Here is a 56,215-nt window from a genome sequence, read left to right as displayed (position 1 = left end):
CAAGATGCCGGCCGCATGCTGCACCGGCTCTCCCCGGCGCGCCCTGCCCGCGCCGAGTCGCCACGCGGCCACCCCGACGGCATAGGCGTCCAATGTAGACAGAACCCCGTCGCGAACGGATTCGACGACATGAACGTGCCGAGGCGTGGGCAACGGCGCCTCGGGGTCGCCGCCCTGGGCGCTGATCATCCGGCACCAGGTTTCGTAGGCGGCCCCGGAAGCCAGCACCTCAGCAGGATCCATTGTGGACAATCCGCCCACGGCGAGCATTTCCCGCGCCAGCACGCACGTCAGTTCCACGACGTCCGCCGGACCACCGCCGCGTAGCACCTCGACGGCCTCGGCCACCTCGACCGCGTTGCCCACGGCCCGGCCGAGCGGGGTGTCCATCGCGGTCAGCACCGCCCGCGTGGCCACGCCGTGCGCCATGCCGAGTTCGACCAGCGTGTGCGCGAGTTCCCTGGCGTCCTCCACGGTCTTCATGAAGGCGCCGGACCCCGCCTTGACGTCGAGCACCAGGCCGGACGCCCCTTCGGCGATCTTCTTGCTCATGATCGAACTCGCGATCAGCGGGATGGACTCGACCGTGCCGGTCACGTCTCGCAGCGCGTACAGCTTGCGATCCGCCGGAGCCAGGTTCTCCGTCGCCGCGCAGATCACGGCACCGACCTCGGTGAGCTGCCGCGCGATCTCTTCCGGCGAAAGCTCGGCCCGCCAGCCCGGGATGGACTCCAGTTTGTCGAGCGTGCCGCCGGTGTGCCCGAGGCCGCGTCCGGACAGTTGGGGCACCGCGGCTCCGCACGTCGCGACCAGTGGCGCCAGGGGCAACGTGATCTTGTCACCGACGCCGCCGGTGGAGTGCTTGTCCACGGTGGGCCGGGCGACGGGCAGCACCAGCCGCTCCCCTGAGTCGATCATGGCGCCGGTCCAGGCCGCGATCTCCTCCGCCTGCATGCCCCGCAGGAAGATCGCCATGGCCAGCGCGGACATCTGCTCCTCGGCGACGACACCGCGCGTGTAGGCGTCCACGACCCACGCGATCTGCTCGCCGGACAGCCGCTCGCCGTCCCGTTTCGCCCGGATGACCTCTACCGCCGTGAAAGTCATGAGCCGGGAACGTCGTCGGGGCCGAACGCCTCGGGCAACAACGACGACAGCGGTCGCGGCCCGGACGGGGAGTCGACCAGGCAGTCCGCTCCGCCGAACTCGTAGAGGACCTGACGGCAGCGGCCGCACGGCATCAGCAACTCGCCGCTGCCCGACTGGCACGCGACCGCCACCAGCCGCCCGCCTCCGGAGAGCCGCAACTGCCCCGCCATCGTGCACTCCGCGCACAGGCTGAGCCCGTAGGAAGCGTTTTCCACATTGCAGCCCACCACGATCCGACCGTCATCGGTCAGGCCCGCGACACCGACCAGCAACCCCGAATAGGGTGCGTAGGCGTCACCCGCGGCGTGGACCGCCCGTGCCCGCAACGCGTCCCAGTCGAAGAGACCGGCACCGTCCTCAGTAGACAAATCAGTTCCCTTCGCCCCGGCGATACTGTGCTGTCCGTTACCCATCAGACCACAGCCACGGCGGAAACGGGTGACTACAAGCGGATTGGCCGCGGAGGAGTCTCCGCCTACCTTTGGCCGGATTGGTAACGAGCCCCGTCCGCGCGCGGGGGCCGCAATCGCTGCGAAGCCGCGGCGAGCACGATCAGCGTCACGAAGTGCGCGGTGTACGGGGTCAGATCGCTCGGCAGGTCGTCGTTGGCCCAGTAGATCCAGTAAAGCACCCCCGCGCCGAGCACGCCGAGCGCCGCGGCGAGCCACTGACGCCGGATCAACTGCACGACCACGATCACCACCAGCAGCAACACCAGGCCGTACATCAGCGCCAGCACGGCCTTGCCGCCACCGGAAAGCCGCAACCCGTCCGCGTAACCGAACAGCGCCGCGCCACCGAGCAGACCGCCCGGCCGCCAGTTGCCGAAGATCATCGCGGCCAGGCCGATGTAACCGCGGTTGTTCGTCTGGTTCTCCAGATACCCACCGCCGCCGGCGAGCAGCACGAGCGCGGCGCCGCCCATCCCGGCCAGTCCGCCGGAAATCAGCACCGCGACGTACTTGTACCGGTACACGCTGATCCCCAGCGACTCGGCGGCCACCGGGTTCTCCCCACAGGAACGCAGCCGCAGCCCGAACCGTGTCTTCCACAACACGAGATAGCTCAACGGCACCAGCAGAATCGCGATCATCGTCAGCGGCGCGACGCCGGTCACCAGGCCGTTGAGCAACCCGGCCGCGTCGGAAATCCCGACCCGTTGCTGCTGTTCCAGCCCGCTGAGCCAGTCGGACAGGAACGTCGCCGAATAGGTGTCGAAGGTCGGCACGGGCGGCGACTGCCGGGGATTGCCGGACAACGGCTGGAAGATCAGGGTGGACAGATACTTCGCGACACCCAGGCCGAGCAGGTTGATCGCGACCCCGGAGACGATGTGGTTGACGTTGAACGTCACGGTCGCCACCGCGTGCAGCAGCCCGCCCAGCGCGCCGAAGACGATCGCCGCGCCCAGTCCGGCCCACACGCCACCGTGATACGCGCCCCAGGCGGCTCCCCAGGTGCCGAGGATCATCATGCCCTCGAGCCCGATGTTGATCACGCCCGAGCGTTCCGACCACAGACCGCCCAGCCCGGCCAGCAGGATGGGCAACGCCAGGCGCAACGCGATCTGCGCGGTGTTCGTCGAGGTCAGCGTGTTGACGCCGGTGAGATAGGAAGCGGTCGACAGCACGGCGACCACGCCGACCGCCCACAGCACGCTCCGGGCCCAGCCCGGCAGACGCCGCTTGGGGGCGACAGGCACCGTGACCGGCGCCGCCGAGGGGTTCTCGTCGGTGACGACCATCAGATCGCACCCCCTTCGCTGACACTCGCCGGCCCGCCCGCCAGCGCGCGGCCCACCCGGCGCTGCATCGCGGTCAGGTCCGCCCGCCGGACGACCTCGTAGGCCACGACCACCGACAGCACGATGGCACCCTGCATGATCGTGGCGATCTCCTTGGGCACATTCACCTGTTCCAGTGAAACCGCGGACTTGTCCAGGAACGCCCACAACAGGGCGCCCAGGGCGATCCCGCCCGGATGGTTGCGGCCCAGCAGCGCCACCGCGATACCGGTGAAGCCGTACCCCTGGGTCGAGGTGATCGCGTAGTTGTGGTCACGGCCGAGCAGTTCCGGCATCGCGATCAGGCCGGCGACCGCGCCCGAGAGCAGCATGGCGATCATCGTCATGCGTTTCGCGCTGACCCCGCCCGCGGCCGCCGCCGTGGCGGATTCGCCACTCGCCTTGAGCTCGAACCCGAAGCGGGTGCGGCCCAGCATGAACCAGTACCCGACGCCGATCACCACGACGATGATCACGAACCCGAACAGGGTCGCGCCGCCGACCGGAATGCCCGGCACGGTGCCGGACGGCGGAATCGGTTGCGTGCGAAGGTTGTTGCCGGTGAGCACGCCGAACTGCGACGGGTTGATCAGGAAGGCCACGATCCCGCTGACGATCGCGTTGAGCATGATCGTCGAGATGACCTCGCTGACTCCGCGCGTGACCTTGAGGATCGCGGGCAGCGCGGCGTAGAGCGCGCCCGCCGCGAGCGCGATCAGGATGATCACCGCGGTGTGCACGACGGGCGGCAGGCGCAGCGCGCCGCCGGCGATGGCGGCCACCACCGCGGCGAAGCGGTACTGGCCCTCGACCCCGATGTTGAACAGGTTCATCTGGAAGCCGATGGCCACCGAGAGCCCGGACAGGTAGTAGATCGTGGCCAGGTTGACCGTGTCGACCGCCGTCGTGCCCTTGCCCAGCTGGCCGATCATGGTGCCGTAGGCGCGAATCGGGTCCGCACCGGAGATCACCAGCGCCACGGAGCACACCAGCACCGAGAACACGATCGCCAGCAACGGCGGAAGCACCTTGGTACGCCACGAAGTCATGAGCCTGCCCCCGTCATCGCGGAGCCGAGTTGTTGCGGTGTCACCGTGGCGGGGTCGGCTTCGGCGACCAGCCGCCCGCGCAGCATCACGCGGATCGTGTCGGACAACCCGATCAGCTCGTCGAGGTCGGCCGAGATCAGCAGCACGGCCAGCCCGTCCCGGCCCGCGGCCCGGATCCGCTCCCAGATCAGCGCCTGTGCGCCCACGTCGACACCTCGCGTGGGATGTGCCGCGATCAACAGCACCGGAGCACCCGAAAGTTCCCGCCCCACCACGAGTTTCTGCTGGTTCCCGCCGGACAGGGCGGCTGCCGGCACGTCGATGCCGGGTGTACGCACGTCGTAGTCGCGCACGATCCGCTCGGTGTCCCGGCGGGTGCCCGCGAGGTCGAGCAAGTGTCCTTTGGAGACCGGTTCACGTGACTGGTAGCCGAGAATTCTGTTGAACCACAACGGTTCCGTCAGCAGGAGCCCGTGACGCGTGCGGTCCTCGGCGATGTAACCGATGCCCGCCTCGCGACGGGCGAGCGTGCCGAGCCGGGTCAGATCACGGACGTTTCCGGCTCCGTCGACCAGCTCGATGGTCCCCGCGCTCGCCTTGCGCATCCCGATAATGGTCTCGACCAGTTCGGTCTGCCCGTTGCCCTCCACGCCCGCGATACCGAGCACCTCACCCGCGTGCAGGGTGAAGGACACGTCGTCGAGCACGGCACGCGTGGACCCTTCGGTTTCCAGCAGCAGGTCCGAAACCCGCAACACGTCGTGACCGGCCACAGTGGACTCCCGTGTGCCGGGCGCGGGCAACTGCGAACCGACCATCATCTCGGCCAGCTCGCGCGTGCTGATCTCCTTCGGATCCACCGTGCCGACGGTGGTACCGCGCCGGATCACCGTGACCCGGTCGGCGATCGCGCGCACCTCGTCCAGCTTGTGGGAGATGAAGACGAAGGTGATCCCGTCCGCGGCCATCTCACGCACCGTGCGGAACAGGGACTCGACCTCCTGCGGCACGAGCACGGCGGTCGGCTCGTCGAGGATGATGATCCGCGCGCCCCGGTAGAGCACCTTGATGATCTCCACCCGCTGCCGGTCCGCCACCCCGAGGCGTTCCACCAGCGTGCCGGCAGACGCCTCGAGACCGGTCGTCGCGGCGAGTTCGGCCACCCGTGCCCTGGCCCTGCGCCCGATGCCCAGCGAGGACTCCGCGCCCAGCACCACGTTTTCCAGCACGGTCAGGTTGTCGGCGAGCATGAAGTGCTGGTGCACCATGCCGATCCCCGCGCGGATCGCGTCCTGCGGATTGCGCAGCCGGACCCGCTCGCCGCGGAGGGAGATGGTGCCCTCGTCGGGTTGCTGCATCCCGTAGAGGATCTTCATCAGGGTCGACTTGCCGGCCCCGTTCTCACCGCACACCGCGTGCACCTCGCCGGCGCGGACGGTGAGGTTGACGTCGGAGTTGGCGACCACGCCCGGGAACCGTTTGGTGATCCCGGACAGCTCGACAACCACTTCTGTGTCGCTCATGAAGCTCCTGAAAACGGCGGAAGGGCTCGGGGCGCTGGAGCCCCGAGCCCGCCGCCTGGACGCTCGTTACCTGGGTGTGGTGGCCACGGTGATCTTGCCGTCGATGATCTGCTGCCGGTACCCCTGAAGGGCGGGCACGACGTCGTCGATCTTGCCGCCGGAGGTGGCATACCCCACGCCGTCGACCTTGAGGTCGAACCGCTTGGGCAGCGAGCCCAGCGTGTTCGTGGCCACGGCCACGATGTAGTCGTACACCGCGACGTCCACCCGCTTGAGCATGGACGTGATGATCACGTCCTTGCTGTTGGCGACCGTCTTCTGGTTGTACTGATCGGAGTCCACGCCGATGGCGAGCGCGTTGGCCGACTTGGCCGCCTCGAACACGCCCTTCCCGGACGCGCCCGCCGCGTGGTAGACGACGTCCGCGCCCTTGCTGATCTCGGCCGCGGCGACCACGTTGCCCTTCGCCGGGTCCTGGAACCCGGAGAAGTCACCGGCCGGGGTGAGGTACTGGTCCTCGATGACGACCTTGCTCGAAGCCGCCTTCGCGCCCTGGTCGAAGCCCGCCTGGAACTTCTGGATCAGCGGCGTGTTCACCCCGCCGACGAACCCGACGTGACACTTCTTGCTCTTGTAGACGGCCGCGACCCCGACCAGGAACGAGCCCTGCTCCTCGGAGAACACCAGCGGCGTCACGTTCGGCAGGCTGATCGAATCGTCGTCGATGATCGCGAACTTCGTGTTCGGGAACTTCGTGGCGACCGCCTTGACCGCGTCCGCGTAGGCGAACCCGATCGCGATCACCGGGTTGTAGCCGTTGGTGGCCTGCTGGCTCAGGCGCTGCTCCTTGGCCGCCTCGTCCTCGCTCGGGCCCGCCGTGCTCTCGCTCACGTCGCGCACCCCGAAGTCGGCCTTGGCCTTGTCGACCCCGGCGGCGGCCGCGTCGTTGAACGAGGCGTCACCACGGCCGCCGATGTCGTAGGAGAGGCCGATCCGCATGGCGCTCGCGTCGACCTTGGCGCCCGCGGCGCTGGAGGACGTCGAACCCGCCGGTGCGGCAGGAGCGGTGGACGTCACACAGGACCCGGACGCGGAGTCGGTCTTGCCACCGCCGCCCCCGCCACTCGAGTCCTTGGCACACCCGGCCAGGGCCAGCACTCCGGCCAGCGCCGTCGCCGTTACCAATGCGACCGAAGGTAGGCGGATACGGTCTGCAGCCGACCCGCTCGTAGACACCCATTTCCGCCGTGGCTGCCGTCGGATTGGGAACGAACCGCACAGTACCACCGTGCTCCGGGTTCTCCGGCTGCTGCGCACGTGCATCTCCCTCCTGCCGCTGAGGTCCAGCGGGCCGAACAACGGCCCGGCCATCTCTTCGCCGGGCTCGACTGGCGAACGGTACCGGTCCGGGCGACGAGGCCCATACCGAAAAGCATTCACGTAACCGAAATGTTTGTTTGGACTCGTCCACGCCGGGGCTACCACTGGCCGATGGCCGCCATGAGTGAGATGGGCCACGCGCTGAGTGTCTGGTCGATCACAACGGTCCGCCCGAGCGTGAGGAGGCGTCTGGCTGCGGGTTTAGCATCCGAAGTATCGAAGCTCGTTGAATTTCACGAGCTCCAACCATGATGTTGGAGGCCGCACTACCGATGTCCACCACGGCCAGCACCGCCCGCGAGGCGGCGGCGAGCGATCGGGCTGGTGACCCACGCCGGAAAGGCACCTTCTACCGGGGCGACCCGGGTATGTGGTCCTGGGTCGCGCACCGGATCACCGGCGTGCTCACCTTTTTCTTCCTGTTCGTCCACGTGCTCGACACCGCACTCGTCCGGGTTTCGCCGGACACCTACAACCAGGTGATCGAGACCTACAAGACCCCGATCGTCAACCTCCTCGAGGTCGGTCTCGTCGGCGCGGTGCTCTACCACGCGCTGAACGGCATCCGGGTGATGCTGGTCGACTTCTGGGCCAAGGGCCCGAAGTACCAGCGGCCGATGCTGTGGACGATCCTGGTGATCTGGTTCGCCGTGATGATCCCGGGCGCGATCGTGATGCTCTGGCGCACGGCGTCCACGCTGTTCGGAGGCGCGCACTGATGCCGGACGAATCCCTCGTACTCGACAAGCCACGTTCCCCGCGCAGGCCGGCCGCCCGCCGGGGCAACTTCGAGCTCTACAGCTGGCTGTTCATGCGGATCTCCGGCGTCGCGCTGGTCATCCTGGTGCTCGGCCACCTGTTCATCATGAACATCCTCGACGGCGGTGTGCACCGGATCAACTTCGGTTTCGTCGCCGGTCGGTGGGCCTCGCCGTTCTGGCAGTTCTGGGATCTGGCGATGCTCTGGCTCGCCGAAATCCACGGCGGCAACGGGTTGCGCACCATCATCGACGACTACGCGCGCAAGGATTCGACGCGGTTCTGGCTGAAGATCCTGCTCTACGTCGCGATGGCGATCATCCTGTTCGCCGGCACCCTGGTGATCTTCACCTTCGACCCGAACATCGCGAGCTGATCCCAAGGAAGCCGTTATGCAGTTCCACAAGTACGACGTGGTGATCGTGGGCGCGGGTGGCGCGGGGATGCGCGCCGCCCTCGAAGCGGGCCAGCGCGCCCGCACCGCGGTCCTCACCAAGCTCTACCCGACCCGCTCGCACACCGGCGCGGCCCAGGGCGGCATGTGCGCCGCGCTGGCGAACGTCGAAGAGGACAACTGGGAGTGGCACACCTTCGACACGGTCAAGGGTGGTGACTACCTGACCGACCAGGACGCGGCCGAGATCATGGCGAAGGAGGCCATCGACGCGGTCCTCGACCTGGAGAAGATGGGCCTGCCGTTCAACCGGACCCCCGAAGGCAAGATCGACCAGCGGCGCTTCGGCGGGCACACCCGCGACCACGGCAAGGCCGCGGTCCGCCGAGCCTGCTACGCCGCGGACCGCACCGGTCACATGATCCTCCAGACGCTCTACCAAAACTGCGTCAAGCACGGGATCGAGTTCTTCAACGAGTTCTACGTGCTGGACGTCGTGATCACCGACACCGAGGACGGCCCGGTCGCCACCGGGGCGGTCGCGTACGAACTCGCCACCGGCGAAATCCACGTCTTCCAGGCCAAGTCGATCGTGTTCGCCACCGGCGGGTTCGGGAAGGTCTTCAAGACCACCTCGAACGCGCACACCCTGACCGGCGACGGGATGGGCATCTACTACCGCAAGGGCCTGCCGCTGGAGGACATCGAGTTCTACCAGTTCCACCCGACCGGCCTGGCCGGGCTGGGCATCCTGCTCACCGAAGGGGCCCGGGGCGAGGGCGCGATCCTGCGCAACGCCGACGGCGAGCGGTTCATGGAGCGCTACGCCCCCACAATCAAGGACCTCGCGCCGCGGGACATCGTCGCCCGTTCGATGGTGCTCGAAGTGCTCGAAGGCCGGGGCGCGGGCCCGCACAAGGATTACGTGCTGCTGGACTGCACGCACCTCGGGGCCGAGGTGCTGGAGGCGAAGCTGCCCGACATCACCGAGTTCGCGCGCACCTATCTCGGCGTCGACCCGGTGACCGAGCCGGTGCCGGTGTACCCGACTGCGCACTACGCGATGGGTGGCATCCCCACCAATGTGCACGGTGAAGCGCTGCGCGACAACGACACGGTGATCCCCGGGCTCTACGCCGCCGGTGAATGCGCCTGCGTCTCGGTGCACGGCGCGAACCGCCTGGGCACCAACTCACTGTTGGACATCAACGTGTTCGGGCGCCGGGCAGGGATCGCCGCGGCCGAGTACGCGCAGGGCCGGCCTCACGTCGATCTGCCGGACAACCCGGCGAGCCTGGTCGAGAACATGGTCTCCCACCTGCGCACCGCGCACGGTGGCGAGCGCGTCGCCGACATCCGGACCGAGTTGCAGCAGACCATGGACACCAACGCCGCGGTCTACCGCACCGAGGAGACGCTCAAGACGGCGCTGACCGACGTGCAGCGGCTCAAGGAGCGCTACGGCCGGATTTCGGTGCAGGACAAGGGGAAGCGGTACAACACGGACCTGCTCGAGGCGATCGAGCTGGGCTTCCTGCTCGACCTGGCCGAGGCGCTGGTCCACGCCGCCTTGGCGCGCAAGGAATCCCGCGGCGGTCACGCCCGCGAGGACTACCCGAACCGGGACGACGTGAACTTCATGCGGCACTCGATGTCGTACAAGATCCTTCCCGGGGAAGGAAAGGCCCCGAGTCCGGACGCTCCCCTGGGCATTCCCGGATTCATCGCCGACATCCGGTTGGACTACAAGCCGGTGACCTTCACCCGGTACGAGCCTATGGAGCGGAAGTACTGATGACCGCGGTCAGCGAAGACGTCAAAACGGAAATCCCGGCGGCGGAAGGCGCGGTCACCGTCACGGTGCGGATTCTGCGCTTCAATCCGGAAATCGACGAAGAACCGCACTGGGAGTCCTACCCGGTTCCGGCGCTGCCCACGGACCGTGTGCTGAACCTGTTGTTCGCCATCAAGAACTACGTCGACGGCACGCTGTCGTTCCGCCGGTCGTGCGCGCACGGCGTGTGCGGGTCCGACGCCATGCAGATCAACGGGATCAACCGGCTGGCGTGCAAGGTCCTGGTCAAGGACCTGATGGCGAAGAAGGGCAAGGAGACGGTCATCACCGTCGCCCCGATCAAGGGCCTGCCGACGATGAAGGACCTCTATGTCGACATGGAGCCCTTCTTCGAGGCCTACCGCGCGGTGAAGCCGTACCTGATCGCCTACGGCAACGAGCCGACCCGCGAGCGCATCCAGTCCCAGGCCGACCGCGACCGCTTCGACGACACCACCAAGTGCATCCTGTGTGCCGCGTGCACCTCGTCCTGCCCGGTGTACTGGAACGACGGGTCGTACTTCGGCCCGGCCGCGATCGTCAACGCGCACCGGTTCATCTTCGACTCGCGGGACGAAGGCTCGGAAGAACGCCTCGACATCCTCAACGACGCCGAGGGCGTGTGGCGCTGCCGCACCACGTTCAACTGCACCGACGCCTGCCCTCGCGGCATCCAGGTCACCAAGGCGATCCAAGAGGTCAAGCGCGCCTTGCTGTTCAAGCGCGTCTGATTCCGCGAGACGGGCAGGGGCATCGCACCACGCCCCTGCCCGCTCCTCGACATCAGACCAGACCGGGCTCCGGTCGGGCACTTCCCTCGCGAGCAACGAGGCACTGAGCTTCTCGAACTGACCAAAGGCGGCCGCCCGGCACTCCTTATGCTTTTCCTTCCGCGGCGTAGAACTCCCACATCTCTTGTCCGGTGTCGAACTCCTGGTTTGTCCGTCCCATGATGCGCGGAGCGGCAGCCGTGAGATTGGGAATGACGTGCCCGCCGTTGTGGACGGTGACCGCTTTCACCGACGGTTTACCGGCTTCCCGGTAGTCCGCTGTTTCGATCGACGTCTTCCGCGCCTGCCGGCCTGGCTGCGGCCTGCTGATCACCGGCTCAGCGTCGATGCCATTACACCGTGCGTAGTATTCGGCGCTCTCCGAGAACGACAGGCCGAGGCCGCGTGGACGGAAGCCCCACAAACTGGCCATGCCACCGTTGTAGGGCACCAGCGGATCACGGGTACCGTGGATCAACAGGACGGGCAGGGGGCGCAGCTCGCCGTCGATCATGAAATTCTCTCGGGCCGGTTTGGTCGCGGAGATGATGGTCGCGCCGGCGAACAATTCTGGTGCTTCGTGGATCAGCCGGATGACCATCTGGCCGCCGTTGGAGTAACCCGCGACAAAGACCCGCGAAGGGTCGGTGCCACCGTTGTCGACGGAACGGGAGATCACCGCGCGGGTGAACGCGACGTCGTCGTAGTTCTCCCGGCGCGCCGGGAAGTTGACCGAGATCCGGCCATCGTTCCAGTGTGCCTTGTACCCGTTGAGGTAAACGACACGGACGCCGTGGCGCGCGGCAAGCGCGTCGAAGGTGTACCCGCTGAAGGCCCGGACTTTCTTTCCGGTCTGGTTGGAGCCGTGGAATACCAGTAGCAGCGGAGCGCCCTTCGCGAGGTTGGCGGGCGTGACTTCGTGATAAGTACGGTGCCGGCCTGCTACCTCGATGTTCCCGTCTTCGACGACCAGGCTACCGAGATCCCGAACTGCCTTCTTCTCGGCGGATTGGCGGGCCAAAGTGATCATGCCTCCTCGTAAAGCGCTCCATGGAGCTTGTCTTCAGCAGTCTGTTTCCTCCAGCGTGATGCGGTTCAGCGACCGTAAACAGGGACCGAAGGTACGTGGCTACCGCCGAGGACGCCGATATCATTCGACGTGGCGATGTACGTACCCGGTAGCGGGTGATCCGGCGTTCATCGCGCGGCGTCCGGGGTTCCCGTCGACCGCGCGACCAGCCTGACGAATCAGGTGGAGGCGCTCCACTGTTGAGTGCCGATGACCTTGAGGAGTTGCAGTGTTTCGAAGGCGCCGGAGCCCTGCTCGGCGGTGAAGATGACCAGTTGTTGGTCTTGGTCGGGGAGGGTGAGGATGTCGAAGTCCAGCTCTATCGGGCCGACGTGAGGGTGCTGGAACATCTGGCGGTTGTGGTGTTCGACGCGCACTACTGCTGAGTTCCACAGGCGGGTGAACTCCGCGCTGGCGGCCAGCAGTTCGTCGATGAGGGCTTGGATTTCGGCGTTGCCGGGATAGCGGGCGTGCGCGATCCGCAGGTAACTGACGGCGGTGATGGCGAACCGGTCATCGGCGGCGAGCATGGAGCTCGATTGCCCGGTACCACGGTCGAGGAAGAACCGGCGGACGACGTTGCGGTCTTGGCCGGACAGCTCGGAGAAGTCCTCGAACAGGGCCGCGGCCAACGAGTTCCAGGCCAGTACCTGGCAAGTACCGTCGACGACCAATGCGGGCGCGTCGGTCAAGCGGTGGACCAGTTTCGCCGTCGAGGCGGTCACTTGGCGCGACAGCCCCTCGGCTCGCTGCTCTTGCGCCTGCCCCGCCAGGTGAAACAGATGGGCCCGTTCCTGGTCGGACAGCAGCAGGGCGCGGGCGATGCCGTCCAGCACGGCACGTGACGGGTGCCTCCCCCGAGCCTGCTCCAGCCGGCTGTAGTGATCCACCGACACGCTGGCCAGTTGCGCCACTTCCTCGCGGCGCAGTCCCGGCGTCCGGCGCCGGAGTCCGTGTGGCAGGCCGACGTCCTCGGGCTGGATCTTCTCACGTCTGCGGCGCAGAAACGTCGCGAGCGCCCGCCTGTCCACACGGCCACAGTACCGCGCGGGGTGGTGCCGTCAGCCACGGAATCGCGGTCCCCTGGCGGGCGCACGACCGCCGGGAAGCCGGGCGTCGGGTCCGGCCCGCTGTCGTTGGTCCCGGCCTCGGTCCTCAGGCGCCCGGCGTGACGTAGTTCCAGTGCTGGTTGTCGGTGTTCGCGCAGGTCCAGATCTGGAGCTGGGTGCCGTTGGCGGTGTTCCGGTCGGTCACGTCGAGGCACTTGCCCGACTGCGGGTTGACCAGCTCGCCGGAGGAGTCGAACTGCCACTGCTGCGCGCCGGTCTGGTTGCAGTCGTAGAGGTTGACCTTGGTGCCGTCCCCGGTGTTACCACCGACCACGTCCAGGCACTTGCCGAGGACGCGCAACGTGCCATCGCCCGGCCGGGTCCAGGTCTGGGCCGAGGTGCCGTTGCAGTCGTAGAGGTTGATCGGGTTCGTGTTGGCCGTCAAAGCGGCGTAGTCGTCCACGCACTTGCCGGCCAGGCCGGTGAGCCGCCCGGCGGGCTGGTCCGGCGTCCCGCTGTAGACGTGCACGTAGTCGACGACCATGCTCGCCGGGAACGGGGTCGAACCGTTGGGGTCGCCGGGCCAGTTCCCGCCGACGGCGAGGTTGAGCAGCATGAAGAACGGGTGGTCGAACACCCACGGGTTGCCGCCGGCGTCGGACCGCGTGTGGTTTTCCACGGCCAGCCCGTCGAGCGACCACACGACCCCGTTCGGCCCCCAGTCCACCGCGTAGGTGTGGAAGTCGCTGGACAACTGGGCCCCGCCGGGCAGGGTGTAGGTGCCGGTCAGCGGGTTGCCGCCGGAGTAGCCCGGGCCATGCAGACTGCCGTGGTTCGTGCCCTCGTCGGAGCCGATGGTCTCCATGATGTCGATCTCGCCGTTGTTCGGCCAGCCCGCTCCACCGTCGCCGAGCATCCAGAACGCGGGCCACATCCCCTGCCCCGGCGGCATCTTCACGCGAGCCTCGAAATGCCCGTATTTCTGCGTGAAGGTCTGCGCGGTCAACAGCCGCGCGGAGGTGTACCAGCAGGGCCCGTACCAGCACTGATAGCCCGATGCGTCGTTGTTGCGGGCGGTGATCACGAGGTGACCCTGACCGTCGGTGGCCGCGTTGGCCGTGCTGTCGGTGTAGTACTCCCGCTCGTTGTTGCCCCAGCCCGAGCCGCCGATGTCGTGCCGCCACCGACCGGCGTCCGGGGCGGTGCCCGCGGGTTGGTCGAAGTCGTCGGACCAGGTCGGCGTGAGGCTGTTGGCGCCCACCTGCGCGGCCGGAACTCCGGCCTCACCGGCCGCTCCGGCCGCCGGGCTCAGCGCGGCCGTCACCGCGGCGCAGGCGAAAACACTTACCATCCAGGACAATTTCCGCAGCCGCACCGCCGCCACCACCTTGTCACATCAGTGGTCTGGTCCAATTGGTCTGAACCTGAGTGTGACCGCGGTCATAGTGGCGTGTCAAGGGGTGAAACGGGGCTTTCGCCACCTCACTCCTGGCGACGGGACGCCCGGAAGCCACGCCACCCGAGCACGCCGATGATCGTGCCGAGGACGAAGGAGACGATCGCGAGGATCAGGTGCACCACGAAGAACGGGGTCGCCGAGCCGTCCGGCGCCCACGACTGGGTGCTGGCCCACAGATTCTTCACGAAGGTGATCCAGATGACCCAGGACCAAACGCCGAAACCGAACAAGAACAACGAAACACGTCGAGACATGCCGCGAGTATCCCCCGATCGATGCCGCTTTCTTCACCCGGTTGCCAGCCCCCGCTGAATTAACCTGTCCCGGTGCGCAGATTCACCTCGATCGTGACGCTCGTGCTGGCCCTTGTCTGTCCTCCACTGGTAACCGCGGCTCCGGCCGCCTTCGCGCAGGGCGCCTGCCCGGGCGGCGAGGCGCCACCGCCGCCGGTGGACACCTCGGAAAGACCCGCGCCGGGCCAGCCCGCTCCCGCGCCGTTGCCGGTCCCCGCCCAGCCGGTCGGCGGCCAGCGAATGGGCGGATGCGGCCCGATCGTCCCCGCCGGTGCCGCCGCCCCGCCGGAGACCACCGCGGCGTCCTGGGTGGTGCAGGATCTCGACACCGGCGCCGTGGTCGCCGCCAAGAACCCGCACGTGCGGGAACGCCCGGCCTCGTTGATCAAGACCCTGCTCGCGCTGGTGGTGGTCCAGCAGCTCAAACCCGACCAGGAGGTCGTCGCCTCCCCCGAGGACACCACCCAGGAATGCACCTGCGTCGGCCTCGCCGCGGGTGGCCACTACACCGTCGACCAACTGCTCCACGGCCTGTTGATGCACTCCGGCAACGACGCCGCGCACGCCCTGGCCTCCGCGCTCGGCGGCGTGCCCGAGGCGGTGCGGAAGATGAACGACCTGGCCGCCTCGATCGGCGCCGACGACACTCGCGCCGCCACCCCGTCCGGTCTCGACGGGCCCGGCATGTCCACTTCGGCCTACGACCTGAGCCTCATCTTCGGAGTGGCCATGCGGGAGCCGCAGTTCGCGACCGACGTGTCCACCCGTGATTTCCAGTTCCCCGCCCAGCTCGGCCAGCCGGCGTACTCGATCATCAACGACAACCGGCTGCTCGGCCAGTATCCGGGCTTCCTCGGCGGCAAGACCGGGTTCACCGACGACGCGCGGCACACCTACGTCGGCGCGGCGGAACGCGACGGCAAACGGCTCGCGGTCGTGATGACCCGGGCCGAACAGCAGCCGATCCCGGTCGTGAACCAGGCCGCCAAGCTCCTCGACTACGGCTTCGGCCTGGAGCGGGCCGGCGCCGAGCCGGTGGGCCGGATCGAGCCGTCGACCGCCACCGCCACCGCCTCACCGGGCGGCGCCGAACCGCAGGCGCTGGCAGGCACCGCCAACACCGGCAACGCGGCCACCAAGACCACACCGCGGGACCCGTTCGGCCTGGCGGGCTGGATGGTCACGCTCGCCGCCGCGGCACTGATCGTGGTGGGCTTCCTCGTCGCCCGCCGCCGCGGCGCGAGGAAAAGCGCGGCCTACCGCGCGCCCCAGCGCACGAGGTAGCCGCCGCCCCGGGTTTTGGAGGAAGGAGCGTTTGCTCGGCCGGAGGCGGCAGCGGCGAGGGACCACCGCAGAGCCTTTCCGCCGGAGGCCGCTGCACGCGGCCGGACACGCTTTTCGTCCGGCCGCCGATCGACACGGACGAACCGTAGTAAACATTCATTGCTTCCCAACCCAGGCCGTCAGCGTCGCCGGCCCAGCCAGGCCAACAGGGCCCCGGCACCGAACGCGCCTGCCACCGCGCCCGGCCCGGCGCCCCGCCGTACCTCGACGCGCGGCCGGATCAACGCCGGCGGCGGAGGCGCGATGGTGAGGATGACGTTCTCCCGCGCGGTGGCGGTCCACGCGGCCACGAACAACAGGAACCGCGAAACCAGGTTGGCGAACACCAGCAACCCGATGATGGGCCCGAACAGGGCGCTGGCCGGGGACCGCGTCACCGCCGCGAGGAAGATTCCCGCCGCCTGCTTGAGCACCTCGAACCCGATCGCGGCGATGATCGCGCCCTTGATCGCGCTGCGGGCCGTGACCGGCTGCCTCGGCAACCGCGAAAACACCCACAGGAACACCAGCACGTTGGCCAACAGGGCCAGCACGATGGTCAAGGCGTGCAACAGGAACAGCGCCCATCCCTGGTTCTCCAGCCCGGCGAGGCGCAGCAGGAGATTCCCGACACTCCCGCCGACCGCGGTCAGGCCGAACGAAACGACCATGGCGAGACCGAGGCCGACCAGCGAGGCCAGATCCTTCAGTGTCGTCGAAACCAACGGAAGTTTCGGGCGTTCCTGTCCCCACTGCGCGGTCAGCGCGTCACGCAGGTTGGTCATCCAGCCGAGACCGGCGTAGAGGGCCACCAGCAGTCCCAAGATCCCCGTCGCGCTGCCCGCGTCGAGCGCGGCTGTCACGAGCTTGTCGAACAACTCGCCGAGCCCCGGCGGCGCCGAGCGCAGGATGCCCTGCCGGAGTTCGTTCAGCGCCCTGGCATTGTCCGACAGGACGAAGCCCGCCACCGAGAAACCGACCATCAGCAACGGGAACAGCGACAGCACGCTGAAGTAGGTGATCGCGGCGGCGTAATGATTCCCGTAACGCTCGGTGAAGGCGTCGGCGGCTCTGATCACGTGATCCAGCCAGGGGTACTTCCTGCGCAGCCTGGGGACCAGTTTTTCTTTCTCCGCCACACCGGAAAATTAGCCGTGCCATCGGGAGGCCACAACTTGTGCACCTAACGACTTGGCATACGACCCTCGTCAGCGTCCGCCGCCACCTGCCCCGCCGGGTGCGCCGCCCCGCTGCGGCCCGCCGCCACCGCCACCGCCGACCAGGCCCCGCGCGTTGGTGTTGGAGGTCGGCAACGGCTGGCTCAGATCGGCCAGCACCACCTGGTCTCCCTTCGCCAGACCGGATCGCACCTCGGCCACGGCCGCGCCGAGCACACCGACGGTGACCCGGCGGACCTCGGTCTTGTCACCGGTCAGCACGGTCACGGTCGCGGCCTGCCCGAGAAGATGCAGTGCGGAGGTCGGCACGGTCACCGAGGCGTTGGTGGTGCCGATGATGATCGACACCGACGCCGTGGCACCGGGGAAGAGCGCCGGCGCGGAATCCGGCAGCGAGATCGTTACCGGGTAACTCGGTGAGCCGGACGACGTCGTGGTGGACAACAGCCCGATCGACGTCACCTGGCCCGTGATCGGCGTGGCGCTGCCATCCGGCGTCACGCTCGCCTGCTGACCGGGTTTGATCTGGCCGGCGGCGGTGTCGCTCACCGCCGTGGTCACCTGGTTCGCGCCGGGCCCGATCACCACGATGTGCTGCTGACCGGCATTCTGGCCGACCGTGAAGCCGATCTGCGCGACGGTCCCGTCGATGGGACTGACCAGGGTCGACGCCGCGAGATTCTGTTGCGCGACCGCCACCTGCGCGTCCGCCGCGTCGATGGCGGCCTGGTCGGCCGCGAGCTGTTCGGCGGAAATGACCTTCGTCGCCGACGAGCCACCCGACTGCGACTTCGAAGCGCCGCCGCCCGAGGACCCACTCCCGCCGGGCGCGGTTTTCGGCGAAGAACCGGGCGGCTGAGGGGTTTTCGGCGCCGTACCGCCTCCCGACGGTGTCGAGGACAGTTTCGCGAGCGTTGCGGAAAGCGCTTTCTCAGCGTCGGCGAGCTTCTGCTCGTCGGTGGCCGTGGTGTGCTGGGCGTCCTGCGCCTGCTGGATCGCCGTGGTGCAGGAATCCACCTGGTTCTGCGTCGGCGGGTTCGTGGTGGTGGTGGTGGTGTCCGTGGCCGGCTGGACGATCGGCTGGCACGCCTTCTGCTGCGCGCTGATCGCGGCCGATGCCGCCGTCAGGTCGAGGTCGACCTGGTGCTGGGCGGCGGTGACGGCATCCTGTTGTGTCTTCAGGTCGGGCGGTGCGGGGGCCGCCGCGACATAGAGCGCCGGAGCGACACGGCCACCACCACCGCTCGTGGCGGCGGAACCCTGCCCCGACTGGTCGGCGGCGAGCCTCGCCTGCGCGGTGGCCAAAGCGGACTGCGCGGACGCGAGCTGGCCCTCCAACGTGGTGGTGTCGAGCTGTGCGAGTGTCTGCCCCGCGTGCACCTGCTGGCCCACCTGGACGGGAACGGCGGAAACCTGGCCGGAGCCGGGAAACGACACCGTCGCCCGGCTGATCGGCTGGATCGTGCCGGTCTCGTCGAGAGTCGCGGTCACCACGCCGGGGCCCACCGTGGCGGTCCGGTACCCCCCGGCCGTCGACCCGGACGAAGCCCACACCGCGGTGCCGCCGCCGGCGACCACCAGGACCCCGGCGATCAGAGCGATCCGGCGAAAGCGCTTAGCCATTCCCGTTTCCTGTCCCGTTCCCGCCGCCGTTGCCGCGCTGACGTCCACCGGCTCCGCCGACCGTGCACCCGTTCGGCCCCGCCTGGCTGATCGCGATGGTCCTCGCGGTCACCGCGCCGGTGTCGTCGGTCTGCCCGGTCGCCGCGACGCACTCACCGACCTTCAACGCGCTCGCGTCGGCGGAAGCGGTTTTGCCGTAGGTGGTTCCGCTGTCCACGGTCACCTGCACGTCACTGGTGGCACCGGTCTGCCGGTTGTCCTCTTCAACGGTGAACCCGGTGCTCGTCACGGCGGTCACCTTGCCCGCCGTCGGACGCGCCTGGTTCGGCGCGCCCGACCTCGGGGCGCCCGACGGCCGCGAAGGCGGAGCACCGTTGCCGTTGCCGTTCTCCGGTCGTGCGCCACCACCCGGAGCCCCGAACCCACAGCCATTCCCGCCGGCCGCGCTGATTTCCACCGTGCGGGCCACGACAGGGCTGCCGGTACCGGCGACCAGGACACACGAGCCCACGGTCACGTCGGCCAGTGCGGCCGCGGTCTGCTGCGAGAACACGGTGCTGCCGGAGAATTTGACGGTCACCTGGCCGTTGGCCGGATTCTGGACCTGGATGTCCGAACCCTCGACCGCCGCGATCGTGCCCGCGGCCGCCGGGCCGCCGCGCGCGCCTCTGGCCTGACTCGGCGGTTGGCTCGCGGGCGCCCCGCTGTCGCTGCCCGACGAACCACAGGCGGCGAGTGTCAGCACGAGCGCGCTGCCCAGCACGGCGATGGCGAGCGGACGGCGGGTCCCGAACTTCGGCATATGTTTTCTCCTATTCGCTGCGCAGGGCGTCGATCGGTGCCAGCTTCGCGGCGCGGCCGGCGGGATAGACGCCGAAGACCAGTCCGATCGCGATCGCGGTGAGAATGGCGATCGCGGTGGCGGACGGCGAAATGGCGATCTGGATCGGGATGAACCGTGGCAGGATCAGCGCTCCGGCGATACCGAGCAGCACGCCCAGCAATCCTCCGGCGAGCCCGAGCGTCGACGCCTCCACCATGAACTGACGGCGGATCTCCACGGGGCTCGCCCCGACCGCCTTGCGCAGGCCGATTTCCCGGATCCGTTCGGTCACCGACACGAGCATGATGTTCATGACGCCGATCCCGCCCACCAACAGGGAAATCGCCGCGACACCGCCGAGCAGGATGGTGAGCGTCTGCGTCACCGAACTGGCCGTGCTCAGCAGGGATTCCTGGCTCGCGATGGTGAAATCCGCGGCGGTGGGCGTGGTGACGTGGTGCAGCGCCAGCAATTCCTGGTTGGCTTCCTGGTAGGCCGCAGACAAAGAATCCGATGTGGACGCTTGAAGATAGATGGCCTGCACCGAGGTGCGGTTCGCGCCACCGATCAACCGGTCCGCCGCGGTGCTGATCGGCACGATCGCCTGGTCGTCCTGGTTCTGCGCGGCCGACGATGTTCCGGTCGAATTCAGCACCCCGACGACGGTGAACGGGAGCCCGCTGATCGTCACGGTCCGCCCGACCGCGTTGGTGCCGCCGAACAACTCCTGCGCCGTCGTGGGACCGAGCACGACGTTGGCCGCCTCGCCGGTCACGTCCTCGTCGGTGAGGAACCGTCCCTCGGAAACGGTCCGTGCCCGCGCGGATTGCCACGGCGGCGTCGTGCCGACGACCGACGTCGTCCAGGTCGTCGCGCCCACGGCCAGCGACGTGCTGCGGGTGGTGGTCGGCGCCACGGCCGCGATGTCGGGCGCGACCCCCGGCGCGGCGAGCGCGGTCGCGTCGTGCAGGGTCAGCGTGGTCGCTGATCCGGCGCCGCCCCGCACCCCCGTGGTGCTCGTGGTGCTGCCCGGCGAGACCACGAGAAGATTGGTGCCGAGCGAGTTGATCGCGGAGGTCACCTGTGCCTGCGCGCCTTCGCCGAGACCGACGGTGAGAATCACCGCGCCGATCCCGATCAGGATGCCGAGCATGGTGAGCCCGGAGCGCAACCGGTGGGAACGGATCGCCTCCAGGCTGGTCCGCACGGTTTCGAGCCAGTTCATCGGGCCGCCCCCGAATCGGACTCGATGAGCCCGTCGCGCAGCCTGACCACCCGGCGGGCGTGTGCGGCGACTTCCTCTTCATGTGTGATGAGCACGATCGTGTTCCCGTCCCGGTTCAGTTCCTCGAAAACGGAGAGCACGTCGGCGGTCGCGGTCGAGTCCAGCGCACCCGTCGGCTCGTCCGCCAGCACCATGGACGGCCGGTTGACCAGCGCACGGGCGAGCGCGACCCGGGACTGCTGGCCTCCGGAGAGCTCGTTGGGCCGGTGTTCGATCCGGTCGCCGAGACCGACGCGGTCCAGCAGTTCCACCGCCCTGGCCTTGCGCTCGGCCCGGCGGACCCCCGAGTAGCACAGCGGGAGTTCGACGTTGCGCCAGGCCGCGAGCGCCGGCAGCAGGTTGAACTGCTGGAACACGAACCCGATGCGGCGGTTACGGATCGCCGCGAGGTCCATTTCGGACAGAGCGCCGACGTCCTCGCCCGCCAGCCGGTAACTACCGGTGGTGAGCAGATCCAGACAGCCGAGGATATGCATGAGCGTGGACTTGCCGGACCCGGACGGGCCCATGATCGCTACGTACTCACCGGCCTCGACGCGCAGCGAAACACCGCGCAGCGCCTCGACTTCGACCACGCCGGTCGAGTAGACCTTCCGCACGTCGCGGATGTCGATCACGGGTTCGGTGGTCGTCAGCGAACCCGAAACCGAGTTCGGCCACTCACCTTCACCCAGGATTTCCGTTGGGGGAGATGGTTTCTCCGGCATGTCAGCCACCGAGCCCGCCGAATCCGCCACCAGGCCGCCCGATTCCGCCGCCACCGACACCACCGATCCCGCCGCCGGTCCGGCCGGTTCCGCCACCCGGACCGTTACCACCGCTGGGCCTGGTCCCCGTGCCGCCACCGGCGGGCGCGGCGACGACGACCTGGTCCCCTTCGGACAGTCCGTCGACGATCTCCGTCATGCCCCCGGAAGTCATGCCGGTGGTGACCGGCTTGCTCACCTGCTGCTGCCCGCTCATCACCTCGACCGTGGTCTTCCCGCCGGTGTAGTGCACCGCGGCGCTCGGCACGGCCAGCACATCGGTGAGCTGCTTGACGACGATCGAGACGGTGGCGCCCGCGCCCGCGATCAGGCCCGGCGGGTTGCCGGTCACGCTGATGGTGATGGGGTAGCTCGGCACCGAGGAGGAACCCGAGGCCATCACCGCGACCGAGGTGACCGTCCCGTAGACCGGCGTCGTCGAGCCGTTCGGGGTGATCACGGCCTGCTCGCCGGTACGCACCTGCCCCACCTCGGTGTCGTCCACGCTCGCGTTCACCACGTAGGCGTTGGTGGAGATGACCACGATCTGCGCGGACGAAGAACTCGACGACGAAGAAGACTGCGCGGACGACCCCGAAGACTGGCTGGAACCCGCGCCGCCGCCGGCGTTTCCGTTGCCGGACTGGGAACTCGTCCCGCCGCTCTGGCTGGAGCCGGCGGAACCGCCCGCCGAGACCTGCTGCCCCACCGTGAGGTTCACCTGCGCCACCGTGCCCGCGATGGGTGAGGTCATGGTCGCTTCGTCGAGCGCGTTCTGGGCGTTGTTCACCTGGTTCTGGGCCGCCGTGATGGCCGCCTGGTCGGCGCTGACCTGCGCGGCCGACGCGCTGCCGGACTGATCCGAGGAAAGCTTCGACTGGGCCGAGGCGAGCGTCGACTGGGCTTGCGCCAGCGACGCCGACAACGACGCGGACTGCACCGTGGCCAGTTGCTGGCCCGCGGTGACCTGCTGGCCCACCGTCGCCGCGACCGAGGTCACCTGACCGGACACGCCGAAGTTCAGATCACTGCGCTGAGCGGGCTGGATGGTGCCCGAGGAGGACACGGTCTGCCGAAGCGTGGTCACGCTCGCCGGGACCAGCCGATAGCTCGGCGCCGCGGTGGTCGGCCGCGTGCCGAACCAGATGGCCACCCCGGCGGCGACCACGACGATGACGGCGACCGACACGACGAGCCGTCGCTTCTTCAGAAGTCTCGCGAGCACTGCCGAAGCATCGCGGGCGTTTCTGAAACAGATCTGAGAACGACCTGTGGGTTCCTGTGAATCCGTTGTGCGCGAGCGTCGCGGCGCCGCGACCGCTAGTGGGCGGCAGGCAGGAAACCGATCCGGTCGTAGACCAGCGAAAGGGTCTCCGAGGCCACGGCCCGGGCCCGTTCCGCGCCCCTGGCGAGCACCTTGTCCAGCTCCGCGACATCGTCCAAATAGGATCGGACACGTTCCTGAAAAGGCGTCACGAATTGGACGAGAACCTCGGCAAGATCCTTCTTCAGATCACCGTAGCCCTTGTCCGAGTATGCCGCTTCCAACTCGGCCGTCGACCGGCCCGCGAGTGCCGAATAAATGGTCAGCAGGTTGGACACGCCGGCCTTGTGCTCGGGATCGAAAACGATCTCGCGGCCGGTGTCGGTGACCGCCGAGCGGATCTTCTTGGCGGACCTCTTGGGGTCGTCGAGCAGTTCGATGAGCCCGTTCTGCGACGAGGCCGACTTGCTCATCTTCGACTCCGGATCCTGGAGGTCGAAGATCTTCGCGGTGTCGGCGACGATGTAGGGCTCGGGCACGACGAAGGTCTTGCCGAAACGGTGGTTGAAGCGCTGCGCGAGGTTCCGTGAAAGTTCCAGGTGCTGGCGCTGGTCCTCGCCGACCGGGACCGCGTTCGCCTGATAGACGAGGATGTCCGCGGCCTGCAGGATCGGATAGGTGAACAGGCCCACGCTGGCCCGGTCGGTGCCCTGCTTGGTCGCCTTGTCCTTGAACTGCGTCATCCGGCTCGCCTCGCCGAACCCGGTCAGGCACTGCAGGACCCAGCAGAGCTGGGCGTGCTCGGGAACCTGGCTCTGGACGAACAGGGCGCTGCGGTCGGGGTCGACGCCGAGGGCGAGCAACTGGGCCGCCGAGGCGCGGGTCCGTTCACGCAGCACCTTCGGGTCCTGTTCGACCGTGATCGCGTGCAGATCGACGACCATGTAGAAGGTGTCGTGGGTGTCCTGGAGCCGGACCCACTGGCGGACGGCGCCGAGGTAGTTGCCGAGATGGAAGGAGTCGGCGGTCGGCTGGATCCCGGAGAGCACCCGTAACCGGGCGTCGTTTTCCCTGACGTCGGACACGCCGCTAATCCTCTCAGGCGTTCCGGCGCGCGGCGCACGAAGGTGGTGCAAGGGGCTTGGCGGTCCGTGGAGCGCCGGAAAGACTCAGGCTGAGCGCCGGTAGGGGGTCAGCGTGGGCTCGTCGCTGTCGGCGACGACGGCGGGCGGCTCGACGGGCCGGTTCGCCTCCGCGGCCGCGGCCTGGGACTTGCGACGCTGCCGCACCACGCCGAGCGCCATCCCGATGAGGCCGAGCGCGACGGCCGCGAGACCGACCGGGCCCAGCAGCCCGAACGCGGTGAGGTCGGCTTCGACCGGCACCGAGCCGCTGTCCGCGGCGCCGGCGGTGGCTCCGCTCGCCAGAACGACCGCGATCACGGCAGGCGCGATCACGGCGGCCCGGAGCAGGCAAGGACCGGTAGGGCCGGGTGAAGGTGTTCGGTTGTGCACCGTGGTGCCTCCCGGGACGAGACTGTCGTTCCGAACTGCGTCACCCTAACGGGTGGATGTGCCAGGAAGAAAACTACTCAGCGTGTCAAGACCGATCGTTTTCGATCACCAGGCGGGGCAGACACTAGCGTCCGGCCGAGTGCCCGGCGCACCCGGTCCCCCCGACCCGCGTGACCACAGGGCCGGACGACGGCAGACAACCAGAGGGGCAGCGGCGGACAATACGGGCATGTGCCGCAGCATCAAGACCCTCCGCCCGCCCTACGCCGAGGCGGTCACCAGCACCGACATCCGCGCCGCCGCCCTGCAGTACGTCCGCAAGGTCTCCGGCTTCCACCGTCCGGCCGCACACAACGCCGCCGCCTTCGAGCGCGCCGTCGCCGCCATCGAAGAGGCCACCGCCGAACTGCTCGGCACCCTCGAGGTACGCGGCGCCCCACACCCCCCGGCTTAGCCACGGATGATCCGGAGGAAGGAGCGTTTACTCGGCCGGAGGCGGCAGCGGCGAGGGACCACCCGCAAGAGTTTTCCGCCGGAGGCCGCTGCACGCGGCCGGACACGCTTTTCGTCCGGCCGCCGATCGACACGGATGATCCGTAGTAAACGCTCCTTGCTCCACCAACCACCAGGACGCACCGACAGCTTTAACTGTCTTGACAACTTTTATTTTCGGTGCGAACCTACTCCCATGCTCGAAGTCGCCGTGATCGATGACCCGGCAGCCGCCGAGGTCTCCCTGGACCCGGTGCGCGCCCGGCTTCTCGCCGCACTGGCCGAGCCCGCCTCGGCCAGCACCCTCGCGGCCCGCGTCGGGCTCGCCCGGCAAAAGGTCAACTACCATCTGCGCGCGCTCGAACGGCACGGTCTGATCGAACTGGTCGAGGAGCGCCGCAAGGGCAATGTCACCGAGCGGGTGCTGCGGGCCACCGCGGCCTCGTACGTGATCTCCCCGGCGGCCCTCGCCGCGGTCGCCCCCGACCCGGGCCGTGCGCCCGACCAACTTTCCGCTCGGTGGCTGCTGGCGCTCGCGGCCAGGCTGGTGCGCGAACTCGGCGAACTGATCGCCGGCGCCACGGCCGCCCGCAAGCGGCTCGCCACGTATGCCATCGACGCGGAAATCCGGTTCGCCACCGCTTCGGAGCGTGCCGCCTTCGCCGAAGAACTCGGTGCCGCGGTGAAGAACCTGGTCGCCAAGTACCACGACGAGAAGGCCGCCGGTGGTCGTGACCACCGTCTGGTCGTCGCATTGCACCCCAGTCTCAAGAAGAAGGAAGAGGAGTAGAGCTGTGTCCACCGAATCCACCGAATTCGAAATCCGCCGCGAAGTCGTGCTGCCCGCCACACCCGAAGCGGTTTTCGCCGCGGTCACCAGCGGCACCGCGAACTGGATGTTCCCGGTCCCGGAAACCCCCGAGCCCCAGGCATGGGAGCCGCCGGGGCGTTACGCGGTCCGCGTCGACGGAGAAGACGGCTGGTTCAACGCGCTCGAGTACGTCATCGAAGCGCGTGAGGGCGGGACCGCGGTCCTGCGGTACGTCCACAGTGGCGTCCTCACCGACGACTGGGACAACCAGTACGACGGCGCGAGCAAGCACACCGACTTCTACCTGCACACCCTCGGGCAGTACCTCGGTCACTTCAACGGCCGCACCGCCGCCTATGTCTCGGTCAGTGGGCCGGAATCGTCGTCCGGTCCCGACTCGCTGGAGGTGCTCAAGCGCGCGCTTGGCCTGACCGGCCAGTCTCGCGAAGGCGACAAGGTCCGGTTCGACCTCCCCGGAACCGGCACCGTGGAAGCCGAGGTCGACTACCTCAACGACTATTTCGTCGGGCTCCGCTCGGCCGACGCGCTCTACCGTTTCTTCGGCCGGAATTCCTTCGGCGGCACCGTCGACGCCGCTCACCACTTGTTCGCGGAAAACGTCGACGCGGACAAGACCGAGCAGGCCTGGCAGGCCTGGCTCCAGCGGGCGTTCGCCGGGTGAGTGGCAAGCGCAGCGCCGGAATCCTGTTGTACCGCCGCGAAAACGGCATCGAGGTCCTGCTGGGGCACATGGGTGGCCCGTTCTGGTCCCGGCGGGACTCGGGGGCGTGGTCCCTGCCGAAAGGCGAGTACGAACCGGACGAGGAGCCGGAAGCCGCCGCCCGCCGGGAATTCCAGGAAGAGCTGGGGTTACCCGTGCCCGAGGGCGAACTGACCGAACTGGGCACGGTCCGCCAGTCCGGCGGCAAGGTCATCACGGCCTGGGCACTGGCCGGAGACCTCGACCCCGGCCTGGTGGTGCCCGGCACCTTCGAACTGGAATGGCCCCGCGGATCGGGGCGGATACGAGAGTTTCCCGAAATCGACCGGGCCGGCTGGTTCGATCTCGACCACGCCCAGGAGAAGATCGTCAAGGGCCAGCGGCCGTTTCTCGACCGGTTGAGCGCACTACTGGAACCGTGAGGAAGACGTCCATGACACGAGAGTTCGAGATCGCGAAGGAAGTCGAGCTCGATGCGACTCCCAGGCAGGTATGGGAGGCGATCACGACCGCCGAGGGAACCGCCGGCTGGCTGTTCACGACAGAGGACGTCCAGCCGGACGGCCCGGGTGTGATCACCTGGGACCCGCCCAGGCGCCTCGCCGTACAGACGCCGGTGGCCGATGACGGGTCCACCCAGGCTTTCGAATATCTCATCGAAGCGAGGGATGGAGGCACGGCGGTCCTCCGCTTCGTGCACAGCGGAGTCCTCGGCGACAACTGGAACGACGAGTACGAAGACATGATGGGTGCCGGCTGGGACATGTACCTGCACACCCTCGCCGAGTACCTCAAGTACTTCTCCGGACGGCAGGCCACTTTCGTCACCGTCGAAGGTCCCGCGGCTTCAGCGGAGGAAAGCGCGTGGGCGAAGCTTCCCCGCGCGCTCGGGCTGCCGGGCACGCCCGCGGTCGGCGAGAAGGTCCGGCTCACGCCGGAAGGTTTCCCGCCCATCGAAGGAGTCGTGGACTACACCGGGCCTTCCTTCCTCGGCGTCCGCGCCGACGACGCGATCTACCGTTTCCACGGCCGGTCACAACTGGGGGCGCCCGTCGCGATCGGTCATCACCTCTACCGGCCCGGCGTGGACCAGGAGAAGGAGCGGGACACCTGGCGATCCTGGCTCGAACGCGCCTTCGCCTGATTCGGCGGAAGGTGCGCCACCGCAACCGGCACCCGGCCAGGGTGCCGGTTGCGCGATTCAACACCTTGATATAAGGTTGTTTATATCGAGCCGGACGGAGGGGTTCACCATGAAGAGCGGGGAGTCCCACGGCACCATGACCGTCTCACTGCGAGAGATCGGACTCGCCGTCAAGCGTCTCCAATGGCGGCATCATCGCGAGGGGAACGCTCGGCTCGCGGAGATCGGGTTGTCACTGCCGCAGTGGGATGTGTTACGTCATGCGGCAGCCAACCCGGAAGCCTCGGGTCACGAACTGGCCGTGCTGACGTTCCAGTCGGATCAGGCGTTCGGCACGATGGCCAACCGGATGATCGCCAAGGGTTTGCTGGTGCGCGTGCAGGGACACGGGCGGGCGATGCATTACCGGCTGACGCCCGCCGGCGAGGACGCCCGGCGCGCCGGAGCGGCAATCCTCGACGAGGTTATGACCGGCAGTATCGGACAGCTTTCCCCTACTGAACAGGCCACGCTCCACTCGCTGCTGGTGAAGGCGACCGGCAGGCTCTAAGCAGTGTTTCGAAGGCGCGCGATCGGATTTGCGTAGACGGGCCGTGGCTCTCGTCGTCGGCCTGCCTGGGCAGGTAGGCGGCCCGCCTCCGAAAATCCGAGGCCTTCGGCACCCGCGCGCGGCTACTCACCTCGTGCGGAAACACGGGCTTTCGAAACAGGCACTAGCCCGCAGTCCCGCCCCGGCAGGGGTTACGACTGCACTATGAATAAACAAGTTTATATAAATCACTTGAATAGGAGTTGTCATGGCCACCACCGTCGCCGCGGGAGCCCTGCGGCCAACAAGGACGACCACCGCCACCTTCGGCGGCGCGGACGTCACCTACCTCGACACCGACCGGACACGGCCGTTTCTCCTGCTGCACGGCGGGGGCGGGGTCCCCACCATGGTCGCGTTCGCCAACCTGCTCGCCGAGCGCACCCACTCCCGGGTGCTGCTGCCCACCCACCCCGGGTTCGGCGGCACCCCACGCCCGGACGGACTGGCGTCCACCCGGGACCTCGCCCGGCTGTATGTCGACATGCTCGACAGCCTCGGCCTGGACGACGTCACGGTGATCGGCAGCTCCTTCGGTGGCTGGCTGGCCGCGGAAATCGCGCTGCTGGACAGCCCGAGGGTCAGCGGCGCGGTCCTGGTCGACGCGATCGGCCTCGAGGTCGACGGGCATCCGCTCACCGATGTCTCCACTCTGACCCCCGCCGAGCTGGCCGCCCACTCGTTCCACGACCCGAGCCGGGCGGCGGCCCCTCAGACGGCCGGTGGCACCGGACCGAGCCCGGACGTCGCCGCGTTGATCGCCTACACCGGACCGGCCATGGCCGACCCGACGCTGCTCGGCCGGTTGTCCGAACTCGACCTTCCCGTGCACGTGATCTGGGGCGAGAGCGACGGCATCGTCGATGTCGCGCACGGACAGGCATTCGCCGACGCGATCCCGATGGCACACCTGACCGTGCTGCCCCGCTCCGGCCACCTTCCCACGGTCGAGACGCCCGAGGAACTGCTCGGTGCGATCTGGGACCTCGGCCGCGACTGAACCCCTCCCCTCAACAAGAAAGGCAACCCATCATGAACTCGTCCCTCACCGTCACCCGCATCGGCCACGCCTGCCACCTCATCCAGATCGGTGACATCCGGATCCTCACCGACCCGTGGTTCACCACCAACTCCCACTACCGCCAGGGCGAGCCGGTGGCCACGGCGGTCGCCGACCTCGGCCCCGTCGACGCCCTCGTGGTCAGCCACGAGCACTACGACCACTGCGACCTGGACGCCCTCGTGGCCGGCGGGTTCGACCTCGACACCCCGCTGGTGGGACCCGGCACGGTCACCACCATCGCCACCGCGAAGGGATTTCGCGACACCCGCACCATCGAAGCCTGGGAGTCGAACCGAGTCGGAAGCGACCTGCTGGTCACCGCCGCACCCGCCCAGCACGGAGTGCATGAGGTCACCTTCGTCATCCAGGCCGGCGGCCGCACGGTCTATTTCGGCGGCGACTCACTGCGGGTTCCGGAACTCGACGAGATCCCCGAACGGTTCGGCGCCGTCGACCTCGCCCTGCTGCCCACCAACGGCCTCTGCGTGCGCCCCCTGGACCTGCGGCAGGTCGTCATGAACGCGGAGGAAGCAGCCGGGCTCGCCGCGGTGCTGAAGCCGACCCTCGCCGTGCCGCACCACTACGCGTTCCACAGTGGATGGCTCGGTGACCGGATGATCACCAAAGGCGACACCGACCCGCGGCACTTCTCCGACGCCCTCGCCCGGATCGCGCCGGAGGTGGCGGTCCGCCTGGTCACCCCCGGTACCCCCGTGCGCGTGCTGTGACCGGAGTTCGGCGCCTCACCGAGGGAAGCGCCAGTCGAAGGTCGCGGTGACCGGGGCGTGGTCGGACCACCGGCGGTCGTAGCTGTCGGCTCGTTCGACGACCACCGAGGTGCATCGCTCCGCCAGACCCGGTGTGGCACACACGAGATCGATACGCCAGCCCGCGTCGTTGTCGAACGCCTTGCCCCGGTAGGACCACCACGTATACGGGCCGGGCCCCACCGGATCGACCTTGCGCTGGACGTCCACGTAACCTGCCTCGTCGAACACCCGGCCCAGCCAGGCACGTTCCTCCGGCAGGAAGCCCGAGTTCTTCTGGTTTCCCTTCCAGTTCTTGAGGTCCGCTTCGGCATGCGCGATGTTCCAGTCACCGGCCACGATCACCTCCGCGCCGGCCGCTTCCGCCTTTCCGCGGAGCTCGACGAGATACGGCAGGAAGGCCGCCATGAACCTTTCCTTCTCGTCCTGGCGCGGAGTGCCCACGTCACCGCTGGGCAGATACAGGCTGGCCACGACGAGTCCCGGGAGGTGCACCTCGAGGTACCGCCCACTGTCGTCGAACTCGGTCTCGCCGAAACCGGTGCGGACGAACTCCGGCTCGATCCGGCTGTACACCGAAACACCGTTGCGTCCCGGCGTCGCGCAGGGCGCGTGCCGCACGTGCCAGCCCTCCGGAGCGACCACGGCGGCGGGCAGTTGGCTGGAGTCGGCGCGTACCTCCTGGCAGGCGATCACATCGGCCGGGCCGGCGCCCAGCCACTCGATGAAGCCTTTCTTGGCGGCGGCGCGCATGCCGTTGACGTTGACGGTCGAGACGGTGAGCACACCGGCGAGATTACCGTCGAAGCCGGTGCCTACCGCACCGGTGGGTTCACCGCGCCGGGCATTTTTCCGCGCCTTCACGCTCATCGGAGGGAGATTTCCCCTTCGATCCCAAATGTGCGCGGGAGATCGTGCGGGCCGTCCGCGCTGAATAGCATGAACACCGAGTGTAGTGAGGCGACTACGTTTCGAATCCGTTGACGAATCATGAACGGAGTCAGATCGACGATGCGAAGCGACGGAATGAGCCCGACGCGAAGAAAGGTCGCGGCCGCGGTGCTCACCCTCGGAGTGGCGGGTGGCCTCATCGCCGGCCAGGGAGTGGCTTCCGCCAGCACTGCGGACTGGGTGAACTTGAGGACGTACCCGACCAAAGAGCAATGCGTGAACGCGGGCAACGCGGGCTTCCCCGCAGGGCTGTGGATGGACTTCGAGTGCTACCGGGAAAGCGACGGATACTTGCTCTCCGTCTCGCCGTAGGACCGAGTGCGCGGCTTCGCCCCACCGGACCGGGGGTGAAGCCACGCTCTTACGATGCTTTCGCGTGGATCCGGCGCGGTTGCCGGTCAGCCGCAGTTGGCGCCGTCGACGGGCGTGAGGAACTCCGTCTTGGCCCACTTGTTCTCGGCGAGTTTCCGGAACCCGTTCTGCACCACCGGCTCGGCGGCGGTCTGGGCGTTTTGGTTGAACATGCCGACGATCGGGGCGTTGGGATCGGGCGCGGCGCGGACGTTGAGCACGTCGGCGGTCACGGTCATCTTGCACCCGGTCGAACCACCGGTGGCTCCCTGCGACTTGTCCTTGTCCGCGCCCAGCAGATAGATCAGGACGATACCCAGCAGTACCGCGAAGATGATCAAGGTCCGCTTCGGAACACCCAGGATCACGGACACTCCCCGCTGATACCCGACAACTCTCCGCACAAGAATAACGACGCTGTCTCCCCGGCCGACAGTCCGGAACGGCGAAACCACCCACTAGCGCCAACGCCCGACGAGGATTCGCTACCCGTGGTGACGCTGTGGTGAGCGGAGATTCCGAGGGCGCTTCGCGCGGGCGAAGCGCCCTCGTGGGAGATCAGCCCTGGCCGATCTTCTTGGCCAGGTTCGCGTCCAGCGTCGCGAGGAACTCCTCGGTGGTCTGGTACGGCTGCTCCTTGCCCACCAGCAGCGCGAGGTCCTTGGTCATCTTGCCGCTCTCGACGGTCTCGATGACGACCTGCTCCAGCTTGTTCGCGAAACCGACCAGTTCCGAGTTGCCGTCGAGCTTGCCGCGGTGCTCGAGCCCACGGGTCCACGCGAAGATGGACGCGATCGGGTTGGTCGAGGTCGGCTTGCCCTGCTGGTGTTGCCGGTAGTGCCGGGTCACCGTGCCGTGCGCGGCCTCGGCCTCCACGGTCCTGCCGTCCGGGGTGCGGAGCACCGAGGTCATCAGCCCCAGCGAGCCGAAGCCCTGAGCGACGGTGTCGGACTGGACGTCACCGTCGTAGTTCTTCGCGGCCCACACGTAGCCGCCCTCCCACTTGAGCGCCGCGGCGACCATGTCGTCGATCAACCGGTGCTCGTAGGTGAGGCCCTTGGCGTCGAAGTCCGTCTTGTACTCGTTGTCGAAGATCTCCTGGAACACGTCCTTGAACATGCCGTCGTAGGCCTTGAGGATCGTGTTCTTCGTGGAGAGGTACACGGGAAGACCGCGGTCGAGGCCGTACTGGAGCGACGCGCGCGCGAAGTCCTCGATCGAGGCGCGGTAGTTGTACATCGCCATGGCCACGCCGCCGCCCTCCGGGTACCGGGCGACCTCGATCTCCATCGGCTCCGAACCGTCGTCCGGCGTGTAGGTGACGGTCACCGTGCCGGGACCGGGCACCTTGAAGTCGGTGGCCTTGTACTGGTCACCGTGGGCGTGACGGCCGATGATGATCGGCTTCGTCCAGCCGGGCACCAGCCGCGGGATGTTGGAGATGACGATCGGCTCACGGAAGATCACCCCGCCGAGGATGTTCCGGATGGTGCCGTTGGGACTCCGCCACATCTTCTTGAGGCCGAACTCCTCCACGCGCGCCTCGTCCGGCGTGATGGTGGCGCACTTGACGCCGACACCGTGCTTCTTGATCGCGTTCGCGGCGTCGATGGTGATCTGGTCGTCGGTGCGGTCCCGCTCCTCGATCCCCAGGTCGTAGTACTCCAGGTTCACATCCAGATACGGGTGGATGAGCTTGTCCTTGATGAACTGCCAGATGATGCGGGTCATCTCATCGCCGTCGAGTTCGACGACGGTGCCCTCGACCTTGATCTTGGCCATGAGCGGGGGTGCTCCTCTCGCGGGTCCTCGCGTCCTTTTTCACCCTATGTTTGCGGTACAAGCGTACTGCTATCAGGCAGTCAAGCTCCCAGTGGTGACGAACACACCTGGTTGCCCGTACATGTTTCCGCCCGGCGAAAACGGCTGGGTGAAGCCGCGGCCGGCACGCCCGCACAGAGCACGGCGTCGCAACCACGAAGATTACAGCGCCAGGCCGGACCCGTGGTTTCGCGGACCATCACTTCGTCAACACCGATCGCCACCCCCGGTGTGGCGTAGGTTTCACCGCGCAGTGCCTACGAGGTGAGGAGGAGCGGCGTGCGCTTCGGGATCAAGACCAGGCCGGAACACACGACCTGGGAACGGATGCGGGATGTCTGGGTGGCGGCCGACGACATCGAGTTGTTCGACTCGGCGTGGAACTGGGACCACTTCTACCCCCTGAGCGGCGATCTCGCGGGCCCCAACCTGGAGGGCTGGACGATGCTCGCCGCGATGGCACAGGCGACCCGGCGGATCCGGATCGGCTGCCAGGTGGGGTGCATGATCTACCGCCACCCGGCGGTGCTGGCGAACATGGCCGCGACCATCGACATCATCGCGCAGGGACGGCTCGACCTCGGCCTCGGCGCCGGCTGGTACCAGCACGAATGCGACGCCTACGGCATCGAACTGCCGCCCCTGCGCGAGCGGTTCGACCGGTTCGACGAGGGCCTTCAGGTGATCATCAGCCTGCTCAGCAAGCCCACGACCACCTTCGAGGGCACCTACTACCAACTGACCGAGGCGCGCTGTGAGCCCAAGCCGGTCCAGCGGCCGCATCCGCCCATCGTGATCGGCGGGCGCGGGCCGAAACGGACGCTGCGCGCGGTCGCGTTGTGGGCGCAGCAGTGGAACTCCATCAACTCCAGCGTGGCCGAATGGCAGGCACTGAAGGAGACGCTCCTGGTCCGCTGCGACGAGGTGGGGCGTAACCCGGAGGAGATCATCTGCTCGGTGAACGTCATGATCGACCCCGAGCGCGGGATCGGCCCGGCCGTCGAGGAGGTGGCGGGCTACCGCGAGGCCGGCGCCGATCTGGTGATCATGAACCTGCCCCACCGGGCGGAACCGTCCCTGCTCGAGCCGCTGGCCGAGGCCCTCGCCCCCCTCGCCTGAGCGGGACACCGCCGACGAGGAAGAGGGCGTCCGCCGCGAGTGACGACAGCGGACGCCTCTGCTTGGACCGCACCAGCCATACGGTCCAAGCCGACCGCGATGCCCCGCCTGAGGGAGCGTCACCGGCAGGTACGGCCCGACCCCGCATCCCGGTTCAAGCCTTTACCGCACGCGGAAACGCCGGCGATCGCTTTGACCGCCGAACGACAATCAGCGAGACCGTGGTCGTCGCTTCAGTTTCGTTGGAGTTCCTCGCGAGCGACGCGGCGGGCGATCTCTTCGACCTCAGCGGGCGTGATGCCACTGGAGTCGCGCCTGTGTACGGCCTGAGTGAGGAGCCGTCGGACGAGTGCGGATGTGGGAATGTGCTCGTCGGCCGCCCGGCGTCGCAACTCGGCGTCGAGGGACCGGCTGATGCGCAGGTGGAGTGAAACGTCGAGGGCGGCGGCGTTTTCGGCTACCTCGGCTTCAGTCGCTTCGATTTCTTCATCGGCGATCTGGGCGCGGATGGCGTCGTGTCGAGCCCGGCGGGCCGACTTGACGGGTCGGTCATGTAGCACATTGCGGAACAACGTGCCACGGTCGCGCCATGGAGGCGATGCCGGCGGCCGACCGTGCGACGATGTGTCCATGTCGAAGACGCTGCGCCTGACCGGTGATCCCGACGCCGACAAACTGCTGTCGGAGGATCCGTTCGCACTGCTCACCGGGATGCTCCTGGATCAGCAGATCGCGATGGAGGTCGCCTTCGCGGGCCCGAAGAAGATCGCGGACCGGATGGGCGGATTCAGCGTCACCAAGATCGCGGACTCCGACGAGGAGGAGTTCGTCGAACTGTGCGTGGTCAAACCGGCGATCCACCGTTACGGCGGGTCCATGGCGCGGCGGGTGCACGCGCTGGCCCGGCATGTCGTGGAGAACCACGACGGGCGCACCGACGCGATCTGGACGGAGGGCGACCCTGACGGCCCCGAGGTCCTGCGCCGGTTGAAGGCGCTGCCCGGCTACGGCGACCAGAAGGCCCGGATCTTCCTCGCGCTGCTGGGCAAACAACTCGGCGTGCGGCCACAGGGCTGGCGTGAGGCCGCGGGGGCCTACGGCGAGGAGGGCTCGCACCGGTCCATCGCCGACGTCACCGGCCCGGAATCGCTCGCCGAGGTGCGCAGCTTCAAGAAAGCCGCGAAGGCAGCGAAGAAGGCCTGACTGCGCCGATCGTTCCCAATCCGACCACAGCCATGGCGGAAATGGGGCCCGGTAAGCGGTTCGGCTCCGGGCCGTCTCCGCCTACCTTTGGTCGGATTGGGAACCCGTCAGCCGGGGTGCGCGCCGACGGTGTCCCGAATCTGCTCGCCGAGGCGCGCATGAGCCTTGCGCGCGCAGTGCGCGCAGCAGAAGAACCGGCCTTCGACCTCCACACCGTGACCCAGAATGCGGCACCCGCAGTGCTCGCACACCGGTGCGATCCGCTGAGCCGCACATTCGAGGCTGTCGAAGGTGTGGACGTCACCGCTTTTCGTGTGGATCTCGAAGGACATCCAGTAGTCGTTTCCGCAGACGTCGCAGGTAGCCATACCTCCAGCGTGCGCGTCACCACAGGGCCCGGCAACACCTCGGTCAGGTGGTCGCGAACAACCCCAGGGTCCGGTCGGGCCGTATTCCGTCGAGTTCCTCTCGCCACAGCCGGTAGAACCCGGCTTCTTCACGAGTGCGCAGCTCGACGCCTTCGGCAACCGCTTCTTCCTGCCATGACCCCGCCGCCTCACCGACGTCGCTCAGCAGTTCCGCCAGCGCTTCCTTGGCCCCCGAGCCGTCACCGAACTGTTCCTTGCCCCGCCACAGGATCTCGTCGGGCACCCAGCCTTCGAACGCCTCCCGCAGGAGCTTCTTCTCGGGCGTCACCATCTTGTGCTCAGGGGGAATCGACAGCGCCAGCTCGATCACGTCCCGGTCCAGGAAGGGCACCCTGGCCTCCAGTCCGAACGCCATCGTCGTGCGATCGCACCGTTGGAGGTTCAGATGGTGGAGTTCACCGACGGTGCGCACCAGTTCGGCCTGGAGCGCGTCCGGGTCGGTAAAGGGATCCTCGTGGTAGTAGGAGTAACCGGCGAACAGTTCGTCCGCGCCCTCGCCGGTGAGCACGGCGTGCACCCGCTTCGACGCGTACTCCGCGAGCAACAGGTTCGGCACCGCACTACGGACCAGCGAGGGATCGAAATGCTCGATCGCGCGCACGGTGCGCGGCACCATCTCCACCACGTTTTCCCGGGTCATCACGACCTCGTGGTGTTCGGTGCCGAGATGCTCGGCCACCACGCGTGCGGCCGCGAGGTCCGAACTACCCGGGGCACCGACGGCGAACGTGGGCAGCGGCTCGCCGTTGCGCTCGGCGTACTCCGCGGCGACCGCCGCGACGATCGCCGAGTCGAGCCCACCGGAAAGGAAGACGCCGATGCCGACGTCACTCATCATCCGGTTTTCCACCGCGCTCACCACGGTTTCGCGAATCGACTTCACCAGCGTGTCGTCCCACACCCCCGGTTCCGCCGCGCGCCGCGCCGGCCGGACCCGCGCAGGGACGGCGTCGGCGAACCGGACCAGCCCGCCGTTCCGGGTCCAGCAGTAGCCCGGCGGGAAGGTCTCCACGAGGGGCCTGTCCTCCGGCTCGAACGCACGCATTTCGCTCGCGAAAAGCGTGACGTCTTCGCGACGGGCCCAATAAAGCGGCTTCACGCCGACCGAATCGCGCGCCACCAGGAACTCTCCGTCGTCGGTCAGGTACGCGAGCGCGAACATTCCCCGCAACCGGGCAAGGCCGACCGGTCCGTCCGCGATCAGCGCGTGCAGCGCCGCCTCGCTGTCGGACCCCGTTTCGAAGAGCTCGTGACCGAGCGCGTCACGAATGTGCCGATGGTTGTAGATCTCTCCGTTGACCACGAGATGAGTCGTACCGCCGGTGCCCGTCAACGGCTGGTGCCCACCGTCGACGTCCATAATGGACAGACGCTGGTGGCCGAGCCAGGCGTGGGGTCTGTGTATCTCTCCGGCGTCGTCGGGGCCTCGGTGCTTGATTCGGGACAACATCCTCCGGCAGGTCGCATCGTCGATTTCACCGACAGCGGCGACTATTCCGCACACGACTGAGTCGCACCTCCTCGCTCCGGAACGCCAGGTTACCCAATCCGGCCGAAAGCAGGCGGATACAGTCCGTAGCCGATCTGCCTACAGAGACCCGTTTCCGCCGTGGCTGCCGTCGGATTGGGTAACGAACGGCACAGCGTTGCCCGTTCAGCTCAATGTCGGGTATCGCCGGTCACGCTCACGACTCGACGACCCTGTTCCGCCGTCCTACGCTGGTCTGTGCGGAGGTGGTCGACGATGCGAGCGGCGATTGGAGACCGGATCCTCGTGCACGGACGTACGGTCGGATCCGGCGAGCAACATGGCGAGATCGTGGAGGTGCGCGGCGAGCAGGGCCGCCCGCCCTACCTGGTCAGATTCGCCGATGGGCACGAGGGACTGGTGTTTCCCGGGTCGGACTGCGAAGTCACCTCGCCCGCACGCTGAGGCGCCCACCCGAGAAAGACGGCCACCAGCCCGGACAACGTGAGCAGGGCGGCGAATTCGGGCAGCAGCAACGGATCGCCCGCGGCCATCACCAGTCCGCCGGTGACGCCGGACAGCCCCACTCCCAGATAGATGGCCGACGCGTTGAGCGAAAGGACGAGCCCGGAATTCCGCGGCGAGAGTTCGATCAGGCGGTGCTGCATCGGCGGGTTGAAGGACCACGTGCACAGACCCCAGGCGAACAGGATGGCGACCGCACCGGCGACTCCGGTCGCGACGAACGGGATCAACGCGGGCAACACGGTGGCCCCGGCCAGGATCACCATCAGCGGACGCCGTGAGCCCCACCGGTCCACCACCCGGCCGCCGATCACGTTTCCGATCGCGCCGCCGATGCCGTAGCCGAACAGCAGCACGCTGACGATGGTGCCGTGCAGGCCCGCGGTCGAGGCCAGCAGCGGAGTGATGAACGTGTACACGCTGAACGCGCCGAGGCACGCCACCACGGTGACGAACATCGCAACGAGCACCCGCGGGTCCTTCGCCGGCGCGAACCGTTGTCCGAACGGCACTCCCGGCCCGGCCGCGACCTCGGGCAGCATCGACCGGATCGCGAAGGCCCCGGCCAGCGAGAACGCCGCGACCAGCGCGAACACCATGCGGTAGCCCAGTTGCTGCGAAATCAGGGCGCCCAGCGGGACACCCAGGATCGTGGCGACGGTCAGGCCGCCGTAGACCAGCGCGACCGCTCGGCCACGCCGTTCGGGCGCGGCGAGTTCGGCCGCGACCGCACTCGCGGCCGGGGTGAACGCCGCCGCGCCGAGCGCGGTGACCATCCGCGCCAGGAGCAGCGTCACATACCCCGGCGCCACCGCGGCCAGCGCGTTGCCGATGGCGGTCACCGCCAGCGCGGCGATCAGGAGCCGCCGCCGTTCCCAGCGGCCGGTGGCCGCGGCCAGCAGCGGCGACCCGACCGCGTAAGCGATCGCGAAGACCGTCACCAGCTGGGCCGCGGCCGAGGCCGAGATCCGCAGCTCACCGGTCAGGGCGGGCAGAAGACCTGCCACGACGTAGCCGCTGGTACCGACGGCGAACGCGCCGAGCGCGAGCACGGCGGTGCGCGGGGAACCGGAGGCCGGTCGGGCACGAAGCATGATTTCCCCTTGGTTTGACAGACATCGAAGTTCGATAGTCACCGTACTACGAGACCGGCCTTAGTTCGAGGAGTGTCGTACAATGGGACGTATGAGTACGGACACGCTCGCCTGCCCCGCGCGCGAAGAGATCCACATCGAGACGGTTCTGCACGCCCTCGCCGATTCCGTGCGGCTGGAGATCGTGCGCCAACTCGCCCGGGGCGACGAAATCGCTTGCGGCGCGCTCGACGTCCCGGTGAGCAAGTCCACCCTCACCCACCACCTGCGCATCCTCCGCGAGGCCGGGATCACGACCACGCGGCAGCAAGGCACGATCCGGCTCCAGTCACTGCGCCGCGCCGACCTCGACCTGCTCTTCCCCGGGCTTCTCGACGGCGTGCTCGCCGCCAAGCGGTGATCGTTACGTAAGGATCATCACGGCCGGCCGGGGATGACAGCGCGGCACCGCCGAGTTGAGACTGAGTGCGGGACAGCTTGAGCGCCAGGGAAGGCGCGGCGGCTGTCCTTCTTGTTGCTCCCGTTCTGTATCGATGCAGATACCCAAACCCTTGAGAGGAGAACCGTGCCCATCGCGCTACTCGCGCTGGCCATCGGTGCCTTCGGTATCGGCACCACTGAGTTCGTCATGATGGGTGTCCTGCCCCAGGCGGCCGCGGATTTCGGGGCGTCGATCCCGAGTGCCGGCTACCTGATCACCGGTTACGCGCTCGGCGTCGTCGTCGGAGCGCCACTGCTGACCGCGGCCGCCGTCCGGCTGCCGCGCAAAACCGTCCTGCTGGCCATGATGGGCCTGTTCACGCTGGGCAACGCACTGTTCGCGTTGTCGCCCAACCGGGAGTTCGGCATCTTCTTCCGGTTCCTGGCCGGCCTGCCGCACGGCGCGTTCTTCGGCGCCGGCGCCGTCGTCGCGTCCAGCCTGGTCGAACCCGGTAACCGCGCCAAGGCGGTGTCCATGATGTTTCTCGGCCTGACCCTGGCCAACGTCGTCGGTGTGCCGCTGGGCACACTGCTGGGCCAGCAGGTCGGCTGGCGGGCGACCTTCGGGGTGGTCGCGCTGATCGGCGTGGTCGCCCTCGCCGCCATCGCCAAGCTGGTGCCCCACCAGGGCCGGCCCCCGCAGGCCTCGCTGCGCAGCGAACTCGGCGCGTTCCGCCGCCCCCAGGTGTGGTTCGCGCTGGCCATCGTCACGTTCGGCCTCGGTGGCCTGTTCGCGTCTCTGTCCTACATGACGCCGATGCTGACCAGCGTCGCCGGCTACACCCCGCGAGACGTGACCTTGCTGCTGTCCCTGGCCGGAGTCGGGATGACGGTGGGGAACCTCGTCGGTGGCAGGCTCGCCGACCGGGCGCTGATGCCCAGCCTCTACACCGCGCTGGTGGCACTGGCGGCGGTGCTGGCGCTGTTCACCGTCACCGCGCACAGCAAGCCGGGAGCCGCGATCACGATCTTCGCGGTGGGCGTCGCCGGCTTCATGGCAGGCCCGATGATGCAGACCCGGATCATGCAGAAGGCGGGCGGAACCCCGTCGCTGGTGTCCGCGGCGGTGCAGTCGGCGTTCAACATCGCCAACTCGATCGGCGCCTACCTGGGCGGTCTCGTCATCGCCGGCGGGCTCGGCCTCGTCGCGCCCAACTGGGTCGGCGCCTCGCTGTCGGTGCTGGGACTGTCCATCGCGCTGGTCTCCGGGGGCCTCGACCGCCGGGAGGCACGGACCGGCCGACTCGCCACGGCGTAGCTAAGTGCCGAACGGGCCGTCAGTGATGGTGAAGGCGAAGAACAGGATCACCAGGCCGAGGCCCGAATAGCTCAGCACGTCGACCGGTCTGCCACGGACAGCCAGCAACCCGGCTCTGGCCGGGGGCAGGACCGCCCGGAAGACGGCCGCGACGAGCAGGGCGCCGCCGATGATGACGGCGCCCTGCCGCCAGTGGTACTGCCAGATCCGGAACCCGGCCACCAGCACCAGGGTCAGCACCAGGGCGAAGGGAACCTGCTCCAGGAAGGCGCGCTCAGGCCGGGGTGCGGACACGTTCTGCCGCCTCCACCACGTTGGTGACCAGCATCGCCCTGGTCATCGGGCCCACCCCGCCGGGATTCGGCGAGATCCATCCGGCCGTCTCTTCGACCCCGGGGGCGAGATCGCCGGTCAGTTTGCCGTCGACATGGGAAACGCCGACGTCCAGCACGGCCGCACCCGGCTTGACCATGTCCGGCGTGATGATTCCGGGTACGCCCGCGGCGGCGACCACGATGTCCGCGCGCCGCACCTCGGCGGCCAGGTCTCTGGTGCCGGTATGGCACAGCGTCACCGTCGCGTTCTCGCTGCGGCGCGTCAGCAACAGGCCGAGCGGTCTGCCGACGGTGATCCCACGGCCGACCACGGTCACGTTCGCCCCCGCGATCGGGATGTCATGACGGCGAAGGAGTTCGATGATCCCGTACGGGGTGCACGGCAGCGGGCCCGGCTCCCCGAGCACCAGCTTGCCGAGGCTCACCGGAGCCAGGCCGTCGGCGTCCTTGGCCGGGTCGATCCGCTCCAGGACGGCGCCCGCGTCGAGGTGCCGGGGCAGCGGCAACTGCACGATGTAGCCGTGGCAGGCCGGATCGGCGTTCAGCTCGTCGATCACGGCCTCGAGCTTCGCTTGGGTGATGTCCGCGGGCAGGTCCCGGCGGATCGAGTTGACCCCGACCTTCGCGCTGTCGGCGTGCTTCATCCGGACATAGGAGTGAGAGCCCCGGTCGTCGCCGACCAGCACCGTACCCAGCCCCGGCACGATGCCCCGCGCTTTCAGCGCGGCGACCCGTGGCTTGAGTTCGGCGAAGATCGCGTCCTTGGTCGCCTTGCCGTCGAGAAGCTTCGCGGTCACCAGCCCATTCTGACAGAGAACACCCAGAGTGATATCAGTTCGACGCTTTGTACCTCTGTCGGGGTATAAGCACAGGTCGTAGGGTTGAGGCCCCCGGGCGGTGTGCATTCGGAGCGTCCACCCGTCAAAATGGCACGGTGGCGACACCGACTACGCAGCTGAACGCGACCGAGCAGGACACCCTGGTCAAGCAGATCGGGCTGGCTCTGCTGCGCGCCGCTCCGCGCGATTGGCGGCGGGTGACAGCGCAGTACCGCGCCGTCGGCCGCTACCACGAACTGACCGGCGAGGTCCTCACCGAGGACGGCACGGCGCAGGAGTGGGTGGCCACGCACGACATCGCGGCGCTGTTCGGCCGTCTGCGCGCGGGCATGTACCGGGAGGGCCGCGGAACCTGGTTCAACGCCCGCTATGTCCTCGACCATCCATCGAGCTACAACCTCGAATACGACCGTGAAGAGCCCCGGTGGAACCTGGCGCCCCCGGCCCAGGCCTACTCCGACGAGCTGCGGATGTTCCCGCGCTCGGAAGAGAACGTGCCGGAGTGGTTGATGCGGCGGATGTCCGGCGCCGGCGCGGAACAGCCCGCCCCGCGCTTCCGCGTGGCCCGGATCTTCGACGGCCAGGACGCGACCGGCCGCCCGGTGCTCAACCGTCCCGAACTCGACGCCGACGAGCTTGACCGGCTGTTCGAGTATCTCGGCTCGGCACCGGTCGTGCTCTCCGAGCGGGGGCTCGATCTGGACCGCCTGTCCCCCACCCCGGTGCCGAAGGTGCCGGTCGCCTTCCATACCGACGGGGTGTGGATCTGGCCCGCCGCGGTCAACTACTACCTGCAGGAATACAACGTCGCCCCGGAAGCCGAACTCGTGGCGCACATCCGGTCGACCGGCTTCTCGGTGCCGGAAGTTCCCGAGCAGGCCCTGCAGGCCGCGGCCGCCCATATCGGCCGTGGTGCCCCGCCGATGCCCGCGCCGCCCCAACCGCCCCAACCGCCCCAGCAGCCCCCGCTCCCGGCGCGTACGCCCAGGGCGGCGGCGGAGCAGACCACGGTCGCGACGCCGATCCCGCCGCCGCCTGTTCCCGAACCGGAACCGGCTCACGAAGAAGACTTCGACCTCTCGGCACTCGATCAGCCTGAGGAAGAGCACCTTCCGCCGCCCGTACCGCCGCTCGAGCAGCCGACGGCCTTCTCCCCCGCAGCGAGGCCGGGTCCCCCCGGCCCGCCCACGATGGTCGCGCCGCCGGTGGAGCACGAGGCCCCGGAAAGCGCTCCGCCGCCCGTACCGGACAGCGGTCCGCCCGCGCCCCGCGTGCCGACGGCCCCCAAGCCACCGCTGGCGGTGCTCGACGCGCTGCGGACCCGGCTGGACGAACTCGGCATACCGGCCGACTCCTACCGGATCGGCGCGCCCGCGGAACACGCCTGGAGCATGGAGAAGATCGACGCGGGCTGGCGCGTGGGCTGGTACGACAAGGACCTCATCAACCCGGCGGTGTTCGGGGACGCGGAGGACGCCGCGGCGTTCATGCTGGGCAAACTGCTTCTGGACCCGGGCCGCCGCCGGGCCAGGACCCCCGACCTCGACGAGACGCCGATCACCGGTCTGCGCTCCAACCGTCCGCGCGACGAGCGGGTCCGCGAGGAGCCGCCGCTGGACACCCGTGGCCGCGACGAACTTCTCCGGAACGATCGCGTCCGGGAGGAGCCGCTCCGCGAGGAACGGCCGCTGGACGCCCGCTTCCGCGATGCCCCCGGGCCGGGGGACCGGCAGCTGGACGAGCGGCCGCGCGAGGAACGCTTCCGGGAGGAACCCCCACGGGACGACCGATTCCGCGAAGAACCTCCCCGAGACGAACGCTTCCGCGAAGAACCCCCACGGGACGACCGATTCCGCGAGGAACTTCCCCACGAGGAACGCTTCCGCGAGGAACCCCCACGCGACGAACGCTTCCAGGAGGAACGACCGCGGGAAGAGCGTCAGTTCTCGTCCGAACCGCTGCCGAAACGTTCCGTGGCCCGGTCCGAGGAACCGGAATCCGGCGGTGTCAACCAGCCGACCATGCTGGCCCCGCCCGTGTCCCCGCCGCCGTCCGCCCCGCCTCTCACCCCCCGGCGGGAGCCGCAGCGGGCGGAGCCCGTGCGGCCGGCCGCAAGCGGAAGTTCGGCGGGCTCTGGTGGCTCGGGCAACCAGCAGTGGCCGATCCAGCCCATGCCCGGCGAGCCGCCGCTGACCCTGTTCCGGGGCAAGGAGATGCGGGAGCTCCCGCCCGGCAGCGAACTCGACCGATTCGGGCCGCCGAACGGCAACCTGACCTACGCGGCCGGGACCCCGTTCGAGGAACGTTCGCTGGTTCCGGAGTGGGTCAACCGGCCGTATCACCTGTACCGGGTGCAGCGACCGGTCGAAGCTCTGGCGGGTGTGGCGATCCCGTGGTTCAACCAACCAGGGGGCGGCGCCGCGTACCTGTTGCCTACCTCGGTCGAAGAACTGCTCGAACGCGGCGACCTCGTCGAACTCGACCCAGGAGAACCGCCCGTCGACTGACCCCGCCACGGCCCGGGACACGGAGGAAGGTGGCTTTATCCGTAGTAAAGCCACCTTCCTCCACAAAAACCGGCGGGGTCAGGTGATGATCAGGCCGTGCGCGGCGGCGAAGGCGATCGCGGTGTCGAGGTCGACCCGGGCGCCGGTGAAGGTGGCGCGCACGAAGGCGTCGGCGTCCAGTTTGGCGCCCCGCAGATCGGTTTCCGAGAAGTTCGCGCCGAGCACCCTCGCACCGCGCAGGTCGCTGTCGTTGAGGCGGGCGCCGGTCAGGACCGCGTCGACCAGGTTCGCCTCGCGGAATCGCAGCCCGGAGAGATCACACTTACGCAGGTCCGCGCGGCCAAGACTCACCAGCGTGAAATCCGTGTCACGCGCCTTGATCGAGCGCAACCTGCAGTCCACAAAGGATGATCCGAGGAGGGAACAACCGGTCCAGGCGATCTTTCCGAGCACGGTGCGATCGAAGACACAGGACCGGAACGCCGAGGCCTCATGGCTCGACTCGCCGAGATCGGCGCGCGTGAAGTCGCATTCGTCGAAGGTGCAGCCCCTGGTCACCAGGTTTCGCAGATCGGCCTCGGTGAAGTCACAACGGACGAACCGGCGTTTCTCCCACCTTGCTTCGGGCAGCACGGCGTCCCGGTAGTCCTGCTCTGTCTCCACGTCCTCCGCGTCGTCCATAGGCGGAGCCTGCCACAGCGTATTCGCCGTCGCGCCGGCCGATCTCCGACGCTCGATTCCGGTCAGTCCGAGGCGTGAGCGTCTCCAGATGGTCCAGCACCCTGAATTCGGTGACGCGCGGCAACCGGCCGACGTAGTCGGTGATCTTGACACCGCCATGGTCCGGGAACTGGGAGGTCGTCCGCATCGTGCGCGGTGACGGTGTCTCACGCTCGCGCGCGTTCAAGAGGTGCGACCCCGTCAGCGGAAGTCCCGGGACGACGAACGAATGCGCATCGGAAGGTGCTGAAGCCGGTCGGCGCGGACGCTCACCACTCCGTCGGCGCGTTCGACCACTCCGCGCACCAGAAGGGCCGCGCTGTTCCGGGCGATCCGGTGGTAACGGCTCCACAGGCCGGCGGTGCAGATGATGTTGACCATGCCGGTCTCGTCCTCGATGTTGAGGAAGGTGATCCCGCCCGCGGTGGCGGGACGCTGCCGGTGAGTGACCGCTCCGCCGACGAGGACCCGCGTGCCGTGCTCGATCTCCAGCAACCGCTCCGCGGTGATGACGCCGAGTTCGTCGAGTTGATGCCGGATGAACTGGGTGGGGAAGCTGTCCGGCGACAGGCCGGTGGCCCAGACATCGGCGACCGCGAGGTCCAGTTCGTCCATTCCCGGCAGGGCGGGCGCGCTCGTTCCGACCGCGCTGCCGGGCAGCTTCTCCGGGCGTTCTTCGGCCACCGCCCCCGCCGCCCACAACGCCTTGCGCCTGTCGCCCGCGGTCTCCGCGAAAGAGCCGAAGGCACCCGCCGTGGCCAGCGCCTCGACCTGCGGTCTGGTCAACCGGACCCGCCGCGCCACATCGGCCATGTTCCGGAAGGGCCCGTCCCGCTCCCGTTCGGCGACCAGTTCCTCGGCCAGGTTCTGGCCGATCATCCGTACCGTGGCCAGGCCGATCCGGACCGCGAGCCGTCCGGTGCCCTCTCCCAAGGGCTCCAGCGTGGCGTGCGGGAGACTCGCGTTGACGTCCGGGCCGCGCACCGTGACTCCGTGCCGCCGGGCATCGGCGACCAGCGACTGAGGTGAGTAGAACCCCATCGGCTGTGCTCGCAGCAGACCCGCGCAGAACGCCTCCGGGTGGTAGTACTTGAAGAAGGCACTGGCGAACACCAGGTAGGCGAAGCTGAGCGCGTGACTTTCCGGGAAACCGAAATTGGCGAACGCCAGGAGTTTCCGGAAGATCCGCCCGGTCAGCTCTTCGTCCAGTCCGTTGGCCGCCGCACCCTGATAGAACCGTTTCCGGAGTCGCTCCATCTTCTTCGTGGAACGCTTCGACCCCATCGCGTGCCTGAGCTCGTCGGCCTCCGCCGCGGTGAAGTTCGCGACGTCGAGCGCGATCTGCATCATCTGTTCCTGGAACAGCGGTACGCCCAGAGTCTTGTCCAAAGCCTTGGCCAGCAACGGATGGTCGTGTGTCCACTCCTCCCGCTTGTTCTTTCTCCTGATGTAGGGATGCACCGAGCCACCCTGGATCGGTCCCGGCCTGATCAACGCGACCTCGATCGCCAGGTCGTAGAACTTCTCCGGTCTGAGCCTGGGCAGGGTGGCCAGCTGCGCGCGGCTCTCCACCTGAAAGACACCGATCGCGTCGGCCCGCTGGAGCATCGCGTAGATGTTCTCGTCCTCCAGATCCAGGTCACCGAGGTCGATCTCCACGCCCTTGTGCTCGCGGACCAGATCGAGCATGTAGTGCAGCGCCGACAACATGCCGAGACCGAGCAGATCGAACTTGACCAGTTTCACCGAGGCGCAGTCGTCCTTCTCCCACTGCAGGACGCTGCGGTCGGCCATGCGGGCCCACTCGATCGGACACACCTCGCTCACCGGACGGTGGCAGATCACCATTCCGCCCGAGTGGATGCCGAGATGGCGGGGAAAGTCTTCCAACGCGGACGCCAGCGTGATCACGGGTGCCGGGATGTCGTGGTCGTGATCCTCCTGGGTTTCCCGCAGCGCGCCCCACCGGTCGATCTGCTTGCTCCAGGCGTCCTGCTGCCCGGGGGAATAGCCGAGCGCCCGCGCCGCGTCGCGGATGGCGGACCGAGAGCGGTAGGTGATCACGTTCGCCACCTGGGCCGTGCGCAGACGGCCGTACTTCTGAAAGACGTACTGGATCGCCTCCTCCCGGCGGTCGGACTCGATGTCCAGGTCGATGTCCGGATAACCGTCCCGGTCGGGGGCGAGGAAACGTTCGAACAACAGCTTCCACCGCACCGAGTCGACCTTGGTGATGCCCAGCGCGTAACAGACCGCGGAGTTGGCCGCCGATCCCCTTCCCTGGCACAGGATGTCGTGCTCCCGGCAGAATTTCGCGATGTCCCAGACGATGAGGAAATAGCCGGGGAAATCGAGTTTTTCGATGATGTCCAGTTCGTGCTCGATCTGCCGGTAGGCGTCCGGCCGTTGTTCCGGGGTGCCGTACCGTATCTTCGCGCCGATCCGGACCTGTTCACGGAGAAAGCTTTTTTCGGTGTATCCGTCCGGGACGGCGAACGGCGGTAGTTCGGGGGCGACCAGTTTCAGGTCGAACGCGCACTCCAGGCCGAGCAGCGCGGCACGCTGCACCGCACCGGGATAGCGACGGAACCGCTCCGCCATCTCCGCGCCCGACCGCAAGAACGCCTTACCGGAGGCGGGCAGCCAGCCGGCCATCTCGTCGAGGCCACGCCGAGCCCTGATCGCCGCCATCGCACCGGCCAGCCTTCCGCGGTCGGGTGTCGCGTAGTGCACCGCGTTGGTGGCCACGGTCTTCAGCCCCAGCTCCGCGGCCAGCGCGGCGAGGGCGTCGTTGTGCGCACTGTCCTCGGGATGACCGTGGTCGGTCAGCTCGACGAACACGTCCTCCCGGCCGAAAAGCCCGGTGAGTCTCCGGAGCTCTTCCGCGGCCGCGTCCGGCCCCGCACGCGTGAGCGCCCGCCGCACCGCGCCCTTGCGGCACCCGGTGAGCACCACGGTCTTGCCCGCCACCTCGGAGGCCACGGCCTCCAGGTCATACACCGGGCGCCCCTTCTCCGCCCGCCGGCCCGGTGGCAACGGCCGGTCATGCCCGTGCAACTGGCCCGCGGTGATCGCCCGGCACAGGCTCGCGTAACCCTCCTGCCGCTTGGCCAGCAGGAGCAGGTGTTCTCCTTCCGGGTCGGCGATCCCGTTCTGGGGCGCGGAAAGCCCAAAACTCAGCTCGGTCCCGAACACCGTGCGCACGCCGAGTTCGGCCGCCGCGTCGGCGAAGCGCACCACGCCGTACATGCCGTCGTGATCGGTGATCGCGACGGCGTCCAGCTCCAGCCTCGCGGCCTCCTCGATCAGTTCCTCCGGATGACTCGCGCCGTCGAGGAAACTGAAGTTGGAATGGCAGTGCAGTTCGGCGTAGGGCACCCTGGGCCGCCCGCCCCCGTGGTCATCGCCACGGGGAGGCGGGAGGTCGGCGGGACGGAGGTAGGAGTCCCGCTTCCGGCTCCACGCCGGGCTGTCGCCGCCGTCGGCGGAGGCGGGCCTGCCGGACAGCGTCCGCTCCAGCTCCCGCCACGGGACCTTCGGGTTGTTCCAGCCCATACGATCGTTCCCCGTTATTCGGAGGGAGCTCTCGGCACGGGGATCAGCGGCGGGCACTCCGCTTCCGCACCGGTTTCCCGTAGCGCGTCGGGCGAGAAGACGGACTCCGCTCGCAGCCATTGCCGGATGCTCCGGAAGTAGTCTTCGTCCATCAGTCGTACATCCCTTCCACGGTCCATTGAGGACAGTCATCGCCCACCGCGGTGAGCAGTACCGCGACACCGGATTCCAGGAGTGCCTGCACCCTGGTGCGGAGACCGGGGCCGGTGGGCGCCCACCATTCGGTGTCGACCAGCCAAGGGCCCGCCCAGTCCCGGATCCGCCGGAGCGGGCCCTCGTCGATGACGACCGCGTGGGGAGCCGCGGTCAGCTCGCCACGATCCGTGATGCCGACGCGTACGCCCGACGAATCGACGAGCCGCGCGGGAACCGTGCGCTCGAACACGGTCGCCGGCGAGGGCGCGGGCAACCGTCCAGGCCACGGCGCCTCCGGCGAACTCGCCGTCTGCCGGGGGTCGCCCCAGGGCACCAGCCGCACCCGTTCGGCCGGGCCACGCCCACCGTCGAGCACAGCGGTACAAGCGCCGTCCGGACCCAGCAGCCCCTGCACCCGTACCAGCGCGCGGCCCGCCTTTTCCGCGGCGAGCACCTGCTCGTCCCCCAGACCGCGCTGCCACAGCCCGAACTGCAGGGACCGACCCTCGACGGTCTCCTCGGGCTCCAGCCGCAACCGGCTGACACCGGCGGTCGGCCTGCCCTCCGGCGCGGCCCGCAGCCAGCCCTCGAACTGCCAGCGGACGCGGTCGGCGATCCCTTGTGGGGTAAGGGGTTCCGCGCACCGCCACACCCGGCCGAGTTCCTCACCGTGCTCGGTGACGGCGTAGATACCCAGTCTGGTGCAGGCGAGCCCGTGCCCGGCGAGCCCGGCATGGAACCGGCCGGCCAGGGTCTTCGCCATGAAGGCCGCGGAATCCACCCGTTCCAGCGGCGGATCGAACTCCTCGGTCACCGCCAGCTCGGGTGGCGGGCGGCGGCGGTGCGGCGGCCGCTCCGACCGGCCGCGGGCGAGCCGGTGCGCCAGCAGCCCGGCGCTCCCGAACCGGGAGACCACGTCCCGCCCGGAAAGCGCGGCGAACGCTCCGAGCGTGCGCAAACCCAGCCGTCGCAACAGATCGACGAGTTCCGCTCGGTCCGCTCCCGGCTGGTCGAGCTCGGCGATGCTCAACGGCGCCAGGAACTTCTCCGTCTCGCCCCGCTCGACCAACGCCGACCGATGCGCGGCAAGCGTCGCGGCGAACAATCCGTCGGCGATGCCGATCTGGCACTCCACGTCCGCGCGGGTGGGAACGTGGTCGAGCAGCAGTTCCACCAGCCGCCGCTCACCGGCCTCCACATGGTCCCGGCCCACCTCGGGCACCTCCCCCGGTGGCCTGTTCAGGGCCGCCCGGCCGAAGAACCCGGCGGCACCGGTGACCGGCACCGCGACCAGACCGGGGCGCACCACCTCGACCCCGACCACGAGTTCCTCCACGGCAGCGGCGACCGGCTCGAACAATCGCGCGTCCCGGTCGTCGTCGAGGCCCAGCACGCCCAGTTCCGGGCTCCGGGACTGGGCGTCCCGGCGCCGCATACCCCGGCGCACGCCGGCCGCCCTGGCGACCGCGGTGCAGGCCACCACGCGATTGGCGGAGAACACCGCGACCGGAAGGTGGGCCGGGACCCCCGCCGCCTTGGCCGCCGCGACCGCGGGCCAGTCCGGACACCACAGCACGAGCATCCGCATGATCACCCCACCTCCTCCGTCGTCCACGCGGGCTCCGTGGCCGGGAGGCTTTCCCGTGCCACTTTCACGCCGCCGGGAAGGGAGAGCACCACCCGCTTCGACCGCGCCGCCGCTCCCCTTCCTTCGGCTCGTATCTCGATCCGCCGTTCACGGAGACGACCGGCGCCACCGTCCAGCCCCGTCCACTCCCCGGCTCCGCACCTCAACTCCAGCTCGGCCCCCGGCCACGGGCCCGCGGACAACAGCACGGCTCCGCGATGCCGGGCGCGTGCGGAAAGCCGTCTGGCCACCGAGGGCGCCGCGGCTCCCGGAGCCACCGCGACCAGGTCCATCCCGTCCAGCAACGCGGCGCTCACCGAAGCGAACTCCGCGCCGGGCCGGGGAACCAGCGCGAGCCTGCTCAGTTCGACACCGATTTCGGCGGCGGCGGCCAGGCCGAGATCCGGCATGCCCACCGCGGCCGCCCATGATCCGCCGGCAGTGGCTTCGGCCAGCAGAGCGAGCAGCAAGGACGTCGAGCCGCGCACCACGACCGTGCTTCCCCGCCGCAATCCCCCGCCGGGAAACAGATCCTTCAGCCCAGGCGGTACCGGAAGCATCCGCCCGGCCGCCCGTGCCTGTTCGGCGGCGATCGCCACCCCGCTCGCCGTGCTGACCCCGGGCAGGGACGCCAGCTTGGCGAGGGGCGCCTCGGCCACCGCACCGCTCGTCACCACATACGCCTCCCCTTGACCGGGCACACTTTGATCCGCTTGTGGACATCAACAAGCGTCCGGAAGCTCATCGCGGGGAAGACGATGACTCTTGATGATCTCGAACATCCGTTCGACACATTCAGTCTGCAACGAGCGCGGATCGGTGTCAAGCGACGACGCCGAACCGGCGGCAAGATGACCGTCTGCGCTGCTAGCAGCCCTGAGAGCACTACGAACGGTCCGTTGGCGTTCGCGCTCCGATCAGGCGCGAAACGCCGTAGCGGCCATCATGATCCGCTCGGCCGGGTGAGATCAGGAGCCGCGTCGAGGATCCTCTGCCGCATGGGACGGTGGTGCAGCGCGGCGAGCGCTTCGTCGACCACGCGGCTCAGCGGGACGGACAACTCCGCCTCCAGCACCGCGGCGGCCTTGACGGTGGCTTCCCATTCCGCCGCCAGGACCGGGAGCAATCCCTCGGCCTTCGGAGTGAGCCGGACGACCCGCTCCCGCGCGTCTTCTCCCGGCGCCGTGACGACCAGGCCGTCCTTGACCATCTGGGCGACGGTCTGGCTCGCCGCCGAGTGGGTCACGCCGACCACCCGGGCCAGCTCCCGGATGGGCACGGGTCCCGAGTCGGCGATCACCCGGATAACCGGCGTGAACCGGGGCCGGAACCCAGGGAGCCCAAGATCGGCGTAGACCGAAGCGACGTCACCGTCGAGCAGCTCGAGCAGATGACGCAGCCGCGTGCCGAGCACCTGTGGTGAGGAAATCGGCGGACGAGGAGATGTCACAGCGCTAATATAACAGCACTGTCGTATATCCCCGGAGGACGCGTGTACCCGCAGACCCAGCCCCACGACCATGGAATGCTCGATGTCGGCGACGGAAACCACATGTACTGGGAGGTCTACGGCAACCCGCGCGGCAAGCCCGCCGCCGTGGTCCACGGTGGCCCCGGATCGGGCAGGTCCCTTCGCCTCGGCCGTCAACTCGACCCGGAGAAATACCGGTTCGTCCATTTCGACCAGCGTGGATGTGGTCTCAGCACGCCACACGCGAGCGATCCCGCCACGGACATGAGCGTCAACACCACCGAGCACCTGATCGCCGACATGGAACGGCTCCGCGAGCACCTCGGCATCGAACGGTGGCTGCTGTTCGGCGGCTCCTGGGGGTCCACGCTCATCCTCGCCTACGCCGAGCGCCATCCCGACCGCGTCTCGGAGATCGTCATCGCCGGAGTGACCACCACCCGCCGCTCGGAGATCGACTGGCTCTACCGCGGGGTCGCGCGTTTCTTCCCCGAAGAGTGGGAAAAGTTCCGCGCGGGCGTGCCCGACGGCAGCGACGACCTGCTCGCCGCGTACGGCCGCCTGATGGAGGATCCCGATCCGAAGGTGCGCGAAAAGGCGGCACAGGACTGGGCGGCATGGGAAGACGCGGTCATCTCCTTGGAGCCCAACGGAAAACCGAACGCCTTCGGTGACCGTCCGCCCGTGGAACTGCGGGCTTTTGTGCGCATTTGCGCCCACTACTTCTCACACGGCGCCTGGCTCGCAGAAGGAATCCTGCTTCGCGAAGCCGGCCGTCTGGCCGGCATTCCCGGTTTCCTCGTCCACGGCAAACTCGACCTGAGCAGCCCGATGGACACCGCTTGGCATCTCGTTCGCGCCTGGCCCGACGCGAAGCTCACCGTCGTCCGGGATTCGGGCCACACCGGCAGCGGCACCATGCGCGCGTACCTGCAACGCGCACTGGACGAATGCGCGCTGCGATGAGCACCGGGGTAACGAAAACCCGGCTCGTCAGTGCGTGAAGTGCCGGGTTCCGGTGAGGTACAGGGTGACGCCGGCTTCCTCCGCGGCGGCGATGACCTCCGGGTCGCGAATGGACCCACCGGGCTGAACCACCGCGCGCACGCCCGCGTCGAGCAGCACCTGCAAGCCGTCGGGGAACGGGAAGAAGGCATCCGACGCGGCGATGGAACCCTTCGCGCGGTCGCCCGCTCGCTGCACCGCGAGTCGCGCCGAGTCGACCCGGTTGACCTGGCCCATCCCGACCCCGACCGTCGCCCGCCCGTCGGCGAGCAGGATCGCGTTGGACTTCACCGCCCGCACCGCGCGCCACGCGAATTCGAGATCCGCGAGGGTCGCGGCGTCCGCGGCTTCGCCGGTGGCCAGGGTCCAGTTAGCCGGGTCGTCACCGGGCGCGTCGATCCGGTCCGCGGTCTGCACGAGCACCCCACCGGAAATGGGCCGGAACTCGATCGGATCGGCGTCACGCAACTCGGGAAGACGGAGCAGGCGGATGTTCTTCTTGCTCTTGAGCACTTCGAGGGCTTCCTCGTCGAACTCCGGAGCGAGCACCACCTCGGTGAAGACCTCGGCGATCTGCTCGGCGGCCTCCAGCGTCACGCGGCGGTTCGTCGCGATCACGCCGCCGTAGGCCGACACCGGGTCGCACGCGTGCGCCTTCCGGTGTGCCTCGGCGACATCGGCGCCGACCGCGATACCGCAGGGGTTGGCATGCTTGATGATCGCGACGGCGGGATCGGCGAAGTCATAGGCCGCCCGGCGTGCCGCGTCGGTGTCTACGTAGTTGTTGTAGGACATCGCTTTGCCGTGCAGTTGCTCGGCGTGGGCCAAGCCTCCGCGCCAGTGCCGGTACAACGCCGCGTGCTGGTGCGGGTTCTCGCCGTAACGCAGGATTTCCGCACGTTCCCAGGTGGCGCCGGTGAAGTCCGGGAAACCGGAGTCGTCCGCGGGCGCGTAGACATTGGCGAACCAGGCCGCGACCGCGGTGTCGTACGCGGCCGTGTGCGCAAACGCTTGCGCGGCAAGGCGTTTGCGATCCGCGAGGTCGAACCCACCGTCCCCGACCCGCTCGAGCACCCAGTCGTAGCGCGCCGGGTCGACCACGACGGCGACCGTGCCGTGGTTCTTGGCCGCGGCCCGCACCATCGCAGGCCCGCCGATGTCGATGTTCTCCACGCAGTCCTCGGGACTGGCACCGGAGGCGACCGTCTCGCGGAACGGATACAGGTTGACCACCAGCAGGTCGAACGGCGCGATGTCCAGTTCGCGCAACTGCTCGACGTGCTCGGGACGGTCACGGTCGGCGAGCAGTCCGGCGTGCACCCTCGGGTGCAGGGTCTTCACGCGGCCGTCGAAGGACTCCGGAAAACCGGTGACCTCCTCGACCGGGATCACCGGCACCCCGGCATCGGACAAGGCCTTCGCCGTGCCACCCGTCGAGACGATCTCCACACCCGCGGCATGCAGCCCGCTGCCGAGTTCGAGAAGCCCCTTCTTGTCGGAAACCCCGATCAGGGCCCGCTTCACCGGTCGTTTCGTCATCGGAAACTCACCTTCCGTCCCTCCACCGTGCAGCCACCCCGGCCCAGCCGTTCCACCACGTCCACGAGCAACCGCCGTTCCACCACTTTGATCCGCTCGTGCAGCAGCGCCTCGTCGTCGTCGGACTCGACCGGCACCGCCTCCTGCGCGATGATCGGCCCGGTGTCCACGCCCGCGTCGACGAAGTGCACCGTGGACCCGGTCACCTTGACGCCGAGCGCCAGCGCGTCGGCGACCGCGTGCATCCCCGGGAAGGACGGCAGTAACGCCGGATGCGTGTTGATCACGCGGTTCGCGAAACGCTCGAGGAACGCGGCACCGAGGATCTTGAGAAAGCCGGCGGACACCACGAGATCGGGCTGATACGCGCCGACCGCTTCGGTCAGGGCCTTGTCCCAGGCGGCCCGGTCCGGATGATCGTCCAGCCGTACGGTGAACTCCGGGACGCCCGCGCGGGTGGCCCTGGCCAGCGCCTCGACACCGGCTCTGTCCGTGCCGACGGCGACCACTTCCGCCGGGTAGCCGGGGCGCGCGGTCGCGTCGAGCAAAGCCTGCAACAGCGTGCCGGACCCGGACGCGAGCACCACCAGCCTCACCGGAGTCGGCAGGTCCAACCGGCTGGACTCCAACGCCTTACTCCTTCACCCCGGACCGCACGTCTCAATCAGCCTAGCTGGGCTCTTCCGGCTCGGGAGACTCGGGCGGACGCTGATCACCCTCGGGTTCGGGGCTTTCCCCGTCATCGGTTTCCGCGGCGGGCACCGACTCGTTCGCGGTCCGAGGTGCCTTCACGGGACGGGGCCCCGCGAGGCAGGCCATTAAGCCACCAGGAACAACGATCCAGCCGAACGCGATCGCCGACATCAGGCCGGCGGGTACGGACACCGGGTTGAAGGCGCCGCTGCCCAGCCTGCCGCCGGCCACGGCCCCGAGCAGCACACATCCGAAGCCCACCACCGCACCGGCGATCACGACCATGCGCAGCCTGCCGAGCGGCTTCTGGTGACTGTTCCGCAGAGACCAGCCGACGAGCGCGCCGACTCCGGCCGGCAGCACCATCAACGCGGGCCACCACCGCGCCCCATGCTCGGGGACCATGCCCAGCAACGGCATGGCCGGCATCACCCCGCCGGTGAAGGAAAAGACGCCGACCGAGACCGAACCCATCGAAAAACCCGGCCCTACCGCGAACGACAGCGCGGACACGATCGCGTTGGGCAGATATCCCAGCGACAGCAGCAACATTCCCGTTCCGCTGCCGAAACCGCGTGCGGTCGTGGTGAACAGATGCGCCACAGTGGGCAGGGAAAACACCAGGCTCATCGTGAAGACCAGCGTTCCCACGGCGGCCAGGCCCGCCAAGCCGAGAGCGCCCGCGCGAAGACCGCGGAGCGCCATAGGATCCAGGTTCTTCCTCGCGGAGTCGACAAGCCCGCAAGGACGCGCGATCCCCACCGTCGCACACACCGCGGCCACCGCACCGGGGACCAGGAAGGCGGTCAGCGGTTCGGCGACGACCGTGGTACCCCGGCAGAAAAGCGCGATCACGACCCCGAACAGCGCATGCGCCGCCGTGGTCCAGGCGACGAGGCCGACCGCCTGACCGGGTTCGCGACAGCCGAGTCGCTCTGCCGCGTGCGCCGCCGAGCGGGCCACCAGCACGCACATCCCGGCCGTCAACAGCAACGGAAGCACCCCGAGCGGACGCCCGGCAATCGTGATCGGCACCTGATAGGCGGCAAGCCAGCCGGGGGCGGCGGCGCGAAGCACACCGCCGACCGAGAAGGTCGCCACCGAAGCGATCGCGGTGATCAACGCGAGGAGCGCGGCGACCGCGGCGTACCCGGCGGCCAGTGGCCCCAACGCGGCG

The 56,215-nt window shown here is 68.5% G+C and carries 57 protein-coding genes (1 of these 57 cut by a window edge); 21 read left to right on the top strand and 36 right to left on the bottom strand.

Features of this window, described 5'->3' with window-relative positions:
• The 6 genes from ACFSXZ_RS35085 to ACFSXZ_RS35060 all read right to left on the bottom strand — a co-directional run.
• Positions 1-1,107 carry the 5' portion of a thymidine phosphorylase gene (locus ACFSXZ_RS35085; RefSeq protein WP_378270225.1) on the bottom strand. 165 nt of this gene lie to the left of the window's left edge, so 1,107 of the gene's 1,272 nt are visible here — the first part of the coding sequence; the start codon lies at positions 1,105-1,107; its stop codon lies off the left edge, out of view.
• Positions 1,104-1,517, bottom strand: a complete 414-nt coding sequence (locus ACFSXZ_RS35080; protein ID WP_378270223.1) for a cytidine deaminase — start codon at positions 1,515-1,517, stop codon at positions 1,104-1,106. Before ACFSXZ_RS35080 ends, ACFSXZ_RS35085 begins: the two co-directional genes overlap by 4 nt.
• A 107-nt stretch (positions 1,518-1,624) precedes the next feature.
• Positions 1,625-2,893, bottom strand: coding sequence for an ABC transporter permease (locus ACFSXZ_RS35075; RefSeq protein ID WP_378270221.1), 1,269 nt, complete (start codon positions 2,891-2,893; stop codon positions 1,625-1,627).
• Positions 2,893-3,981, bottom strand: coding sequence for an ABC transporter permease (locus ACFSXZ_RS35070; RefSeq protein WP_378270219.1), 1,089 nt, complete (start codon positions 3,979-3,981; stop codon positions 2,893-2,895). Before ACFSXZ_RS35070 ends, ACFSXZ_RS35075 begins: the two co-directional genes overlap by 1 nt.
• Positions 3,978-5,504, bottom strand: coding sequence for an ABC transporter ATP-binding protein (locus ACFSXZ_RS35065; protein ID WP_378270217.1), 1,527 nt, complete (start codon positions 5,502-5,504; stop codon positions 3,978-3,980). Before ACFSXZ_RS35065 ends, ACFSXZ_RS35070 begins: the two co-directional genes overlap by 4 nt.
• A gap of 66 nt (positions 5,505-5,570) precedes the next feature.
• Complete coding sequence (locus ACFSXZ_RS35060) at positions 5,571-6,689, bottom strand: BMP family lipoprotein (RefSeq protein ID WP_378270216.1); 1,119 nt, start codon at positions 6,687-6,689, stop codon at positions 5,571-5,573.
• A gap of 467 nt (positions 6,690-7,156) precedes the next feature.
• Here ACFSXZ_RS35060 and sdhC point away from each other — a divergent pair, with 467 nt between their 5' ends.
• The 4 genes from sdhC to ACFSXZ_RS35040 are packed head-to-tail and all read left to right on the top strand — an operon-like array spanning position 7,157 to position 10,602.
• Positions 7,157-7,603, top strand: a complete 447-nt coding sequence (sdhC, locus tag ACFSXZ_RS35055) for a succinate dehydrogenase, cytochrome b556 subunit (RefSeq protein WP_378270450.1) — start codon at positions 7,157-7,159, stop codon at positions 7,601-7,603.
• Complete coding sequence (locus tag ACFSXZ_RS35050) at positions 7,603-8,019, top strand: succinate dehydrogenase hydrophobic membrane anchor subunit (protein WP_378270215.1); 417 nt, start codon at positions 7,603-7,605, stop codon at positions 8,017-8,019. Before sdhC ends, ACFSXZ_RS35050 begins: the two co-directional genes overlap by 1 nt.
• 16 nt (positions 8,020-8,035) lie before the next feature.
• Positions 8,036-9,832, top strand: coding sequence for a succinate dehydrogenase flavoprotein subunit (gene sdhA / locus ACFSXZ_RS35045; protein WP_378270213.1), 1,797 nt, complete (start codon positions 8,036-8,038; stop codon positions 9,830-9,832).
• Positions 9,832-10,602 (top strand): succinate dehydrogenase iron-sulfur subunit, encoded by a 771-nt coding sequence (locus tag ACFSXZ_RS35040; protein WP_378270212.1) that lies wholly within the window; start codon positions 9,832-9,834, stop codon positions 10,600-10,602. The genes sdhA and ACFSXZ_RS35040 overlap by 1 nt, the downstream gene beginning before the upstream one ends.
• 145 nt (positions 10,603-10,747) lie before the next feature.
• On the opposite strand, the gene ACFSXZ_RS35035 is transcribed toward ACFSXZ_RS35040, so the two are convergent.
• The 4 genes from ACFSXZ_RS35035 to ACFSXZ_RS35020 all read right to left on the bottom strand — a co-directional run bounded on the left by ACFSXZ_RS35035 (position 10,748) and on the right by ACFSXZ_RS35020 (position 14,472).
• A complete protein-coding gene (locus tag ACFSXZ_RS35035) occupies positions 10,748-11,671 on the bottom strand; it encodes an alpha/beta hydrolase family esterase (protein WP_378270210.1) in 924 nt (307 codons plus the stop codon).
• A 218-nt stretch (positions 11,672-11,889) separates the two neighbouring features.
• Positions 11,890-12,741 (bottom strand): helix-turn-helix transcriptional regulator, encoded by an 852-nt coding sequence (locus ACFSXZ_RS35030; RefSeq protein WP_378270208.1) that lies wholly within the window; start codon positions 12,739-12,741, stop codon positions 11,890-11,892.
• A 124-nt stretch (positions 12,742-12,865) separates the two neighbouring features.
• A complete protein-coding gene (locus ACFSXZ_RS35025; RefSeq protein WP_378270207.1) occupies positions 12,866-14,110 on the bottom strand; it encodes a ricin-type beta-trefoil lectin domain protein in 1,245 nt (414 codons plus the stop codon).
• A gap of 131 nt (positions 14,111-14,241) precedes the next feature.
• Positions 14,242-14,472, bottom strand: coding sequence for an SCO4848 family membrane protein (locus ACFSXZ_RS35020; protein WP_378270205.1), 231 nt, complete (start codon positions 14,470-14,472; stop codon positions 14,242-14,244).
• A 72-nt stretch (positions 14,473-14,544) separates the two neighbouring features.
• Here ACFSXZ_RS35020 and ACFSXZ_RS35015 point away from each other — a divergent pair, with 72 nt between their 5' ends.
• Positions 14,545-15,795 (top strand): D-alanyl-D-alanine carboxypeptidase family protein, encoded by a 1,251-nt coding sequence (locus tag ACFSXZ_RS35015; protein ID WP_378270204.1) that lies wholly within the window; start codon positions 14,545-14,547, stop codon positions 15,793-15,795.
• Positions 15,796-15,974: 179 nt separating this feature from the next.
• Here the strand turns inward: ACFSXZ_RS35015 and yhjD are convergent, their stop codons facing one another.
• The 8 genes from yhjD to ACFSXZ_RS34975 form a co-directional block, all read right to left on the bottom strand.
• Positions 15,975-16,973 (bottom strand): inner membrane protein YhjD, encoded by a 999-nt coding sequence (gene yhjD, locus ACFSXZ_RS35010; RefSeq protein WP_378270202.1) that lies wholly within the window; start codon positions 16,971-16,973, stop codon positions 15,975-15,977.
• A gap of 69 nt (positions 16,974-17,042) precedes the next feature.
• Positions 17,043-18,635 carry an efflux RND transporter periplasmic adaptor subunit gene (locus ACFSXZ_RS35005; protein WP_378270200.1) on the bottom strand — a complete coding sequence of 531 codons (1,593 nt, stop codon included), beginning with the start codon at positions 18,633-18,635 and terminating at the stop codon, positions 17,043-17,045.
• Positions 18,628-19,437 carry a DUF5666 domain-containing protein gene (locus ACFSXZ_RS35000; RefSeq protein WP_378270199.1) on the bottom strand — a complete coding sequence of 270 codons (810 nt, stop codon included), beginning with the start codon at positions 19,435-19,437 and terminating at the stop codon, positions 18,628-18,630. The genes ACFSXZ_RS35005 and ACFSXZ_RS35000 overlap by 8 nt, the downstream gene beginning before the upstream one ends.
• 10 nt (positions 19,438-19,447) lie before the next feature.
• Positions 19,448-20,683 (bottom strand): ABC transporter permease, encoded by a 1,236-nt coding sequence (locus ACFSXZ_RS34995; protein WP_378270197.1) that lies wholly within the window; start codon positions 20,681-20,683, stop codon positions 19,448-19,450.
• Complete coding sequence (locus tag ACFSXZ_RS34990; protein WP_378270195.1) at positions 20,680-21,450, bottom strand: ABC transporter ATP-binding protein; 771 nt, start codon at positions 21,448-21,450, stop codon at positions 20,680-20,682. The genes ACFSXZ_RS34995 and ACFSXZ_RS34990 overlap by 4 nt, the downstream gene beginning before the upstream one ends.
• Position 21,451: 1 nt before the next feature.
• Positions 21,452-22,714, bottom strand: coding sequence for an efflux RND transporter periplasmic adaptor subunit (locus ACFSXZ_RS34985; RefSeq protein ID WP_378270193.1), 1,263 nt, complete (start codon positions 22,712-22,714; stop codon positions 21,452-21,454).
• Between the two features lie 95 nt (positions 22,715-22,809).
• Positions 22,810-23,838 (bottom strand): tryptophan--tRNA ligase, encoded by a 1,029-nt coding sequence (gene trpS, locus ACFSXZ_RS34980; RefSeq protein ID WP_378270191.1) that lies wholly within the window; start codon positions 23,836-23,838, stop codon positions 22,810-22,812.
• An 84-nt stretch (positions 23,839-23,922) separates the two neighbouring features.
• Positions 23,923-24,267, bottom strand: coding sequence for a hypothetical protein (locus tag ACFSXZ_RS34975; RefSeq protein WP_378270190.1), 345 nt, complete (start codon positions 24,265-24,267; stop codon positions 23,923-23,925).
• 229 nt (positions 24,268-24,496) lie between these two features.
• Here ACFSXZ_RS34975 and ACFSXZ_RS34970 point away from each other — a divergent pair, with 229 nt between their 5' ends.
• The 8 genes from ACFSXZ_RS34970 to ACFSXZ_RS34935 all read left to right on the top strand — a co-directional run bounded on the left by ACFSXZ_RS34970 (position 24,497) and on the right by ACFSXZ_RS34935 (position 29,815).
• On the top strand, positions 24,497-24,721 hold the full coding sequence (locus ACFSXZ_RS34970) for a DUF2277 family protein (protein WP_378270189.1): 225 nt from the start codon (positions 24,497-24,499) through the stop codon (positions 24,719-24,721).
• A 234-nt stretch (positions 24,722-24,955) separates the two neighbouring features.
• Positions 24,956-25,549 carry an ArsR/SmtB family transcription factor gene (locus tag ACFSXZ_RS34965; RefSeq protein ID WP_378270188.1) on the top strand — a complete coding sequence of 198 codons (594 nt, stop codon included), beginning with the start codon at positions 24,956-24,958 and terminating at the stop codon, positions 25,547-25,549.
• A 4-nt stretch (positions 25,550-25,553) separates the two neighbouring features.
• Positions 25,554-26,252: an SRPBCC family protein gene (locus ACFSXZ_RS34960; RefSeq protein ID WP_378270187.1), complete on the top strand. Its 699-nt coding sequence runs from the start codon at positions 25,554-25,556 to the stop codon at positions 26,250-26,252.
• Positions 26,249-26,713, top strand: coding sequence for an NUDIX domain-containing protein (locus tag ACFSXZ_RS34955; RefSeq protein WP_378270186.1), 465 nt, complete (start codon positions 26,249-26,251; stop codon positions 26,711-26,713). Before ACFSXZ_RS34960 ends, ACFSXZ_RS34955 begins: the two co-directional genes overlap by 4 nt.
• A gap of 11 nt (positions 26,714-26,724) precedes the next feature.
• Entirely contained in the window at positions 26,725-27,435 is a 711-nt protein-coding gene (locus ACFSXZ_RS34950) for an SRPBCC family protein (RefSeq protein ID WP_378270185.1), read from the top strand.
• A gap of 109 nt (positions 27,436-27,544) precedes the next feature.
• The gene (locus tag ACFSXZ_RS34945; RefSeq protein ID WP_378270184.1) at positions 27,545-27,985 is read left to right on the top strand and encodes a MarR family winged helix-turn-helix transcriptional regulator; all 441 of its coding nucleotides are present in this window, start codon (positions 27,545-27,547) and stop codon (positions 27,983-27,985) included.
• Between the two features lie 247 nt (positions 27,986-28,232).
• Entirely contained in the window at positions 28,233-29,024 is a 792-nt protein-coding gene (locus ACFSXZ_RS34940; RefSeq protein WP_378270183.1) for an alpha/beta fold hydrolase, read from the top strand.
• Positions 29,025-29,056: 32 nt separating this feature from the next.
• Positions 29,057-29,815 (top strand): MBL fold metallo-hydrolase, encoded by a 759-nt coding sequence (locus ACFSXZ_RS34935; RefSeq protein ID WP_378270182.1) that lies wholly within the window; start codon positions 29,057-29,059, stop codon positions 29,813-29,815.
• Positions 29,816-29,830: 15 nt separating this feature from the next.
• On the opposite strand, the gene ACFSXZ_RS34930 is transcribed toward ACFSXZ_RS34935, so the two are convergent.
• Positions 29,831-30,640: an exodeoxyribonuclease III gene (locus tag ACFSXZ_RS34930; protein WP_378270448.1), complete on the bottom strand. Its 810-nt coding sequence runs from the start codon at positions 30,638-30,640 to the stop codon at positions 29,831-29,833.
• Between the two features lie 225 nt (positions 30,641-30,865).
• Here ACFSXZ_RS34930 and ACFSXZ_RS34925 point away from each other — a divergent pair, with 225 nt between their 5' ends.
• Positions 30,866-31,117 carry a hypothetical protein gene (locus tag ACFSXZ_RS34925; protein WP_378270181.1) on the top strand — a complete coding sequence of 84 codons (252 nt, stop codon included), beginning with the start codon at positions 30,866-30,868 and terminating at the stop codon, positions 31,115-31,117.
• An 86-nt stretch (positions 31,118-31,203) separates the two neighbouring features.
• Here ACFSXZ_RS34925 and ACFSXZ_RS34920 read toward each other — a convergent pair whose 3' ends face one another.
• Both ACFSXZ_RS34920 and ACFSXZ_RS34915 read right to left on the bottom strand, forming a co-directional pair.
• A complete protein-coding gene (locus ACFSXZ_RS34920; RefSeq protein WP_378270180.1) occupies positions 31,204-31,524 on the bottom strand; it encodes an SH3 domain-containing protein in 321 nt (106 codons plus the stop codon).
• A 190-nt stretch (positions 31,525-31,714) separates the two neighbouring features.
• Positions 31,715-32,938, bottom strand: a complete 1,224-nt coding sequence (locus ACFSXZ_RS34915; RefSeq protein ID WP_378270178.1) for an NADP-dependent isocitrate dehydrogenase — start codon at positions 32,936-32,938, stop codon at positions 31,715-31,717.
• Between the two features lie 318 nt (positions 32,939-33,256).
• On the opposite strand from ACFSXZ_RS34915, the gene ACFSXZ_RS34910 reads away from it, so the two are divergent.
• Positions 33,257-34,096 carry an LLM class F420-dependent oxidoreductase gene (locus ACFSXZ_RS34910; RefSeq protein WP_378270176.1) on the top strand — a complete coding sequence of 280 codons (840 nt, stop codon included), beginning with the start codon at positions 33,257-33,259 and terminating at the stop codon, positions 34,094-34,096.
• 233 nt (positions 34,097-34,329) lie between these two features.
• Here ACFSXZ_RS34910 and ACFSXZ_RS34905 read toward each other — a convergent pair whose 3' ends face one another.
• Positions 34,330-34,668, bottom strand: coding sequence for a hypothetical protein (locus ACFSXZ_RS34905; RefSeq protein WP_378270174.1), 339 nt, complete (start codon positions 34,666-34,668; stop codon positions 34,330-34,332).
• 58 nt (positions 34,669-34,726) lie between these two features.
• Between ACFSXZ_RS34905 and ACFSXZ_RS34900 the strand changes: the two genes are divergently transcribed.
• Positions 34,727-35,299 carry an HhH-GPD-type base excision DNA repair protein gene (locus tag ACFSXZ_RS34900; protein ID WP_378270172.1) on the top strand — a complete coding sequence of 191 codons (573 nt, stop codon included), beginning with the start codon at positions 34,727-34,729 and terminating at the stop codon, positions 35,297-35,299.
• A gap of 107 nt (positions 35,300-35,406) precedes the next feature.
• On the opposite strand, the gene ACFSXZ_RS34895 is transcribed toward ACFSXZ_RS34900, so the two are convergent.
• Both ACFSXZ_RS34895 and asnB read right to left on the bottom strand, forming a co-directional pair.
• Positions 35,407-35,667, bottom strand: coding sequence for a Prokaryotic metallothionein (locus ACFSXZ_RS34895; RefSeq protein WP_378270171.1), 261 nt, complete (start codon positions 35,665-35,667; stop codon positions 35,407-35,409).
• 43 nt (positions 35,668-35,710) lie between these two features.
• A complete protein-coding gene (gene asnB / locus ACFSXZ_RS34890) occupies positions 35,711-37,231 on the bottom strand; it encodes an asparagine synthase (glutamine-hydrolyzing) (RefSeq protein WP_378270170.1) in 1,521 nt (506 codons plus the stop codon).
• Positions 37,232-37,471: 240 nt separating this feature from the next.
• Between asnB and ACFSXZ_RS34885 the strand changes: the two genes are divergently transcribed.
• Positions 37,472-37,660, top strand: a complete 189-nt coding sequence (locus tag ACFSXZ_RS34885; protein ID WP_378270168.1) for a DUF1918 domain-containing protein — start codon at positions 37,472-37,474, stop codon at positions 37,658-37,660.
• On the opposite strand, the gene ACFSXZ_RS34880 is transcribed toward ACFSXZ_RS34885, so the two are convergent.
• Positions 37,579-38,814 carry an MFS transporter gene (locus ACFSXZ_RS34880; protein ID WP_378270166.1) on the bottom strand — a complete coding sequence of 412 codons (1,236 nt, stop codon included), beginning with the start codon at positions 38,812-38,814 and terminating at the stop codon, positions 37,579-37,581. The two genes, ACFSXZ_RS34885 and ACFSXZ_RS34880, sit on opposite strands and share 82 nt — an antisense overlap.
• A gap of 91 nt (positions 38,815-38,905) precedes the next feature.
• Here ACFSXZ_RS34880 and ACFSXZ_RS34875 point away from each other — a divergent pair, with 91 nt between their 5' ends.
• Both ACFSXZ_RS34875 and ACFSXZ_RS34870 read left to right on the top strand, forming a co-directional pair.
• A complete protein-coding gene (locus ACFSXZ_RS34875) occupies positions 38,906-39,214 on the top strand; it encodes an ArsR/SmtB family transcription factor (protein WP_378270164.1) in 309 nt (102 codons plus the stop codon).
• Between the two features lie 165 nt (positions 39,215-39,379).
• A complete protein-coding gene (locus ACFSXZ_RS34870) occupies positions 39,380-40,552 on the top strand; it encodes an MFS transporter (protein WP_378270163.1) in 1,173 nt (390 codons plus the stop codon).
• Here ACFSXZ_RS34870 and ACFSXZ_RS34865 read toward each other — a convergent pair whose 3' ends face one another.
• The gene (locus ACFSXZ_RS34865) at positions 40,553-40,846 is read right to left on the bottom strand and encodes a DUF3017 domain-containing protein (protein WP_378270162.1); all 294 of its coding nucleotides are present in this window, start codon (positions 40,844-40,846) and stop codon (positions 40,553-40,555) included.
• Positions 40,827-41,684 carry a bifunctional methylenetetrahydrofolate dehydrogenase/methenyltetrahydrofolate cyclohydrolase gene (locus tag ACFSXZ_RS34860; protein ID WP_378270160.1) on the bottom strand — a complete coding sequence of 286 codons (858 nt, stop codon included), beginning with the start codon at positions 41,682-41,684 and terminating at the stop codon, positions 40,827-40,829. Before ACFSXZ_RS34860 ends, ACFSXZ_RS34865 begins: the two co-directional genes overlap by 20 nt.
• A gap of 137 nt (positions 41,685-41,821) precedes the next feature.
• Here ACFSXZ_RS34860 and ACFSXZ_RS34855 point away from each other — a divergent pair, with 137 nt between their 5' ends.
• On the top strand, positions 41,822-44,233 hold the full coding sequence (locus ACFSXZ_RS34855) for a TNT domain-containing protein (protein WP_378270159.1): 2,412 nt from the start codon (positions 41,822-41,824) through the stop codon (positions 44,231-44,233).
• Positions 44,234-44,311: 78 nt separating this feature from the next.
• On the opposite strand, the gene ACFSXZ_RS34850 is transcribed toward ACFSXZ_RS34855, so the two are convergent.
• The 6 genes from ACFSXZ_RS34850 to ACFSXZ_RS34825 all read right to left on the bottom strand — a co-directional run bounded on the left by ACFSXZ_RS34850 (position 44,312) and on the right by ACFSXZ_RS34825 (position 51,780).
• Entirely contained in the window at positions 44,312-44,914 is a 603-nt protein-coding gene (locus ACFSXZ_RS34850) for a pentapeptide repeat-containing protein (protein ID WP_378270157.1), read from the bottom strand.
• A 240-nt stretch (positions 44,915-45,154) separates the two neighbouring features.
• Positions 45,155-48,508 carry an error-prone DNA polymerase gene (locus tag ACFSXZ_RS34845; protein WP_378270155.1) on the bottom strand — a complete coding sequence of 1,118 codons (3,354 nt, stop codon included), beginning with the start codon at positions 48,506-48,508 and terminating at the stop codon, positions 45,155-45,157.
• Between the two features lie 14 nt (positions 48,509-48,522).
• The gene (locus ACFSXZ_RS34840) at positions 48,523-48,660 is read right to left on the bottom strand and encodes a hypothetical protein (protein WP_378270154.1); all 138 of its coding nucleotides are present in this window, start codon (positions 48,658-48,660) and stop codon (positions 48,523-48,525) included.
• Positions 48,660-50,285 carry a DNA polymerase Y family protein gene (locus ACFSXZ_RS34835; protein WP_378270446.1) on the bottom strand — a complete coding sequence of 542 codons (1,626 nt, stop codon included), beginning with the start codon at positions 50,283-50,285 and terminating at the stop codon, positions 48,660-48,662. Before ACFSXZ_RS34835 ends, ACFSXZ_RS34840 begins: the two co-directional genes overlap by 1 nt.
• Before the next feature lie 8 nt (positions 50,286-50,293).
• The gene (locus tag ACFSXZ_RS34830; protein ID WP_378270152.1) at positions 50,294-51,007 is read right to left on the bottom strand and encodes a hypothetical protein; all 714 of its coding nucleotides are present in this window, start codon (positions 51,005-51,007) and stop codon (positions 50,294-50,296) included.
• 266 nt (positions 51,008-51,273) lie between these two features.
• Positions 51,274-51,780 (bottom strand): MarR family winged helix-turn-helix transcriptional regulator, encoded by a 507-nt coding sequence (locus tag ACFSXZ_RS34825; protein WP_378270150.1) that lies wholly within the window; start codon positions 51,778-51,780, stop codon positions 51,274-51,276.
• Between the two features lie 42 nt (positions 51,781-51,822).
• On the opposite strand from ACFSXZ_RS34825, the gene pip reads away from it, so the two are divergent.
• A complete protein-coding gene (gene pip, locus ACFSXZ_RS34820) occupies positions 51,823-52,767 on the top strand; it encodes a prolyl aminopeptidase (RefSeq protein WP_378270148.1) in 945 nt (314 codons plus the stop codon).
• A 27-nt stretch (positions 52,768-52,794) separates the two neighbouring features.
• On the opposite strand, the gene purH is transcribed toward pip, so the two are convergent.
• From purH to ACFSXZ_RS34805, 3 genes are all read right to left on the bottom strand, one after another.
• Entirely contained in the window at positions 52,795-54,345 is a 1,551-nt protein-coding gene (purH, locus tag ACFSXZ_RS34815) for a bifunctional phosphoribosylaminoimidazolecarboxamide formyltransferase/IMP cyclohydrolase (RefSeq protein ID WP_378270146.1), read from the bottom strand.
• Positions 54,342-54,959: a phosphoribosylglycinamide formyltransferase gene (purN, locus tag ACFSXZ_RS34810; protein WP_378270445.1), complete on the bottom strand. Its 618-nt coding sequence runs from the start codon at positions 54,957-54,959 to the stop codon at positions 54,342-54,344. The genes purH and purN overlap by 4 nt, the downstream gene beginning before the upstream one ends.
• Positions 54,960-55,014: 55 nt before the next feature.
• On the bottom strand, positions 55,015-56,215 hold a 1,201-nt coding region (locus tag ACFSXZ_RS34805; protein ID WP_378270144.1), incomplete at its 5' end, for a cell division protein PerM.

This window comes from Amycolatopsis pigmentata, from assembly GCF_042684065.1.
GTDB classification, from domain to species: domain Bacteria; phylum Actinomycetota; class Actinomycetes; order Mycobacteriales; family Pseudonocardiaceae; genus Amycolatopsis_E; species Amycolatopsis_E pigmentata.
Note: the sequence above shows the minus strand (reverse complement) of the source record. Positions and strands in the feature narration are given on the sequence as shown.

Bases quoted from the DNA above. Each gene is read 5' to 3' on its own strand.
- ACFSXZ_RS34965 (WP_378270188.1), top strand. From the start codon at position 24,956: ATGCTCGAAGTCGCCGTGATCGATGACCCGGCAGCCGCCGAGGTCTCC.
- ACFSXZ_RS34990 (WP_378270195.1), bottom strand. From the start codon at position 21,450: ATGCCGGAGAAACCATCTCCCCCAACGGAAATCCTGGGTGAAGGTGAG.
- ACFSXZ_RS35035 (WP_378270210.1), bottom strand. From the start codon at position 11,671: ATGATCACTTTGGCCCGCCAATCCGCCGAGAAGAAGGCAGTTCGGGAT.
- ACFSXZ_RS34875 (WP_378270164.1), top strand. From the start codon at position 38,906: ATGAGTACGGACACGCTCGCCTGCCCCGCGCGCGAAGAGATCCACATC.
- ACFSXZ_RS35050 (WP_378270215.1), top strand. From the start codon at position 7,603: ATGCCGGACGAATCCCTCGTACTCGACAAGCCACGTTCCCCGCGCAGG.
- ACFSXZ_RS35065 (WP_378270217.1), bottom strand. From the start codon at position 5,504: ATGAGCGACACAGAAGTGGTTGTCGAGCTGTCCGGGATCACCAAACGG.
- ACFSXZ_RS35020 (WP_378270205.1), bottom strand. From the start codon at position 14,472: ATGTCTCGACGTGTTTCGTTGTTCTTGTTCGGTTTCGGCGTTTGGTCC.
- ACFSXZ_RS34885 (WP_378270168.1), top strand. From the start codon at position 37,472: ATGCGAGCGGCGATTGGAGACCGGATCCTCGTGCACGGACGTACGGTC.
- ACFSXZ_RS34915 (WP_378270178.1), bottom strand. From the start codon at position 32,938: ATGGCCAAGATCAAGGTCGAGGGCACCGTCGTCGAACTCGACGGCGAT.
- ACFSXZ_RS34835 (WP_378270446.1), bottom strand. From the start codon at position 50,285: ATGCTCGTGCTGTGGTGTCCGGACTGGCCCGCGGTCGCGGCGGCCAAG.
- ACFSXZ_RS35000 (WP_378270199.1), bottom strand. From the start codon at position 19,437: ATGCCGAAGTTCGGGACCCGCCGTCCGCTCGCCATCGCCGTGCTGGGC.
- ACFSXZ_RS34945 (WP_378270184.1), top strand. From the start codon at position 27,545: ATGAAGAGCGGGGAGTCCCACGGCACCATGACCGTCTCACTGCGAGAG.
- ACFSXZ_RS34840 (WP_378270154.1), bottom strand. From the start codon at position 48,660: ATGGACGAAGACTACTTCCGGAGCATCCGGCAATGGCTGCGAGCGGAG.
- ACFSXZ_RS34940 (WP_378270183.1), top strand. From the start codon at position 28,233: ATGGCCACCACCGTCGCCGCGGGAGCCCTGCGGCCAACAAGGACGACC.
- sdhC (WP_378270450.1), top strand. From the start codon at position 7,157: ATGTCCACCACGGCCAGCACCGCCCGCGAGGCGGCGGCGAGCGATCGG.
- ACFSXZ_RS34845 (WP_378270155.1), bottom strand. From the start codon at position 48,508: ATGGGCTGGAACAACCCGAAGGTCCCGTGGCGGGAGCTGGAGCGGACG.
- sdhA (WP_378270213.1), top strand. From the start codon at position 8,036: ATGCAGTTCCACAAGTACGACGTGGTGATCGTGGGCGCGGGTGGCGCG.
- ACFSXZ_RS35075 (WP_378270221.1), bottom strand. From the start codon at position 2,893: ATGGTCGTCACCGACGAGAACCCCTCGGCGGCGCCGGTCACGGTGCCT.
- ACFSXZ_RS34895 (WP_378270171.1), bottom strand. From the start codon at position 35,667: ATGGCTACCTGCGACGTCTGCGGAAACGACTACTGGATGTCCTTCGAG.
- ACFSXZ_RS34995 (WP_378270197.1), bottom strand. From the start codon at position 20,683: ATGAACTGGCTCGAAACCGTGCGGACCAGCCTGGAGGCGATCCGTTCC.
- ACFSXZ_RS34880 (WP_378270166.1), bottom strand. From the start codon at position 38,814: ATGCTTCGTGCCCGACCGGCCTCCGGTTCCCCGCGCACCGCCGTGCTC.
- ACFSXZ_RS35025 (WP_378270207.1), bottom strand. From the start codon at position 14,110: ATGGTAAGTGTTTTCGCCTGCGCCGCGGTGACGGCCGCGCTGAGCCCG.
- ACFSXZ_RS34950 (WP_378270185.1), top strand. From the start codon at position 26,725: ATGACACGAGAGTTCGAGATCGCGAAGGAAGTCGAGCTCGATGCGACT.
- ACFSXZ_RS34850 (WP_378270157.1), bottom strand. From the start codon at position 44,914: ATGGACGACGCGGAGGACGTGGAGACAGAGCAGGACTACCGGGACGCC.
- ACFSXZ_RS34925 (WP_378270181.1), top strand. From the start codon at position 30,866: ATGCGAAGCGACGGAATGAGCCCGACGCGAAGAAAGGTCGCGGCCGCG.
- ACFSXZ_RS34970 (WP_378270189.1), top strand. From the start codon at position 24,497: ATGTGCCGCAGCATCAAGACCCTCCGCCCGCCCTACGCCGAGGCGGTC.
- ACFSXZ_RS35070 (WP_378270219.1), bottom strand. From the start codon at position 3,981: ATGACTTCGTGGCGTACCAAGGTGCTTCCGCCGTTGCTGGCGATCGTG.
- ACFSXZ_RS34935 (WP_378270182.1), top strand. From the start codon at position 29,057: ATGAACTCGTCCCTCACCGTCACCCGCATCGGCCACGCCTGCCACCTC.
- ACFSXZ_RS35040 (WP_378270212.1), top strand. From the start codon at position 9,832: ATGACCGCGGTCAGCGAAGACGTCAAAACGGAAATCCCGGCGGCGGAA.
- ACFSXZ_RS35005 (WP_378270200.1), bottom strand. From the start codon at position 18,635: ATGGCTAAGCGCTTTCGCCGGATCGCTCTGATCGCCGGGGTCCTGGTG.
- purH (WP_378270146.1), bottom strand. From the start codon at position 54,345: ATGACGAAACGACCGGTGAAGCGGGCCCTGATCGGGGTTTCCGACAAG.
- ACFSXZ_RS34900 (WP_378270172.1), top strand. From the start codon at position 34,727: ATGTCGAAGACGCTGCGCCTGACCGGTGATCCCGACGCCGACAAACTG.